48 protein-coding genes and 1 pseudogene (1 of these 49 running past the window's edge) are annotated in these 56071 nt (G+C 71.6%); 14 read left to right on the forward strand and 35 right to left on the reverse strand.

Annotation, left to right across the window (positions count from 1 at the left end; genetic code table 11):
• Positions 1-157: 157 nt before the first annotated feature.
• The 5 genes from arfA to ACZ37P_RS33685 form a co-directional block, all read right to left on the reverse strand.
• Positions 158-1666 (reverse strand): arabinosylfuranosidase ArfA, encoded by a 1509-nt coding sequence (gene arfA / locus ACZ37P_RS33665; protein ID WP_467350202.1) that lies wholly within the window; start codon positions 1664-1666, stop codon positions 158-160.
• A gap of 141 nt (positions 1667-1807) precedes the next feature.
• Positions 1808-2743 (reverse strand): carbohydrate ABC transporter permease, encoded by a 936-nt coding sequence (locus ACZ37P_RS33670; protein WP_391164217.1) that lies wholly within the window; start codon positions 2741-2743, stop codon positions 1808-1810.
• Positions 2733-3650 carry a carbohydrate ABC transporter permease gene (locus ACZ37P_RS33675; RefSeq protein ID WP_355349689.1) on the reverse strand — a complete coding sequence of 306 codons (918 nt, stop codon included), beginning with the start codon at positions 3648-3650 and terminating at the stop codon, positions 2733-2735. The genes ACZ37P_RS33670 and ACZ37P_RS33675 overlap by 11 nt, the downstream gene beginning before the upstream one ends.
• 5 nt (positions 3651-3655) lie before the next feature.
• Complete coding sequence (locus ACZ37P_RS33680) at positions 3656-4936, reverse strand: ABC transporter substrate-binding protein (RefSeq protein ID WP_355349692.1); 1281 nt, start codon at positions 4934-4936, stop codon at positions 3656-3658.
• Between the two features lie 306 nt (positions 4937-5242).
• On the reverse strand, positions 5243-6286 hold the full coding sequence (locus ACZ37P_RS33685; RefSeq protein WP_355349695.1) for a LacI family DNA-binding transcriptional regulator: 1044 nt from the start codon (positions 6284-6286) through the stop codon (positions 5243-5245).
• A 293-nt stretch (positions 6287-6579) separates the two neighbouring features.
• On the opposite strand from ACZ37P_RS33685, the gene ACZ37P_RS33690 reads away from it, so the two are divergent.
• Entirely contained in the window at positions 6580-8454 is a 1875-nt protein-coding gene (locus tag ACZ37P_RS33690) for an arabinofuranosidase catalytic domain-containing protein (RefSeq protein WP_467350205.1), read from the forward strand.
• A gap of 85 nt (positions 8455-8539) precedes the next feature.
• Here ACZ37P_RS33690 and ACZ37P_RS33695 read toward each other — a convergent pair whose 3' ends face one another.
• Entirely contained in the window at positions 8540-10861 is a 2322-nt protein-coding gene (locus ACZ37P_RS33695) for an FUSC family protein (RefSeq protein WP_467350207.1), read from the reverse strand.
• 307 nt (positions 10862-11168) lie between these two features.
• Here ACZ37P_RS33695 and ACZ37P_RS33700 point away from each other — a divergent pair, with 307 nt between their 5' ends.
• Positions 11169-11375, forward strand: coding sequence for a cold-shock protein (locus ACZ37P_RS33700; RefSeq protein ID WP_188280047.1), 207 nt, complete (start codon positions 11169-11171; stop codon positions 11373-11375).
• Positions 11376-11513: 138 nt separating this feature from the next.
• On the opposite strand, the gene ACZ37P_RS33705 is transcribed toward ACZ37P_RS33700, so the two are convergent.
• From ACZ37P_RS33705 to ACZ37P_RS33755, 11 genes are all read right to left on the reverse strand, one after another.
• Positions 11514-12845 (reverse strand): ammonium transporter, encoded by a 1332-nt coding sequence (locus ACZ37P_RS33705; RefSeq protein WP_401314455.1) that lies wholly within the window; start codon positions 12843-12845, stop codon positions 11514-11516.
• A gap of 79 nt (positions 12846-12924) precedes the next feature.
• Complete coding sequence (locus ACZ37P_RS33710) at positions 12925-14280, reverse strand: ammonium transporter (protein WP_355349709.1); 1356 nt, start codon at positions 14278-14280, stop codon at positions 12925-12927.
• A gap of 78 nt (positions 14281-14358) precedes the next feature.
• Positions 14359-15423, reverse strand: coding sequence for an urease accessory protein UreD (locus ACZ37P_RS33715; protein WP_467350210.1), 1065 nt, complete (start codon positions 15421-15423; stop codon positions 14359-14361).
• Positions 15420-16049 (reverse strand): urease accessory protein UreG, encoded by a 630-nt coding sequence (ureG, locus tag ACZ37P_RS33720; RefSeq protein ID WP_355349715.1) that lies wholly within the window; start codon positions 16047-16049, stop codon positions 15420-15422. The genes ACZ37P_RS33715 and ureG overlap by 4 nt, the downstream gene beginning before the upstream one ends.
• An 80-nt stretch (positions 16050-16129) precedes the next feature.
• Positions 16130-16828, reverse strand: coding sequence for an urease accessory protein UreF (locus tag ACZ37P_RS33725; RefSeq protein ID WP_467350293.1), 699 nt, complete (start codon positions 16826-16828; stop codon positions 16130-16132).
• Between the two features lie 74 nt (positions 16829-16902).
• On the reverse strand, positions 16903-18627 hold the full coding sequence (ureC, locus tag ACZ37P_RS33730; protein ID WP_355349718.1) for an urease subunit alpha: 1725 nt from the start codon (positions 18625-18627) through the stop codon (positions 16903-16905).
• A complete protein-coding gene (locus tag ACZ37P_RS33735) occupies positions 18627-19094 on the reverse strand; it encodes an urease subunit beta (protein WP_355349721.1) in 468 nt (155 codons plus the stop codon). The genes ureC and ACZ37P_RS33735 overlap by 1 nt, the downstream gene beginning before the upstream one ends.
• Before the next feature lie 43 nt (positions 19095-19137).
• Positions 19138-19983 carry a sirohydrochlorin chelatase gene (locus tag ACZ37P_RS33740; RefSeq protein WP_355349724.1) on the reverse strand — a complete coding sequence of 282 codons (846 nt, stop codon included), beginning with the start codon at positions 19981-19983 and terminating at the stop codon, positions 19138-19140.
• A complete protein-coding gene (locus ACZ37P_RS33745) occupies positions 19980-20285 on the reverse strand; it encodes an urease subunit gamma (protein WP_355349727.1) in 306 nt (101 codons plus the stop codon). The genes ACZ37P_RS33740 and ACZ37P_RS33745 overlap by 4 nt, the downstream gene beginning before the upstream one ends.
• 134 nt (positions 20286-20419) lie before the next feature.
• Positions 20420-21409 carry an urea transporter gene (locus tag ACZ37P_RS33750; protein WP_467350214.1) on the reverse strand — a complete coding sequence of 330 codons (990 nt, stop codon included), beginning with the start codon at positions 21407-21409 and terminating at the stop codon, positions 20420-20422.
• A 538-nt stretch (positions 21410-21947) separates the two neighbouring features.
• Positions 21948-22481, reverse strand: coding sequence for a TerD family protein (locus ACZ37P_RS33755; RefSeq protein ID WP_391052165.1), 534 nt, complete (start codon positions 22479-22481; stop codon positions 21948-21950).
• 364 nt (positions 22482-22845) lie between these two features.
• Between ACZ37P_RS33755 and ACZ37P_RS33760 the strand changes: the two genes are divergently transcribed.
• On the forward strand, positions 22846-23709 hold the full coding sequence (locus ACZ37P_RS33760; protein WP_467350216.1) for a GH25 family lysozyme: 864 nt from the start codon (positions 22846-22848) through the stop codon (positions 23707-23709).
• 128 nt (positions 23710-23837) lie between these two features.
• Here the strand turns inward: ACZ37P_RS33760 and ACZ37P_RS33765 are convergent, their stop codons facing one another.
• Positions 23838-24092, reverse strand: a complete 255-nt coding sequence (locus ACZ37P_RS33765) for a hypothetical protein (RefSeq protein ID WP_355349739.1) — start codon at positions 24090-24092, stop codon at positions 23838-23840.
• Positions 24093-24194: 102 nt separating this feature from the next.
• Positions 24195-25001, reverse strand: a complete 807-nt coding sequence (locus ACZ37P_RS33770) for a VOC family protein (protein WP_391164287.1) — start codon at positions 24999-25001, stop codon at positions 24195-24197.
• Between the two features lie 345 nt (positions 25002-25346).
• Between ACZ37P_RS33770 and ACZ37P_RS33775 the strand changes: the two genes are divergently transcribed.
• From ACZ37P_RS33775 to ACZ37P_RS33785, 3 genes are read left to right on the forward strand one after another with little or no spacing between them, the layout of a single operon-like run.
• A complete protein-coding gene (locus ACZ37P_RS33775; RefSeq protein ID WP_467350218.1) occupies positions 25347-27029 on the forward strand; it encodes an NAD(P)/FAD-dependent oxidoreductase in 1683 nt (560 codons plus the stop codon).
• Positions 27026-28546 (forward strand): ATP-binding protein, encoded by a 1521-nt coding sequence (locus ACZ37P_RS33780; RefSeq protein ID WP_355349745.1) that lies wholly within the window; start codon positions 27026-27028, stop codon positions 28544-28546. The genes ACZ37P_RS33775 and ACZ37P_RS33780 overlap by 4 nt, the downstream gene beginning before the upstream one ends.
• On the forward strand, positions 28543-28893 hold the full coding sequence (locus tag ACZ37P_RS33785; protein ID WP_355349748.1) for a UBP-type zinc finger domain-containing protein: 351 nt from the start codon (positions 28543-28545) through the stop codon (positions 28891-28893). The genes ACZ37P_RS33780 and ACZ37P_RS33785 overlap by 4 nt, the downstream gene beginning before the upstream one ends.
• A 98-nt stretch (positions 28894-28991) precedes the next feature.
• Here ACZ37P_RS33785 and ACZ37P_RS33790 read toward each other — a convergent pair whose 3' ends face one another.
• From ACZ37P_RS33790 to ACZ37P_RS33800, 3 genes are all read right to left on the reverse strand, one after another.
• Positions 28992-29981: an LAETG motif-containing sortase-dependent surface protein gene (locus ACZ37P_RS33790; RefSeq protein ID WP_467350219.1), complete on the reverse strand. Its 990-nt coding sequence runs from the start codon at positions 29979-29981 to the stop codon at positions 28992-28994.
• Between the two features lie 315 nt (positions 29982-30296).
• The gene (locus tag ACZ37P_RS33795) at positions 30297-30713 is read right to left on the reverse strand and encodes an ATP-binding protein (protein WP_355349754.1); all 417 of its coding nucleotides are present in this window, start codon (positions 30711-30713) and stop codon (positions 30297-30299) included.
• Positions 30714-30921: 208 nt separating this feature from the next.
• A complete protein-coding gene (locus ACZ37P_RS33800; protein ID WP_467350222.1) occupies positions 30922-31812 on the reverse strand; it encodes a D-alanyl-D-alanine carboxypeptidase family protein in 891 nt (296 codons plus the stop codon).
• 388 nt (positions 31813-32200) lie between these two features.
• Between ACZ37P_RS33800 and ACZ37P_RS33805 the strand changes: the two genes are divergently transcribed.
• The 3 genes from ACZ37P_RS33805 to ACZ37P_RS33815 all read left to right on the forward strand — a co-directional run bounded on the left by ACZ37P_RS33805 (position 32201) and on the right by ACZ37P_RS33815 (position 35757).
• Positions 32201-33073, forward strand: a complete 873-nt coding sequence (locus ACZ37P_RS33805) for a universal stress protein (protein ID WP_467350224.1) — start codon at positions 32201-32203, stop codon at positions 33071-33073.
• A gap of 167 nt (positions 33074-33240) precedes the next feature.
• Positions 33241-33864, forward strand: a complete 624-nt coding sequence (locus ACZ37P_RS33810) for an FAD-dependent oxidoreductase (protein WP_467350226.1) — start codon at positions 33241-33243, stop codon at positions 33862-33864.
• 78 nt (positions 33865-33942) lie between these two features.
• Positions 33943-35757, forward strand: a complete 1815-nt coding sequence (locus ACZ37P_RS33815) for a sensor histidine kinase (protein ID WP_467350228.1) — start codon at positions 33943-33945, stop codon at positions 35755-35757.
• An 82-nt stretch (positions 35758-35839) separates the two neighbouring features.
• Here the strand turns inward: ACZ37P_RS33815 and ACZ37P_RS33820 are convergent, their stop codons facing one another.
• The 4 genes from ACZ37P_RS33820 to ACZ37P_RS33835 all read right to left on the reverse strand — a co-directional run bounded on the left by ACZ37P_RS33820 (position 35840) and on the right by ACZ37P_RS33835 (position 39052).
• Positions 35840-36907 (reverse strand): Acg family FMN-binding oxidoreductase, encoded by a 1068-nt coding sequence (locus tag ACZ37P_RS33820; protein ID WP_467350230.1) that lies wholly within the window; start codon positions 36905-36907, stop codon positions 35840-35842.
• Between the two features lie 101 nt (positions 36908-37008).
• Positions 37009-37719 carry a response regulator transcription factor gene (locus ACZ37P_RS33825; protein ID WP_355347438.1) on the reverse strand — a complete coding sequence of 237 codons (711 nt, stop codon included), beginning with the start codon at positions 37717-37719 and terminating at the stop codon, positions 37009-37011.
• Between the two features lie 209 nt (positions 37720-37928).
• The gene (locus tag ACZ37P_RS33830; RefSeq protein WP_355347441.1) at positions 37929-38360 is read right to left on the reverse strand and encodes a cyclic nucleotide-binding domain-containing protein; all 432 of its coding nucleotides are present in this window, start codon (positions 38358-38360) and stop codon (positions 37929-37931) included.
• Positions 38360-39052 (reverse strand): CBS domain-containing protein, encoded by a 693-nt coding sequence (locus tag ACZ37P_RS33835; protein WP_355347444.1) that lies wholly within the window; start codon positions 39050-39052, stop codon positions 38360-38362. Before ACZ37P_RS33835 ends, ACZ37P_RS33830 begins: the two co-directional genes overlap by 1 nt.
• Positions 39053-39377: 325 nt before the next feature.
• Between ACZ37P_RS33835 and ACZ37P_RS33840 the strand changes: the two genes are divergently transcribed.
• Both ACZ37P_RS33840 and ACZ37P_RS33845 read left to right on the forward strand, forming a co-directional pair.
• Positions 39378-40505 carry a universal stress protein gene (locus ACZ37P_RS33840; RefSeq protein ID WP_391164239.1) on the forward strand — a complete coding sequence of 376 codons (1128 nt, stop codon included), beginning with the start codon at positions 39378-39380 and terminating at the stop codon, positions 40503-40505.
• A gap of 279 nt (positions 40506-40784) precedes the next feature.
• Positions 40785-43169 (forward strand): phosphoketolase family protein, encoded by a 2385-nt coding sequence (locus tag ACZ37P_RS33845; RefSeq protein WP_355347450.1) that lies wholly within the window; start codon positions 40785-40787, stop codon positions 43167-43169.
• A gap of 79 nt (positions 43170-43248) precedes the next feature.
• On the opposite strand, the gene ACZ37P_RS33850 is transcribed toward ACZ37P_RS33845, so the two are convergent.
• The gene (locus tag ACZ37P_RS33850) at positions 43249-44409 is read right to left on the reverse strand and encodes a cation:proton antiporter (protein ID WP_355347453.1); all 1161 of its coding nucleotides are present in this window, start codon (positions 44407-44409) and stop codon (positions 43249-43251) included.
• A gap of 81 nt (positions 44410-44490) precedes the next feature.
• Complete coding sequence (locus ACZ37P_RS33855) at positions 44491-45045, reverse strand: Rv1733c family protein (RefSeq protein WP_391052131.1); 555 nt, start codon at positions 45043-45045, stop codon at positions 44491-44493.
• 480 nt (positions 45046-45525) lie between these two features.
• Here ACZ37P_RS33855 and ACZ37P_RS33860 point away from each other — a divergent pair, with 480 nt between their 5' ends.
• Positions 45526-46149, forward strand: a complete 624-nt coding sequence (locus ACZ37P_RS33860; RefSeq protein WP_355347459.1) for a hypothetical protein — start codon at positions 45526-45528, stop codon at positions 46147-46149.
• A gap of 158 nt (positions 46150-46307) precedes the next feature.
• On the opposite strand, the gene ACZ37P_RS33865 is transcribed toward ACZ37P_RS33860, so the two are convergent.
• The 3 genes and pseudogenes from ACZ37P_RS33865 to ACZ37P_RS33875 form a co-directional block, all read right to left on the reverse strand.
• A complete protein-coding gene (locus ACZ37P_RS33865; RefSeq protein ID WP_467350234.1) occupies positions 46308-46856 on the reverse strand; it encodes a hypothetical protein in 549 nt (182 codons plus the stop codon).
• A gap of 60 nt (positions 46857-46916) precedes the next feature.
• The gene (locus ACZ37P_RS33870) at positions 46917-47339 is read right to left on the reverse strand and encodes a CBS domain-containing protein (RefSeq protein ID WP_467350294.1); all 423 of its coding nucleotides are present in this window, start codon (positions 47337-47339) and stop codon (positions 46917-46919) included.
• A 199-nt stretch (positions 47340-47538) separates the two neighbouring features.
• Positions 47539-48138 (reverse strand): annotated as a pseudogene (locus ACZ37P_RS33875) (site-2 protease family protein); the annotation flags it as partial.
• 539 nt (positions 48139-48677) lie between these two features.
• On the opposite strand from ACZ37P_RS33875, the gene ACZ37P_RS33880 reads away from it, so the two are divergent.
• Positions 48678-50240 (forward strand): alpha-L-arabinofuranosidase B, encoded by a 1563-nt coding sequence (locus ACZ37P_RS33880; protein ID WP_467350236.1) that lies wholly within the window; start codon positions 48678-48680, stop codon positions 50238-50240.
• Between the two features lie 12 nt (positions 50241-50252).
• Here the strand turns inward: ACZ37P_RS33880 and ACZ37P_RS33885 are convergent, their stop codons facing one another.
• Positions 50253-51155, reverse strand: coding sequence for a ribonuclease BN (locus tag ACZ37P_RS33885; RefSeq protein ID WP_391052115.1), 903 nt, complete (start codon positions 51153-51155; stop codon positions 50253-50255).
• A 221-nt stretch (positions 51156-51376) separates the two neighbouring features.
• Here ACZ37P_RS33885 and ACZ37P_RS33890 point away from each other — a divergent pair, with 221 nt between their 5' ends.
• A complete protein-coding gene (locus ACZ37P_RS33890) occupies positions 51377-52429 on the forward strand; it encodes a phosphotransferase family protein (protein WP_467350239.1) in 1053 nt (350 codons plus the stop codon).
• 1 nt (position 52430) lies between these two features.
• Here the strand turns inward: ACZ37P_RS33890 and ACZ37P_RS33895 are convergent, their stop codons facing one another.
• The 3 genes from ACZ37P_RS33895 to ACZ37P_RS33905 form a co-directional block, all read right to left on the reverse strand.
• A complete protein-coding gene (locus ACZ37P_RS33895) occupies positions 52431-53249 on the reverse strand; it encodes a family 1 encapsulin nanocompartment shell protein (RefSeq protein WP_355347477.1) in 819 nt (272 codons plus the stop codon).
• Entirely contained in the window at positions 53246-54361 is a 1116-nt protein-coding gene (locus ACZ37P_RS33900) for a Dyp-type peroxidase (RefSeq protein WP_467350240.1), read from the reverse strand. Before ACZ37P_RS33900 ends, ACZ37P_RS33895 begins: the two co-directional genes overlap by 4 nt.
• 190 nt (positions 54362-54551) lie before the next feature.
• Positions 54552-56071 carry the 3' portion of an NADP-dependent isocitrate dehydrogenase gene (locus ACZ37P_RS33905; protein WP_467350241.1) on the reverse strand. The gene runs 700 nt beyond the window's last position, so only the last 1520 of its 2220 coding nucleotides appear in the window; its start codon lies beyond the right edge, outside the window; its stop codon occupies positions 54552-54554.

Here is a 56071-nt window from a genome sequence, read left to right on the forward strand (position 1 = left end):
CCCTGTCGCCCCCGCGCCCCCCCCCCCCCCCCCCCCCCCCCCCCCCCCCCCCCCCCCCCCCCCCCCCTCCCCCCCCGCGTGCGGCATATCCGGCCTACGGGTCGAAACGGCTCCGGGGTACGGGCGGCGCGGGGCAGGAGGCAGGGGGTCCGGTGGATCAGCTCGTGATCGGCGCCGTCCGGATCATCGTCCAGGAGACCGGCGGAAGCTCGGCGGACAGACCGTTGGCGTCCACGAAGTGCCGGGTGCTGGAGCGCGGCTCGACGCGGCCGGGGGCCGTCCTGGAATTCGTGGCGAGCAGGTCCTGGCCGCCGAGGACGACGTGTTCGACCACGTCGTGCTCGGCGCCGGCCATCCGCAGCCGCAAGGTGGCCGCCTGGGTGTCGTCCCGGTTGACGGCGAAGATCGTCGTCTCGCCGGTCTCGGGGTCGCGGGTGGCGGTGACGTCGACGGCGGCGACGTCTCCGAGCGTCGTGGAGTGCAGGACGGGTGAGTCCGGCTCGACGCGCAGGACCTCGCCGCGGGCGTGCCGGGCGGTGAGGGCGAAGGGGTAGAAGATGGTCTGCCGCCACGCCCCGGTGTCGGGTTCGGTGCGGATGGGCGCGATGACGTTGACGAGCTGCGCGAGGCAGGCGATGGTCACCCGGTCGCTGTGCCGGAGCAGGCTCATCAGGAGGTTGCCGAGGACGACGGCGTCCTCAACGGTGTACTCGTCCTCGATCAGCCGGGGCGCCCGGGCCCATTCGAGATTGTCCTGGCCCTCGAACCGGCTCTCGTACCAGAGATTCCACTCGTCGAAGGAGAGCTGGAGCTTGCGGCGGGAGCGCTTCTTGGCGGCGATGTGGTCGCAGGTGGCGACGACCCCCTCGATGAAGGTGTCCATGACCTGCGCGGAGGCGAGGAAGCCCACGCGGTCGTCGCCGTGCTGCTCGAAGTACGCGTGCAGCGAGATGTAGTCGACCACGTCGTACGCCTCGTCCAGGACGTCGGCCTCCCAGGAGCCGAAGGTCGGCATCCGTTCGTTGGAGCTGCCGCAGGCGACGAGTTCGACGGACGGGTCGATCCGGCGCATGGCCTTCCCGGTCTCGGCGGCCAGGCGGCCGTACTCGGTGCCGGTCTTCTGGCCGACCTGCCAGGGGCCGTCCATCTCGTTGCCCAGGCACCAGGTCTTGACGCGGTGCGGTTCGCGGACGCCGTGGGCGATGCGCAGGTCGGAGTAGCGGGTGCCGCCGGGGAAGTTGGCGTATTCGAGCAGATTGCAGGCGTCCTCGACGCCGCGGGTGCCGAGGTTGACGGCCATGATCGGTTCGACGTCGGTCTGTCTGGCCCAGGCCATGAACTCGTTGAGCCCGAAGGTGTTGGGTTCGAGCGAGCGCCAGGCCAGGTCGAGGGCGACCTGGCGCTCGTCGCGGGGGCCGACGCCGTCCTCCCAGCGGTAGCCGGACACGAAGTTGCCGCCGGGGTAGCGGACGGCGCTCACGCCGAGTTCACGGGTGAGCTTGATGACGTCGAGCCGCAGGCCGTCGGCGTCCGACTCGGGGTGGCCGGGTTCGTATATGCCTCCGTAGACGCAGCGGCCCATGTGTTCGACGAAGGAGCCGAACAGGCGCGGCGGAACCGGGGCGATGACGAAGGCGGGGTCGATGGTCGCGGTGCAGGTGAGCACTCCGGTCTCCGGTTTCTCTGTGATGTCTCAGCGAAATGGGCATGGCGGAAAAGGGCGGGCGGAAGGAGCAGTACGGCGTGGCGGGGGGATGGCGGGGCGGCCGCGGGCGCGGAAAGGCGGCGGGGAATCGGCCGGGCGGCGCTATTTGATTCCCGTGGTCGCGACGCCCTGCACGAAGAAGCGCTGGAGGACGAGGAAGGCGATGGCCAGGGGACTCAGGGAGATCGCGGCGCCCGCCATGAGCGCGGCGTGGTCCACACCCGACTGACTGGAGAACAGCGTCAGGGCCGCGGGCAGCGTCTGCATGTCGACGTTGTTCGTCACGACCAGCGGCCACAGGAAGTCGTTCCACAGCGCGGCGAACTGGATGATGAACAGCGAGGCGAGGGCCGGTTTGGCGTTGGGCAGGATGATCCGCCAGTAGACCGTGAAGTCGTTGGCCCCGTCGATCCTGGCCGCGTCGTCCAGTTCGCGCGGCAACTGCATGAAGAACTGGCGGAGCAGGAAGATGCCCAGCGCGCTGGTCGCGCGGGGAATGATCAGGCCCTGGTACGAATTGAGCCAGCCGAGGTGGAACAGGGTCAGGAAGACCGGTACGAGGGTGACCTGGAAAGGCACCATCAGCGTGGCCAGGATCAGCAGGAACACCACGTTCTTGCCCCGGAAGCGCAGCCTGGCCAGCGCGAACGCGGTCATCGAGTCGAACAGCAGCAGGAGCACGGTCGTGCCGCCCGCGAAGACGAACGTGTTGAGCACGAGCTTGCCGAACGGGAGTTGGCCGAGCACCGCGCGGACGCCGTGCAGGGTCCAGTCCCGCGGGATCAGCCGGGCGGGGTCGGCGTACAGGTCGGCGTTGGTCCTGAAGGCGACGCCGAGCATCCAGACGAACGGGATGATCATCGCGACCGCGCCGACGGTGACGGCCGCCCAGGACAGGACCGTGCCGCACCTGGCGCCGTACCGGACGGCGACCTTGGCCGCGGGCCACAGGCGTACCGGCCCGGTCGGCCGGGGGCCGTTCCCGTACGGGCTCGCGCCGCCCTTGGCGGGGCGCGGCCGGAGTGTGTCAGTCGGCATCGCGGAACCTCGACAGACGCAGTTGGAGTGCGGAGATCGCCAGGATGATCACGAAGAGAATCCAGGCGACGGCGCTGGCGTAGCCCATCTGGAATTCCACGAAACCCTTCTGGTACAGGTACATCACGACGGATTCCGTGTGGAAGATCGGGCCGCCGCTGGTCATGGAAAAGACCAGGTCGAACAGTTGCAGCCCGGTGACCGTGGCGATCAGCGTGGTGAACAGCAGTGCCGGGCGCAGCGCGGGCAGGGTCACATGGCGGAATCGCTGCCACGCGCCCGCGCCGTCGAGCGCCGCCGCCTCGTACAGGTCGGGCGGGATCTGCTGCATACCGGCGAGCAGCACGATCATGGTGAATCCGACGTTCTTCCAGATGCCCACGACAATGACGGTGGGCAGCGCCAGCGAGGTGGATTGCAGCCATTCGGGAGGCGTGACGCCGATTCCGGAGAGCCAGGCGTCGACCAGGCCGACCTGCGGGTCGAGCAGGAATTTCCAGACGATTCCGCTCACCACGAGCGAGGCGATGAAAGGGAAGAAATACGCGGTGCGCAGCAGCGCCGAATACCAGGTCGTCCTGCGCAGCCGGGAGGCGATGGCCAGCGCGATCAGCACTTGTCCGACGGAGACAGCGGCGGTGTAGATCACCGTGACGCGCAGCGCGTTCCAGAACCGCGAATCGTGGTAGAGCGCCGTGTAGTTGTCGAGACCCACGAATTTGTGGTGGGCCTCGCCGACGGTCCAGTCGTGCAGGCTCATCCAGCCGGACTGGACGATCGGCTCCGCGATGAACACCCCGATGAGCAGGACGCTCGGCAGGATGAACAGATAGGCGCTGTTGATACGGGGCCTGCGCCGCCGTACGGGTGCGGGCTTCCCTGCGGAGGGGAAGGGTGTGCTCGACATGAGGGCTACTTCTTGCAGCCGGTGAGCGAATTGATCGCCTTGGCGGCCGAGTCGGCGGCGGACTGGACGTCGGCGCCGCGTTCGATCTTCTGGATCAGCGGGACGTAGACGTCGCTGTCGATGCGGGTCGAGTTCGGCTGGCCCGCGAGGTAGAGCTTGGCGTGCGGCAGCGCGGCGGCGAACTGCGCGACGGTGGGATCGCCGTTGACGGCGCCGCCGAGGTCGGTGCGGGCGGGCGGGAAGCCGGAGACCTTCGAGAACTGCGTCTGGGCTGCCTTGCCGGTGTACCAGGCGAGGAATTCCTTGGCCTCGGCCTGGTGCTTGGAGGTGCGGGCGATCATCAGCGGGACCGTCGAGGCCAGTGTCACCGGGCCCGCGGAGCCGACCGGGACCTGGGCGATGCCGAGGTCGACGCCCGCGGACGTGAAGCCCGCGGCGGCCCACGGGCCGTTGATCTCCATCGCGGCCTTCTTGGCGGAGAACAGCGTGTCGGCGTCCGCGCCCGCCTGGCCGACCGGGCTGATGTGGTCCTGGCTGACCAGGCGGCTCCAGCGGGTCAGCGCCTGGACGCTGGCGGGGCTGTTGACGACGGCGCAGTTGTCGGGGCCGACGATGTCGCCGCCGCTCATCCACTGGAGGATCGGCCACATCTGGATCGTGTTGTTGTCGGCGAGCGAGAGGCCGTACTGGCTGGGCTTGCCGCCCGATCCCTTGGTGAGCTTCTTGGCGTCGGCGATGAACTCGTCCTCGGTGGCGGGCGGCCGGCTGATGCCCGCGGCGGCGAACATCGCCTTGTTGTAATAGAGCACGAGCGTGGCCATGTTGGCGGGTACCGCGTAGAGCTTGCCGTCGACGGTGAAGGCGGACTTCACGGCGGCGGGGAAGGCGGCGGAGTCGATCTGTCCGGTGCCGGCGCCGACCGCGGGGTCGAGCGGCAGCACCGAGTTGGTCTTGATGTAGGTGAAGATCGCGCCCGGGTCGGAGCTGGGGGTCGCCAGGTCGGGGCCCTGGCCGGTGGCCCAGGAGGCGGGCAGCTTCTGACCGATGGTGGCCCAGGGTTCGGCCGTCATCGTGACCTGGATCTTGGGGTGGCCGGCGTTGAACTCCTTGATCAGCGCCTGGTACGAGGGGGCGTCGGGGCCGGTGAAACCGGTGAGCATGGTCAGCTTGACCACGCCGCCGGAGGTACCGCCGCCCGCGCCGTTGTCGCCGCAGCCGGCGAGGAGGAGTGAGACCGTGGTGGCGGCGGCGAGTGCCGCGGCCGTTCTCCCGAATCTGACGTACATACCGATCGTTCCATTCCGTTCGGTGCCCCGTCGCTGCGGGGTCGGAGGGTCGATGTGGCTGTCTCCTTCTGCGCACCGCCCGTCCGGGGGCGCGCACCGCCCGTCTCCGGGCGTCAATCACCCGTCCGCGGGCGTGCGTCAGCCGCGTGCGGGTGTGAACCACCCGTCACCGGGCGCGTACCGCCGGTCCTGGGCGTGAACCGCCCATCCGGGCGCGGGTGTTGGGTACGGCCCGCCCGTCCGGGCAGGGTTGTTGGGTACGGCGTTGGCCTTCGGCCGTCGCCGGTGGCTGGGCGGGGCGGTCGCTCAGCCGGGGTGGCTTCCGCAGGACTCCCGGATCACGAGGTCGAACGGCAGCACGGTGTGGACCGGGTCGGGTGCGGTCCCGTCCACCAGGTCGAAGAGGATGGCCGCGGCCTTCTGGCCGAGCGATTCGGCGGGGACGTGGACGGTGGTGATCCCCGGCGTGGTGAGCCGGGAGACGCCGAAGTCGTCGTATCCGGCGAGCGCGATGTCCTGCGGTATGCGCAGCCCGCGGGAGCGGATCTCCAGCATCGCGCCGTAGGCCATCTCGTCGTTGGCGGCGAAGATCGCCTGGACGTCGGACATGCTGTCCAGCACCTGCCGTGCGGCGAGCCTGCCGGATTCCTCGCTGAAGTCGCCGACGGCCAGGGTGTGGGTGCAGGGCCGTCCCGAATCGGCGAGCGCGGTGCGGAAGCCCTCGTAACGGTCCACCGCGGTCTGGTGGTTGAGCGGTCCGCTGATGTGGGCGATACGGGTCAGCCCGTGGTCCTCCACCAGGTGGCGGGTGATGGCCGCGGCGCCCGCGATCTCGTCCACCCCGACGCTCACCGCGTGCGGCAGGTGGACGAACCGCCCGATGAGGACCACCGGCAGCGCGGAGTCCACCATGCGGTTGACGTTGGGGTCGCTGATCGAGGCCGAGGCGACGATCGCACCTGACGCGGCCTGCGAGCGCAGCACCCGCTCGTACGCCGCGACGCCGTGGGTCTCGTCGGGGTTGGTCGACACCATGAGCGCGGCGTCGCGGGTGTTGGCCTCCGCGGTCACCCCCACCAGCAGGTGCATGAAGTAGGGGTGGCCGAAGACGTGCTGGCCGGTGTTGGGCACGACGACCGCGATGGAGGTCGAACGGCCCGCCCGCAGCGCCCGCCCCGCGGAGTTCGGGACGTAGCCGAGCTTGGCCGAGGCGGCCCGTACCGCCTCCTTGGTCGTCTCGCTGATCCGCGGATGGTTCGACAGCGCCATCGAGGCGGCGCTCTGCGAGATCCCGACCGCCGTCGCGACGTCCTTGAGCGTGACGGTGGCGCGCTTGTCCGCCGACGCCATATGGCACCCCTCTCAGCAAGAAGCCACCGCCTGAAGCAGGCAACCACCGTCGGGAAGATACCGGCCGGATGTGGTGCGCCAAGGGTTGCTCTAACGATTCAGCGCCTCGGACGCTAAGTCACGCCGAACCGCTCGTCAAGCCTTCGGGACAAGATTGTCCGGGCTTATGACCGCAGGTTCCGAGGGTTGACGGGCACTACGAGACGCCTCTAGCTTCGAAGTCGCTGAATCGTATGAGCAGTTCGCATCTCTCACCGTGTTCCGTGCCATCCCCCCACGGAGAAAGGTCGACGATGACCGCTTCGACGACGACCGCTCGCGACCACCGACCATCCGCACGCCACCTGTTGAGGCGCTCACGCGGCGTCCTGCTCGCCCTGGGCGCGACCTTGACCCTGACCCTCGGCCTGCTGGTCGGCGTCACCGGTCCCGCGCACGCCGCCGCGAACCAGCCGTGCGACATCTACGGCAACGCGGGCACCCCCTGCGTGGGCGCCTTCAGTACGGTCAGGGCGCTGTACGGCTCGTACAACGGCGGCCTGTACCAGGTCACCCGCGTGCGGGACGACGCCGCCCTCGACATCGGGCCGACCGGGACCGGCGGCTACGCGAACGCCGGTGCGCAGAACGCCTTCTGCAACGGCGCGGTGTGCGTCATCACCAAGATCTACGACCAGTCGCCGCGCCACAACGACCTGACCATCGAGGGTTCGGGCACCGCCGGGGCCGCCGATGTCGGCGCCCTGGCGAACGCGCTGCACGTCACGGTGGCGGGGCACTCCGTCTACGGCGTCTATGTGCCGCCGGGCGTCGGGTACCGCCATGGCGTCGGTTCGGGTGTCGCCGTCAACGGGCAGGCCGAGGGGATGTACATGGTGACCAGCGGCACCCATGTCAACCGCGACTGCTGCTTCGACTTCGGCAACGTCGAGGCGGTCCCGAACGACACCGGCGCCGGTCACATGGACGCGCTCAACATGTCGTTGGCCCGCGCGTGCAGCCCCTGTTCCGGCGACGGTCCGTGGGTGCAGGCCGACCTGGAGAACGGCATCTTCCAGGCGGACACCAACGCCCACAGCGTCAACGGCGGCAATGCGAGCCCCTTCGTCACGGCCGTGCTGAAGAACAACGGCCAGACGTCCTTCGCTCTCAAGGGCGGGAATTCGCAGTCCGGCGGGCTCACGACCTGGTGGAACGGCGCGCTGCCACCGGGCTACGCGCCGATGAGGCAGGAGGGCTCCATCGTGCTCGGCACCGGCGGCGACAACAGCAACCGCGCGGTCGGGTCGTTCTTCGAGGGCGTCATGACCTCCGGCTATCCCACCGACGCGGCGGACAACGCCGTACAGGCGAACGTCGTGGCGGCCGGCTACGCGGGCGACACGGCCGGGGTCGCTCCCGCGACGGTCGCCGCGCCCGGCGGGAAGTGCGTGGACGTGACCGGGGACGACGTCGCGAGCAAGGGCGCCGCCGTCCAGCTCTGGGACTGCCAGAGCGGCGCCGCAGATCAGCACTGGGTGCACGAGCCCGACAGTTCGCTGCGGACGCTGGGCCGCTGCCTGGACATCAACGGCAACGGCACCGCGAACAACACGCAGGTCGAACTCTGGGACTGCAACGGGGTCGGCGGGCAGAAGTGGGTGCAGCGGGCCGACGGCTCGCTGTTCAACCCGCAGTCCGGCCGCTGCCTGGACGCCACCGACGGCGCGACCGCGAACGGCACCCGCCTCCAGATCCACGACTGCAACGGCACGGCCGCCCAGGTCTTCACCGTCAACGGCGGATCGATGATCGCCGGGCCCGGCGCGAAGTGCCTGGACATCACGGGCGACGACATCGGCGGCAATCTGTCCGCGGCGCAGTTGTGGGACTGCCAGTCCTACGCCCGCGACCAGCACTGGGTGCACACGTCCACGAACCGGCTCACCACGCTCGGCCGCTGCCTGGACATCGCGGGCAACGGCACCGCGCAGGACTCGTTGGTGGAGCTGTACGACTGCGACACCGCGGTGGGCGGCCAGGTGTGGGTCCAGCGGTCCGACGGATCGCTGCTCAATCCGCGGTCCGGGCGCTGCCTGGACTCCCCGGACGGCGCCACGGCCAACGGCGCCCGCCTTCGGATCCACGACTGCAACGGCACGGCCGCGCAGAAGTTCGCCCTGAACTGACCGCGGCGGCGCCGAGGCCCGGTGGTGCGGGAGCGTGAGCCCCGTACCACCGGGCCCTGGCTGCCAAGGCTCACGCGCGACCGATTCAGGCCGCCCGGCGGCTGCCGGTCCTGCCGGCCGGCGTCTCGACCGTGACGCCGAGCGGCCGGGCCAGGCCCGCCACGCCCTCGTCCAGCCGCTGGAGGTGGCGCAGCACGCGGAAGGTGACGGAGCCCGAGCGCGGTACGGCGGAGCCGGAGCCCTCCAGCATGGAGGCGATGCTGGGCTCGGTCCGGATCGCGCCCTGCGCCGTCCCGTCCGCTGCCGTCGTACCGTCCTTGGCCCTGCCCTTCCCGCCCTTGTCGTCCTTGATCTCCTCCACATGGGCGATGAGCACGTCGAGGTTGTGCTCCAGGCGTACGCCGACGGCCGTCAGCCGGGGGTCGGCGGCGATGCTCTTGCTGTACGGGACCAGTTCGGCGGTCGCCGCGAGCGAGCGCGCGTGGTAGGCGCAGGTCTCCAGCAGGGCGACCAGATAGCGGGCGGTGCGCCTGCGGCCCCGCAGCGGGGTGATCGGGTGGGTCAGCGGGTGGGTGGAGCGGCGCAGGTCGTCCAGCGCGGTGTCCAGTTCGCGGGCCAGGTCCAGCAGGTCGACGGCCGGGCCGCCGCTGAGCTGGGCGACGGCGGCGGTGGCCACGTCGCGGAGCTTGGCCAGGACGGTGACCAGTTGCTCGTCGGTGCGCAGATCGGTGTGGACCGGGAAGATCAGCACGGCCGCGATGACCCCGCAGGCGGCGCCGAGCGCGGTCTCCTCGATGCGCAGTACGAGCACCGAGACGCTGTACGTGTGCAGCAGGCTGTAGAGCAGGCCGAGCATCGCGGTGACGAAGAACGACATCAGCGCGTACGACACCGGGGCGGTGAAGAACATCGCGAAGATCAGCACCAGGACGAGGGTGAACGCCGTCCAGGTGTGGTTGCCGACGGCCCCGGCGAGCAGCACACCGGCCACCACGCCGCACACCGTGCCGATCAGCCGCCGGTAGCCCTTGACCAGGATCTCGCCGGTCGAGGAGGTGTTGAGGAAGACCACCCAGCAGGTCAGGACCGCCCAGTACCAGCGCTGCGTGGACAGGAACTCGCCGCCGAGGATGGCCAGCGCGGACCCCGCGGAGACCTGGACGGCGGCGCGGGTCGTGCGGCGCTTGAGGCCGGTACGGTCCTGCTCGCTCTCGCCCTCCCCCGCCAGCGCCAGGTCCTCGGCCTCGAACTCCTCGCGGGAGCGGATCGTCTCGGGTGTGTCGTCGGACTCGTCGCCCGGCCCGTCGAGCGCCAGCCGCAGGCCGAGGACGGCGCGCGCGGCCTCGCCGATGCCGCGGAAGGCGTCCTGGACGGCGAGCGAGGCGCGCGGCAGATTCTCGTCGTCGCGGTAGGCCAGCAGGCGGTTGCGCACCTGGGTGACGGCGGTGCCGGGGTCGTCGGTGCCGAGCCGGGTCACCAGCAGGTGCAGCGCCCGCAGCTCGGCGCGCAACTTGCGCAGCGCGTCGTCCTCGTCGTCGGTGCGGCGCGCGGGTGCGGGCAGCGGCGCGTTCGGCAGGTGGAGCGTCAGGGTGTCGGCGCGTTCGGCGCTGCGGGCGGTGAGCAACAGCAGGCCGAGGCGTTCGACGGCGATCTCGGCGTCCGCGACCCGGCGTTGCAGCAGGGCGGCGGTGGCCTCGTCGTCGGTGCCCACCTCCAGCGCGCTCTGGATCATCAGGGCGGCCTCGTGCAGCCGGGCGACGTCCTTGCGCAGGTCGCCGATGACGCTCTCCAGCCGGTCGGAGTCGGCTTCGAGGAGGTCGATCTGGGTGGCGACGAGCTGGGCGGTTCTGGCCCGGAACGCCTGGCGCAGCCGCCCCAGGGTGCGTTCCGGGGTCTCGGGGACGAGCGCGAAGCGCATGACGGCGCTGCACGCGAAGGCGACGGCCAGCGAGAGGTAGAGCGACGGCAGGCCGGCGCCGGTGGCGTGGACGAATAGGGAGAGGAAGTAGATCTGGAAGCCGATCATGCCGAGCGCGGTGCCGCGTTCGCCGAAGCGGCGGGCGTAGGCGGCGCCGAAGATCAGCAGGATGAAGGCGAGGTCGCCGATGACGATGTGCGGGTTGAGCAGTGCGCCGAGCGACACCGAGGCGAAGGCGGTGGGCAGCCCGAGGGCGAGGGTGACGGCCTGGTCGCGTACCCGCTTCTCGCGGATGGCGAAGGTGGAGACCATGGCGGCCATGGCGCCCGCGACCATATGGGTCACGGAGATGTGCAGCAGGGACAGGATCAGCAGGGCGAGACCGATCGAGCCGACCGTCCGCAGTCCCGCCATCAGCCGCAGCAGGCCGGGGTCGGAGGCCGAGTAGCGGTCCCAGACCCTGTGGCGGATCCTCCGTGCCGTTCTCATCGTGCCGCCGCGTTCCCTCGTCAAGATCGGATCCCGCCCCAGCATCCCACGAGCGTGCCCGGCCGGTGCGACCGCCCACCCCCGGACGGGTCAGTGTTGCTCCGGATGACGGGTCGGTCGAGGGCCGGTTTCCGGCCGCGGCGCGGCGCATGTTCGCCCTCCGCGGTCATCCGCGCGATCGGCGTGCATGCGGCGCGCCGCGATGGGGTACGTACGGCTGCGGGTGCCCGTAGGCGGGCGTCCACAGGCCGCGGATCCACCAGGTTCCGCGACCGGTGCAGACCACAGACGTAGAGGACTCACACGCATGGCCAACGGCACGGTGAAGTGGTTCAACTCCGAGAAGGGCTTCGGGTTCATCGCCCAGGAAGGCGGAGGCCCCGATGTCTTCGCCCACTACTCCAACATCCAGGGCAACGGATACCGGGAGCTGACCGAAGGCGAGCCCGTCACCTTCGACGTCACCCAGGGCCAGAAGGGTCCGCAGGCGGAGAACATCGTCCGCGCGGGCTGAGCCGTACACGGTCCTCCGGGTCCGGGTCCGCCGTCGTGGCGGGCCCGGACCCGTCCGTTTGCGGGCGACCGCCGCGTTTGTGACGCATCCAATGCGATGCCTCGGGTCCGGCCCCCCGCGCGGCGGTCCGTACGAAGGTCAGTTCCGCTCGTGGGAGGCGAGCAGAGTGCGCAGTTGGGCGATGAGATGACTGGGGTCGTTGTCGTCCGTCGGGGCGGCGGGACCGCGCAACGTGTCGGTGACGTCCTGGAGTTGGCTGGCGACGTCCGTGTCGTACGCCTGCTCGTGCTCCACGATGCCGCCGGGCTGGCGCAGCCCGACGGTCTTGTCGACGACCTTGCCGATGACGGCGGTCATGGTGAAGGAGAACAGTCCCAGGACGAGGACGGCGACGAGCTGGTCGCCGAGCAGCCCCCACGAGCCACCGTAGAACAGGCCCTTCTTGCCGGTGACCGCGCCGGTCGCGGCCAGGCCGGCCATCAGCATGCCGAACAGGCCGCCCCAGCCGTGGATGCCGACGACGTCCAAGGTGTCGTCCACGCCGAGCCGGTACTTCCAGCTCACCGCGAAGGCGCAGGTCAGCCCGGCGAGGAAGCCGATGACGGTGGCCCATACCGGGCTGACCCCGGCGGCCAGCGGCGTCATGGACACCAGGCCGGTGACCGCGCCCATGGAGATGTCGAGCAGGGTGACGCGCCGGTTGTGCCAGTAGCTGGTCGCGGCCCAGCCGATCATGGCCGCGCCCGCCGCGAACTGGGTGTTCACGAACGCCATGGTGGTGCTGGCGGGCCCGTTCAGATAGGAACCGGCGTTGAAGCCGAACCAGCCGAACCACATCAGGGCCAGGCCGATCACGACCAGCGGCAGATTGTGCGGACGGATCGGCTGGCGCTCGAAGTCCTCGCGCTTGCCCGCGACGATGGCCAGGGCGAGACCCGCGGCGCCCGAGCTGAGTTCGACCACGGTGCCGCCGGAGAAGTCGACGGCGCCGACCTCCTTGGCGACCCAGCCGTCGCTGTCGAACACCCAGTGCGCCATGGGCACGTACACCAGCAGCGTCCAGGCGCAGACGAAGGCCGTCCAGCCGCGCATCGTGGCGCGCCCGGCCACCGATCCGCTGATCAGGGCCACGGTGACGATGGCGAAGCTCATGTGGAAGACGGAGTGGATCACGGTGGGCACGTCACCGGTCGCGCTGTTGAGGGAGATGCCGCGCAGGAAGGCGTGGTCGAGGGTGCCGATCATGCCCAGCCCCTCGGCGTCGGGGCCGAAGGCGAGCGAGTAGCCGACCGCCCACCAGATCAGCGTGACGACGGCGACGCAGGCGAAGCACATCTTGAGCATGGCGATGATCTGACTGGTCCTGACCATGCCGCCGTAGAAGAAGGCGAGTCCCGGGGCCATCAGCAGGACCATGGCCGTGGCCATCATCAGCCAGGCGGTGTTGCCGGAGTCGAAGTGCTGGTTCATGACAGGTCCTCACACGGACGGCCGGGCGTGGCCGCTGATTCGGGTACGAGTACGGCTGCGGAGGGGTACGCGGGCGCGGTCATCGGTCGCGCTCGCGTCGTTCCAGGACGTCGAGGATCTTGTTGACGCGGGCCATGTCGTCGTCCGGGGCCGCCGGGGCACCCACCCGCGCCGGGTGGCGCGGCTCGTCCAGCCGGGCCCTGACCTCGTCCAGCGTCGCGTTGTCGTACGCGATCTCCTCGTCCCGGCCCGGCACGTCCTCGTACTCCGCCTCGGTACGGAAGCCGACCGTGCGGTTGACGGCCTGGGCGATGAGCCAGGTGACGACGAAGGAGAACGAGCCGCAGGCCAGCACGGCGACGATCTGGCGCCAGAGCAGATCGAGACCGCCGCCGTAGAACAGGCCCTCGCGCCCGCTCATCGCGGAGGTGGCGAACAGGCCGATGGACACCGTGCCGACGATGCCGCCCCAGCCGTGCACGCCGACCACGTCCAGGGTGTCGTCCACGCCGATCTTGAACTTGAGGTTGATGGCGAAGGCGCACACCACACCCGCGGCGAAGCCGATGCACACCGCGCCCAGCGGCGACACCTCACCGCAGGACGGCGTGATGGCGACCATGCCCGCGACGGCCGCGGAGGTGACGCCGAGCATGTCCACGCTGCCCAGCCGCCACTTCTCGATCAGCGGCCAGCCGATCATGGCCGCGCAGGCGGCGAGTTGGGTGTTGAGGAAGGCGGTGGGCGCGGCGCCCGCCACGTGCAGCGCGGATCCCGCGTTGAAGCCGAACCAGCCGAACCACAGCAGGGCCAGGCCGATCACGACCAGCGGCAGATTGTGCGGGCGCACCGGCTGGCGCTCGAAGTCCTTGCGCTTGCGCAGCACGATGGCCGCGGCCAGGCCCGCCGCGCCGGAGTTGAGTTCGACGACGAGGCCGCCCGCGAAGTCCAGCGCCCTCAGATGCGCGGACACCCAGCCGTCGGGGGCGAACACCCAGTGCGCCAGCGGTACGTAGACCAGCAGGGTCCAGGCGGCCACGAAGACCAGCCAGCCGCGCATGGTGGCGCGGCCCGCGATGGAACCGCTGATCAGCGCGACGGTGATGATGGCGAACGACATCTGGAAGCAGGAGAACAGCAGCGTGGGGACGCTGCCGTGCAGGTCGGTCATGGTGACGCCGCGCAGGAAGGCGTGGTCGAGGTTGCCGAGCAGGCCCGCGCCGAGGTCGGGGCCGAAGGCGAGGGTGTAGCCGACCGCCAGCCACAGCACGGTCACCAGGGCCAGGCAGACGAAGCTCATCTTGAGCATCACCAGCACGTGCTGGGTGCGGACCATGCCGCCGTAGAAGAAGGCCAGGCCGGGTGTCATCAGCAGCACCATCGCGGTGCTCGCCAGGAGCCAGGCGGTGTCGCCCGTGTTGGCGGTGGCGGCCATGAGCAAGGGGAACTCCTGTGAACGTACGGCGTTCGGTCGAGGTCGGCGCCGTTGTCGTCGTCGGCGGGCGTGCGGGGGTCAGGGCTTGCGCATCGCGGGCGCGGGTACGCCGATCAGCAGCCTGCGTACGGCGTCCCACGCGAGACGCAGCGCGCTCGCGGCGGTCCGCGGGTCGTCGGTGAGCAGCCGCAGCCAGGCCCCGCTGTCGCCGGGCAGCACGCTCACGCCGAAGAGCGCCGGGCTGTCGGCGAGGGCCTCGTGCAGGGTGTCGGCGACGGCCGCGGCCGGTGCGCGCGCGGTGACGACGTAGAAGGTGGACACGATGTCGTGGCCGCCGAGGACGGCCAGGCCGGTCACCGGGGCAGCGCGGGGTTCGAGCCGCATGGCGTCCACGGCGAGGAGCGCGCCGTCGGGGCGCCGGATCTCGACGTCGGAGGCGAAGACCTCGTAGGCGTGGCGCTCGTCGCGCGCCAGGCGGCCCGCGTAGAGCGTCTCCGCGGCCAGGACGGTCGCGGTGGCGTCGGCGGTGACGGTGGTGCGCTGGTAGTAACGGGCCCCGGCGTAGGGGATCGTCGGGTCCGGCAGGTACTCGACGTAGGAGTCGGCTCCGGCGTCGACGGCGACCTGCTGGGTCGCGTAGTCGAAGTCCATGCGGTGGACCCTGGTGGCCGTCTGCGTGGTGAGGTGGGTGGCCGCGCCCGGTCCGCAGGTGACGTCGATACGGAGCCGGTCGCCTTGCAGGATGCCGCCGCCGGTCGACATCACCTGTGTGATGGGCAGGTCGGGCCTGGCCGGGTCGTAGTAGAGCGGCCGCATGATCTGGAGCGGGGTCTTCTGGAAGTGGCCGGTCAGTTCCGTCCGTTCGGCGCGGCGCTCGAAGGTCAGCTCCAGCAGCCCGACCTTGCCCGCGTGACCGACCGGCAGGGTGTCGGGCACGGCCGCGTGCCGGCGGACCTCCCGGGGGACGCGCGCGGGCTCGTAGTGCGCCGGGTCCAGCCGGGCGGGGCGCGACGGCGCGACGGCCCGGTCGTCGGAGCCCTTGGTACGCACCGGGTGCTCGGGGCCGTCCGGTTCGGCCACCCGTACGGCCGGCGACGGCGCTTGCCGCGGCGCCCGGGCACGAGCGGCGCCGGTGAGGCTCATACGGCGGCGACCTTGCGGTACGTCTCCAGGAAGGTGGCGATCTCCTCAAGACCCTGCCCGCTCAGGCAGTTGGTGAGGATGACCGGCGCGCCGTCGCGTACCCGGTGCGCGTCGGCCTCCATCACCGACAGGTCGCACCGCACGTACTGGGCGATGTCGATCTTGTTGATGACCAGCAGGTCCGACTCGGTGATGCCGGGACCGCGCTTGCGGGGCATCTTCTCGCCCTCGGCGGTGTCCAGCACGAACAGGAAGAGATCGACCAGGACCGGGCTGAAGGTGAGGGTGAGGTTGTCGCCGCCGGACTCGAAGAGCAGCGTGTCCACGTCGGGGAAACGGTCCAGCAGTTCCGCGCCCGCCGCCAGGTTCATCGTCGGGTCGTCGCGCACCGCCGTGTGGGGGCACGCTCCGGTCTCCACGCCCACCACCCGCTCGGGGTCGAGCACGCCTTCCAGGGTCCGCCGGACGTGCTGGGCGTCCTCCTGGGTGTAGATGTCGTTGGTGACGACGGCGGGCCGGTGCCCGCGGCTGGTGAGGATCGGCACCAGGGCCTCGATCAGTGCCGTCTTGCCCGATCCCACCGGGCCCGCGATGCCGACGCGCAGGACGTGGCGTTCGTTGTGCATGGGGTGCTGCCTTCCGTCGCTGAATGTGTGTGTCGTGGTGGGGTCCGGCCGTGCGGCCGGAGTCGGGACATGATGCAACGTCAGGTCATGAACAGCCGGGCCTGCGCGCGTTCGTGGCGGCCCGACATGACGTCGGCCATCGGTACGCAGCCCCCGAGGTCGGCCAACTCCGCGGCGAGGGCCCGCCCGACGACCTCCTCGATCACCGGCGCCGTCGCCCGCAAGACGACCTGGGCCCGTACGTGGTCGGTCAGGCGCAGCCGGAGCGCCGCGCCGACGAAGCTGACGGCGAGCGCGAACAGGTCGCCGGTCACCGCCTGTTCCGCGTCCACCCCGGCGGCGGCGTACACGGCGCCCGCGACCGCCGCCTGCGACCCCGGCGCACCGCCGCCCGCCACGAGCGCCGCGTAGCGCTCCAGCACGGGTCCGCCGATCACGGTGCCCGCGATGTCGAGGAGTTGGCGCCCGACGCGGGTGGAGGCCACCCGCGTCTCGCGGTTGAGCTTGGCCGCGTGCAACCGCTGGTCGACCCGCGCGACCAGGTCCCAGTCCCCCGCGCACACCGCCCGGTGCGTGAGCACCAGGGCGGTGGCGTCGCAGGGACCGATCCCGTGGCGCAGCAGATCGGCGAGCAGCCCCGGCACGTCGGCCGCCGTCACGGCCTTGGCCTGGGCGAAGCCCTCCAGGCTGTGCGAGAGGGTGTAGAAGCCGCTGGGGAAGGCCGAGTCGGTCAGCTGGAGGCTGACCAGCAGCGCCCCCAGCCGCCCCGGCCGCCCCATGACGGAGTCGGCCGGAGCGTGCGGGGCGGCCGGAGCGTGCGCGTCGTTCGAGGCGTACGCGCCGTTCGAAGACGTCATGCCAGGAAGAACAGTTGGGTGAGCGGCAGTTCGCGGGCGGGGTCGATGGTCGTGGGGACTCCGTCCAGCGTCACCTTGTACGTCTCGGGGTCGACGGTGATCTTCGGCAGGGAGTTGTTGCGGACCATGTGCTGCTTGCCCACCGAGCGGCAGTGCCGTACCGGCAGAATCCTGCTCTCCAGGCCGAGCCGCTCCGGGACACCGCCCGCGATGCCCGCCTGGGACATGAACGAGACCCGGGTGGCCTGCTTGGCGCGGCCCTTCGCGCCGAACATCGGCCGGTAGTAGACCGGTTGCGGGGTGGGCAGCGAGGAGTTGGGGTCCCCCATCTGCGCCCAGTTGACCAGGCCGCCCTTGATGACCATCTTCGGCTTGGCCGCGAAGGCGTTGATCGGCCACAGCACGATGTCCGCGAGCTTGCCCGCCTCCAGCGACCCGATGTGCTCGGCCATGCCCGCCGCGATGGCCGGGTTGATCGTCATCTTCGCGAGGTAGCGCAGCACGCGCAGGTTGTCGTTGCGCTCGCTGTCGCCGTCGAGCTTGCCGCGCTGGTCCTTGCAGTGATGGGCGGTCTGGAAGGCGCGGGTGAAGGACTCGCCGACCCGGCCCATGGCCTGGGAGTCGGAGGAGAAGATGGAGATGACGCCCTCGTCGTGCAGCACCGTCTCGGCCGCGATCGTCTCCGCCCTGACCCGCGAGTCGGCGACGGACACGTCCTCGGGGATGTCGTGGCTGAGGTGATGGCAGACCATCACCATGTCCAGCAGCTCGTCCACCGAGTTCACCGTGTACGGCAGGGTTGGGTTGGTGGACGACGGCAGGACGTTGGGCTCACCGGCGATCCGCATGATGTCCGGGGCGTGCCCGCCGCCGGCGCCCTCGGTGTGGAAGGTGTGGATCGTACGGCCGTCGATCGCGGACAGGGTGTCCTCGAAGAACCCGGACTCGTTGAACGAGTCGGTGTGGATGGCCACTTGCACGTCGTACTCGTCGGCGACCCGTAGCGCGGTGTCGATCACGGCCGGGGTGGTGCCCCAGTCCTCGTGCACCTTCAGACCGCACACCCCGGCCTCGACCTGCTCCACCAGCGCGTCGGGCTGCGAGCCGTTGCCCTTGCCCAACAGCCCGATGTTGACCGGCAGATCCTCGGCCGCCTGGTACATCCGGCCGATGTTCCACGGGCCCGGCGTGCAGGTCGTGCCGTTGGTGCCGTCGGTGGGTCCGGTGCCGCCGCCCACCAGCGTGGTGATCCCGTTGCTCAGCGCCGCCTCGGCCTGCTGCGGGGAGACGAAGTGGATGTGCGTGTCGATGCCGCCGGCCGTCGCGATCAGGTGCTCGCCGGAGATGACCTCGGTGCCGGGACCGATGGTCAGCAGGGGGTGGACGCCGTTCTGGGTGTGCGGGTTGCCGGACTTGCCGACCGCCGCGATGAAGCCGTCCTTGACGCCGATGTCGCCCTTGACCACGCCCAGCACCGGGTCCAGCACGACCACGTTGGTGATGACCAGGTCCAACGCGCCCTGGGCGGCGGTGGCCTGCGGGTCCTGGGCCATGCCGTCACGGATGCTCTTGCCGCCGCCGTAGACGGCCTCGTCGCCGTAGAGGCCCTCGTTGAAGTCCTTCTCGACCTCGACGACGAGGTTGGTGTCGGCGAGGTGGAAGCGGTCGCCGACGGTCGGGCCGTACAGGTCCGTGTACTGCTTGCGCGGGAGCGTCGCCATCACCGGTCACCCTTCGTCTTGTTCTTCGCGCTCTTCGCGCCCTTGTCGTTCTTCGCGGCGCCGTCGGCGGCAGCGCTCTTGCCCGCGCCGCCCGCGGTGTCCCCCGTCGCGCCCTTGAACCCCAGGGCGACGGCGCGGGCTTCGGCGGCGATCCGGGTGGTGGCCGAGTTCAGGCCGCCGTTGACGAGACCGCTGAAGCCGACCAGCCGCCGGTGGCCGCCGAATTCGGTCAGCGTCACCTCCCGTGAGTCGCCGGGCTCGAAGCGCACCGAGGTGCCCGCGGGGATGTCCAGGTGCATTCCGTACGCGGCCTCGCGGTCGAACTCCAGGGCCCGGTTGGCCTCGAAGAAGTGGTAGTGCGAGCCGACCTGGACCCCGCGGTCACCGGTGTTCGACACGGTGACCGTGGCCGTGGCGCGGCCGGCGTTGATCTCGACGGGATCATCGCCGTACAAGTAATTCGGCATGGCTGGTCTCTCTTTCTCGCGGGAACGGCGGCAACCGGTCGGTTCAGTGCGGGAGATGGGGGTGCGGGTGGCTGTGGGTGTGCGCGCCCGGTGCGGATGGTGCGGAGGTGTCCGCGTGCGTGTGGGCGAAGCCGTGGCCGTGTTCGGCGTCCAGGCCCGCGGCGACGCCGTCGTCGCCGTGCGCCAGCCGGTGCAGGGCCTCGGTGCGGCGGGCCGCGACGACCCCCTCGACGGCCGCCCGGCTCAGCAGCGGGCCGCCGTCGACCGCGCCCGCGACCGGCGGGGACGACGTGGCGGGCGGCCCGAACCCGGCCGACAGCAGCAGCACGTCCTCGGCGCCGAGCCGTCGGCAGCGCTCCACGCCCTGCGGCACATCGGGGTCGCCGTCGGTGAAGGCGACCTCGACCCAGCGGTGGCCGCCGTACTGGCGCACCAGCCGGGCCACCCGGAACAGTTCGGCGTCGGCGAACGGGTCGGCGGCGGGCGCGGTGACCAGGACGGCGGTAGCGTCCCCCGCGCCCCGGCCCGCGGCGGCGCGCAGCCAGCCGACCAGGTGGTCCTGGGTGCCGAAGGGCGCGCTCAGCACCGTACGTCCGCTGCCGCCGCCCTCCTGCGCCCAGCGCAGCGACCGCGCCGCCTCGGCGACCAGCGCGCGGTCGCGGCCCAGCGTCATCGGGATCACGCAGACCGGTGCGTCACGCTCGGCGAGCAGGCGGGCGACCGCCTGGGTGAGGGGCGCGCCTGCCGGGACCACGGTGTACGTGTCCCCGGCGCCGCTCCCGGCCCACGGCGCGAGGTCGCGGGCGGCGGCGCTCTCGTGCCCGCCGACGAGCACCACGCTCGCGGCGGCGGCCGGGGTGCGCACAGTGACGGGGCTCGGCGCCGTCATGCCCCGACCGGGTCGTGACAGGACACCAGCTTGGTGCCGTCGACGAATCCGGCCTCCACCTGGAGCAGCGGCAGCATGTCGCGTACGCCCGGCATCACGTCACCGGCGGCGACGACCTGCTTGCCCAGCTCCATGCACTCCGCGACGGAGCGCCCGTCGCGCGCGGCCTCCAGGATGGCCTCGCTGATCAGCGCGCATGCCTCGCTGTAGTTCAGCTTCACACCGCGGTCACGGCGCTTGCGGGCCAGATCGGCCACCACGTAGATGAGGAGCTTGTCGACTTCGCGAGGGGCGAGGTTCATCCGTTCACTCTCTTCTTGGGCTCTTCGGCTCTTCGGTTGGGCTCTTCGGCTTCAGGGGTACGGACAGGGGGCGGGAGGCCGCCCGAGGGTGATCACATACGGGCGGTCGCATACGGGCGGTCACGTGCGGGCGGTCACGTGCGGCGCAGGCGCGGGATCGAGGGGACGGCGGCGACGAAGACCACGGCGGTCAGCACGAACGGCCAGGTGAGGGCGTGTCCGCCGAAAGGCGCGACGATGTTGTCGAGGGCGGCGGTCACCACCGTCGCCACCCCCGCGCCGCCGATGGCGTAGACCAGGCTCCAGGGGCCGGGCGCGATGAACACCCCGCACAGCGCCATCGCCACCAGGACCGCGTTGTACCCCAGCAGCCCCTGACCGACCTCGGCCGCCGGTGCGCCGAGCAGGACCGCGACGGCCAGCGCGGTCGCGCTCCCCACACACGCCATCGCCGCCGCCAGCCGGTTGGCCAGCGCGATGCCGATGAGGAACATCAGGCCGACGTACCACTGGGACATGAAGAAGATCTGGCCGAAGCTGGAGAGGAAGGCGTGCCAGGCCTGATCCCACGTCAGCGCGGTCCGGCCGCTCGCGGTCGCGGGCAGGGCGGCGAGGCTGTGCCCCTGGTGCCACGCCTTCTCGAATCCCGGCGCCCCGACGGTCATGACGGTGGTGACCAGGCAGAACGGAATGGTGAACGTCGGTACGTCCCAGGTCCCCAGCATGATCGCCAGGGCCGTCGTCACCACGACCACCAGGCTGGAGGCGAAGACGGCGAGCAGGAACGTCGACCAGTGGCCGGGGCCGAGGAAGACCGAGAAGCCGGTGCCGACCAAGCAGCCGTTGAACCCCCGCAGCCCCGCGCCGACCAGCGCGTGCTCGATGCCCAGCGCGTGGGCCGTCGCGGTGGCGACCGCCGCGCCCAGCAGCCCGTACACCCCGTGCTGCCAGCCCGAGACGAACAGCGCCGCGAGGAACACCGCCCCGCACAGCGCGCTCGGCATGAAGTCCACCTGCGCGATGCCGCGCAGCACCTCCATCCCGAACGACACCGGAGGGCGGTTCTCCAGACGCCCCAGCGTGCCGCCGCCGCTGCCATCGCTCGGTCCGGCCTTGTCGGACATGCAGATTTCCACGCCTTCGGTCAGAACGGCCAGGTGCGACCCGTGCGCCGTGCATCCGGACAACCGATCAGCACAGATCGACCCACAAGGGGACGAATCGGTGTAATCAGACCAACATCACGGAAGCTAGCAGCGCCGGAGCCGCGCCCGGCGCCGACATGATGGCGCCTTCACCCATTCGGCGACTTATGTGATGACGTGTCCGCTGACCGGCGGCGCGTAATCTCCGCCCACAGGACGCCAGTTGCCGTTCCGCTCGCGCCGTCTCCGGGCGTGCGGCCACCTCCCGCGATCCGCGGGCAGGCCGACGGCGCGCCCCGGCTCGTCGTCCTGGACCAGACGACGGGCGCGCGCCAGGAAGCAACGGCCGCTCTCTAGGGCCTGTCCGGCGGATCATGGGCGGTCCAGGCGGCGCCTGGCGCGTGCGAGCGCAAGGCGCCGGGACGGCCTCATAGCGGAGCCGTTCGGGTATTCCGGCAACGCGGCGGGCGTGCGTACCAGGGGTCGAAGGGGCCGTTCGTGATCCGCCGGACAGGCCCTAGGCGGCCCCGCCGCCCATCAGCCGTCCGAAGGCGGCCGGATCGGCGTCGTATCCGCGGATGTTCCGGTGGAACCGCCACTCCCCCGCGTCCCCGCGGGTGAATTCGGCGACGGTCGCGGCGGTGGCGTCGGCCACGTCGGCGAAGTCGTACTCCAGGAGGGCGTTGTATCCCTCCAGTAACCGGATGTCGGGGTTCGCCGCCTGGCCGAAGGTGAGCCGGCCGTCGCGCTGCTGGATGGCGACGCCCACCACGACGCGGCCGTACGAGGCCGACAGCCGGTCGAGTTCGATGGTCATGCTCTCGTCGGCGCCGAAGCCCTTGCCGGTCTTGCTGTCGCGGTTCAAGGTGATGGTGCCGTCGGGCGAGCGGCTGTCGAAGTACACGAGGTACGCGGGCTCGCCGTGCCGGTCGTCCGTGGCGAACGTCGCGGCGATCAGGTCGAGATCGGTGTCGGGCGAGCCCAACGGACTCGGATCCCACCGCAGTTGGACCTCGATCTTCCCGCTGCCCTTGTTGAGGCTGCTGCTCACCGGGTCTCCCCCTCCTTGGAACCGCGCCGACGTGCGAGAACGTACCGATCGTGCCGGAAGCGAACGTGCCGGATGCACGGGCCGCGCCGCCCGGTCGTCCGCGCCCCGGCCGTGGCCGCGTCGCCGACCGCCGGGGTCCATGCCTCGATTAACCACACCGCCGGGCACGCTGTCCACACCGCCTCCGGCGGCGTCCTGCGTACTTTCACCGCCGGGGCGCGCCGCAGCTCCCGGCCCCGCGTACTGGCATAGACCAATGACGGTCACCGGAGCCCCTTCCGCCCCAGGGCTCTACGCGCGTAACCTCCTTCATTGTCATGGCCACACCACCAAGGCACCACCCCCCTCGCCCTTGGAGGCGCACATGGACAACGCCGGACACGACTCCCGGCGCGGGTCGGTGCCACGCCGCGCGCTCGCGGCGATCGGCACGCTGACCGCTCTCCTCGCCCTGTTCGTCGCGGCTCCCGGCGCGGCCACCGCGGCCTCCCCTTCCGGCGGCGGCAGCCCCATCGCACACCCCGAACTGGACTGGATGGGCTCGACCGTCGCGGCCCACGAGGGCCGGTCGAACGGCGGCGGCACGGTGACCCCGAACGCCGCCCAGACCCTCGGCTTCGACGTGAGCCACTACCAGGGCGCCGTCAACTGGGCGGGCGCGTACGCCAACGGCGCCCGGTTCGCCTATATGAAGGCCACCGAGGGCACGACCTTCCGTGACCCCAACTTCTCGGCGAACTACACGGGTTCGTACAACGCGGGCTTCATCCGGGGCGCCTACCACTTCGCGAACCCCAACGCCTCGACGGGCGCGGCCCAGGCCGACTACTTCGTCGCGCACGGCGGCGGCTGGTCCAAGGACGGCAAGACGCTGCCGCCCATGCTGGACATCGAGTACGGGCCGTCGTCCACCTGCTGGGGGCTGAGCCAGGCCGCGATGCGGACCTGGATCACGTCGTTCATCAATGAGGTGCACGCCAAGACCACCCGCTGGGCGACGATCTACACCACGACCAACTGGTGGACGACCTGCACGGGCAACACCTCCGCCTACTCGGCCAACGACCCGCTGTTCATCGCGCGGTACGCCTCCAGCGTCGGCACCCTGCCGGCCGGCTGGCCGTTCTACACCTTCTGGCAGCACGCCGACTCCGGCGTCTTCCCCGGTGACCAGGACTACTTCAACGGGGCGCTGAGCGGACTGCGCAATCTCGCCAACAACACCTGAGCGCACGACGCCCGAGCGGGCGGCACCCGAGCGGGCACGACGGCGGCCCCGCACCCACGGCAGGGAGAAACCGTGGGCGCGGGGCCGCCGCACGCGCGGACGCGGGCCGTCAGCGGACGGCCGCGACGTCAGTGGGAGCTGTGGTGGCCCTCGAACGCGTAGCCGCCGCCGGCCTCGAAGCCACCGATCTCACCCTTGACGGTGGTGATCCCGTACGGGCCGCCGAGGTTGGTCTTCTCGAAGCCGGCGAAGCCGCCCGCGGTGTGGAAGCCGCCCATCCCGGCGTGACCGCCGTCGTGCGAGACGGCGGCAGCGGCCGGAACAGCCGACATGAGCCCGGCGGCGGAAACGGCGGCGACGGTGATGGCGATACGACGAAGCATGTCACTCTCCTGTGTGTTGGTGGGTGAGCCTTCACCGTGACCCGGTACCGCCCGGCCCGCACCTCGTCGCGCGCACACGGCTGACGGGCAGCCCCGAACGGGCTACGCGACCTCCGGCGCGGTCAGCGTGAACAGTCCGCCGTCCGGGTCACGGACGACCGCCGACTCCCCTGCGGGGCCCGCGTGGTGCGCCACGACACCGCCGCCGTTGGCGCGGACCGCCCGCAGCGCGGCGGGCAGGTCGCGCAGGGTGAAGAAGACCTCCCAGTGCGGGCGCTCGACGGGGTCGGGCGCGGCCTGGACGGCACCGCGGCCGAGCCGGGCCACGACCCGCCCCGCGCTGCGAAGCACCACCTCGTCGCCCTCGTACGCCACCTCGCAGGCGCCGGGCCGGTCGCTGGCCCACAGCAGCACCTCGCCGTAGAAGATGGCCGCCTCGAACGGGTCGGGGGTGCGCAGCCGCAGCCACACCGGCTGCTCGTCGCGCCAGCGCGGCCAGGATTCGGAGAGCAGGCCCTCCCAGATGCCGAAGACGGCGCCGTTGCGGTCGGCGGCCAGGGCCGCGCGGCCGGATTCGAAGGCGATCGGGCCGACGGCGACGGTGCCGCTGCGCTCCCTGATCCTGGCCGCGGTCTCGTCGGCGTCCTCGACCGCGAAGTACGGCGTCCAGGCGACGGGCACCTGCCAGGCGGAGGCCAGCTCGGCGATGCCCGCCACCGGCCTGCCGTCGTCCAGCGCGACGCTGAACCGGCCGCCCAGCTTCGTCCCGCGGTAGGTCCAGCCCAGGACCGCCGCGTAGAAGCGGTGGGTCGCGGCCAGGTCGCGCGAGGTCAGGCTGACCCAGCACGGCGCGCCGAAGACGGCGTCGCTGGATGTCGCGCCCGTCCCGGGGCGCGGGCTCTGGCGCATGGACACGGCAATCACCACCTGACGGGTTCGACGCGGGGCCGGACGCGTTCCCGCGGGCCGCCGGGTCGGCGGGGCGGATCGTCCTGGTCCGTCCCTCAGTGTGCCGTCGATGGGCCCGGACCTCCTGTCGAGCCGGTCGGACCGTCACGCTCCGTGGTGCCCGGCGCCTGACAGTGAGCGCGTACGGCGCGGCGGCCGGGGGTCTCCGAGGCGCCGCCGGGCGCGTCCTCCGAGGGCGAACACGGTGGAACTGCGGGTGGCAGGCCGCGTACCTAGGATGGGAGTGGCGGGCCCCGGCGCCATGCCGTGGCCCGGCACCGGTGATCCGCACGAATGGGGGCATGGATGCTGGGGACAGAGCCCAGCGGCGCGACACGGACCGTGATCGTGACCGTCGACGACGATCCCTCGGTGTCGCGTGCGGTCGCACGCGACCTGCGGCGGCGTTACGGCGAGGAGCACCGGATCGTCCGGGCGGAGTCCGGGGAGTCGGCGCTGGAGGCGCTGCGCGAGATGCGGCTGCGCGGTGACGCGGTCGCGGTGATCCTGGCGGATTACCGGATGCCCGCGATGAACGGCATCGAATTCCTCGAACGGGCGATGGATGTGTATCCGGGCGCCCGCCGGGTGCTGCTGACGGCGTACGCCGACACGGGCGCGGCCATCGACGCCATCAATGTGGTGGACCTCGACCACTATCTGCTCAAGCCCTGGGACCCGCCGGAGGAGAAGCTGTACCCGGTGGTGGACGCGCTGCTCGACGCCTGGCGCGCCTCGGACCACCGGCCGGTGCGGGAGACGAAGGTCATCGGCCACCGCTGGTCGGCGCGGTCGTCCGGGGTCCGCGAATTCCTGGCGCGCAATCAGGTGCCGTATCACTGGTACGCCTCGGACGAGCCGGAGGGCCAGAAGCTGCTGGCCGCCGCGGACGAGGACGGGGTACGGCTGCCGGTGGTGATCACCCCGGACGGCAAGCCGCTGGTGGAGCCGACCGACCAGGATCTGGCCAGCAGTGTCGGTCTGGCGACGACGCCCTCGGCGCGCTTCTACGACCTGGTGGTCATCGGCGGCGGCCCCGCCGGTCTCGGCTCCGCGGTCTACGGCGCGTCCGAGGGGCTGCGGACCGTGCTGGTGGAGCGCACCGCGACCGGCGGGCAGGCGGGGCAGAGCTCCCGGATCGAGAACTACCTGGGCTTCCCCGACGGGGTCTCCGGCGGGCAGCTCACCGACCGCGCGCACCGGCAGGCCACCCGCTTCGGCGCCGAGATCCTGACCGCGTGCGAGGTCACGGGGCTCAAGGTCAGCGGCTCGGCGCGGACCGTGACCTTCGCCGACGGCTCCGCGGTCTCGGCGCACACGGTGATCCTGGCGACCGGCGTGTCCTACCGGCAGCTCGACGCGCCCGGCGTGTCGGAGCTGACGGGCCGCGGTGTGTTCTACGGTTCCGCGCTGACCGAGGCGGCCCGCTGCCAGGAGCAGGACGTGTACATCGTCGGCGGGGCGAATTCCGCCGGGCAGGCCGCGGTGTATCTGGCCAGGGGCGCCAAGTCCGTGACGATCCTGGTCCGGGGCGACTCGCTGACCTCGTCCATGTCGCACTATCTGGTGCAGCAGATCGGGGCCACCCCGGCGATCAAGGTGCGTACGCGCACGGAGGTCGTGTCCGCCGAGGGCGAGGACCATCTGGAGCGGATCACGCTGCGCGACACCACGACCGGCCTGACCGAGACGGTCGACGCGGGCTGGCTCTTCGTGTTCATCGGCGCCGCCCCGCTGACGGACTGGCTGGACGGGGTGGTGCTGCGCGACGAACGCGGGTTCGTCGTGGCCGGTCCCGATCTGGCGCCGCCGGGCGAACGCCCGGTGGACTGGCCGCTGGAGCGGCCCCCGTACCACCTGGAGACCAGCGTGCCGGGGGTGTTCGTGGCCGGTGACGCGCGCGCCGAGTCCGCCAAGCGGGTGGCGTCCGCGGTCGGCGAGGGCGCCATGGCCGTCATGCTCGTCCACCGATACCTGGAGCGGCTATGAGCGTCCAGTACCTGCCGTGCGACGTGGCCGAGCTGCGCTCGCTCTTCTTGTTCGAGAAGCTGACCGACGACCAGTTGGACTGGCTGTGCCGCAAGGGCCGGGTGCAGATGGAGGAGCCGGGCGCCGTCTATCTGGAGGGCGAGCCCGCGACCTGCTTCTACGTGCTGCTCGAAGGCACGGTGGTGATGTCGCGCCGGGTGGGCGCCGACGACGTGGAGGTCTCGCGCACCTCGGACCGCGGGGTCTACGCGGGCGCCTTCCAGTCGTATCTGGGCGACCGGGTGCCGCAGGTCTACAACAGCTCGCTGCGGGTCACCGAGCCGTCGCGCTTCTACGTGCTGTCGGCGGACCACTTCGCCGAGCTGATGCGCGAGTGGTTCCCGATGGCCGTGCACATGCTGGAGGGGCTGTTCTTCGGCAACCGCAGCACCAAGCAGGCCATCGGCCAGCGTGAGCGGCTGCTGGCCCTGGGGTCGCTGTCGGCCGGTCTCACCCACGAGTTGAACAATCCGGCCGCGGCGGCGCTGCGGGCCACGGCCACGCTGCGCGAACGGGTGGCCGGGATGCGGCACAAACTCGGCATGATCGCCGGGGGGCCGCTCGACCGGGCCACGCTCGCGACGCTGATCGAGCTCCAGGAGCGGGCGGTGGAGCAGTCCGCGAAGGCCGTGCAGCTCACCCCGATGGAGACCTCGGACCGCGAGGACGCCATCTCCGACTGGCTCGACGACCACGGCGTGACGGCCGGGTGGGACCTCGCGCCGAATTTCGTGCAGGCCGGGCTCGACACGGACTGGCTGGAGCGGGTGGCCGCGACGGTCACGCCCGACACCCTCGACAGCGCGATGCGGTGGCTGAACTACACCGTCGAGACCGAGCTGCTGATGAACGAGATCCAGGACTCCACGGCCCGGATCTCGACCCTGGTCAACGCGGCGCGGCAGTATTCGCAGCTCGACCGGGCGCCGTACCAGGTGGTCGACGTGCACGAGTTGCTGGAGAGCACGCTGCACATGCTGACCGGCAAATTCGGTCCGGGCATCAAGGTGGTCAAGGACTTCGACCGTACGCTGCCGAAGATCCCCGGCTATCCGGGTGAGCTGAACCAGGTGTGGACCAATCTCATCGACAACGCGGTGGCCGCGATGGAGGGGACGGGCACGCTGACGGTGCGTACGGCGCTGGACCGCGAGCAGCTTCTGGTCGAGTTCCGTGACACCGGAGCCGGTATCGCGCCGGAGATCCGGGAAAGGATCTTCGAGCCGTTCTTCACCACCAAGCCGGTGGGCGAGGGCACGGGGCTGGGACTCGACATCTCCTGGCGCATCGTGGTGAACAAGCACCACGGCGACCTCCAGGCGGAGTCGGTGCCCGGCGACACCCGTTTCCTGGTCCGCCTGCCGCTCACGGCGGAGCAGCCGGAGGCCGCACCTGATGCCGCGTCCGACGCCCGGCCGGAGGCGGCACCGCAGGCCAGCTCCGACAGTCCGTCCGACAATCAGCGGGAGCCGTCATGACGACCACCCCAGGTATCGACCCCACCGCCCGGCCCAGCGGGGCCGGTTGCGCCGACTGCGACGCGGCGGGCGGCTGGTGGTTCCATCTGCGCCGCTGCGCCCAGTGCGGGCACATCGGCTGCTGCGACTCGTCGCCCGCGCAGCACGCGAGCGCGCACTCGGCGGCCACCGGCCATCCGATCATGCGGACCTTCGAGCCGGGCGAGGACTGGTTCTGGGACTTCACGACCGACGCGTACGTCGAGACCGACGTGGCGCTGGCCCCGCCGCAGAGCCGTCCGGCCGACCAGCCGGTGCCGGGCCCGGCAGGCCGGGTCCCGGCGGACTGGCGCGCCCACCTCAACTGAGCGGCGGACGCGCCGAGTCGGCGTACCGCGCGGACCGGCGTACGTCGGGCGGGAGCACGCCGTCACGGCGTGCTCCCGGCCCGCGTACGCCGGATCCGTCAGCGGTGGGCGCTGCTGTTGCGGCGGCGGGTGAAGTAGACCGCGCCCGCGCCGAGGACCAGCAGGGCGGCGCCGCCGCCCGCGAAGGCCACGGTCTGCGAGCCGTTGCCGCCGGTCTCGGCCAGGTCACCGCTGGAGGTGTCGGAGGCCGGCTCCACGACCGGCGAGCCGACCGGGCCCGCGGAGTTCGTGGGCGACGCCGTCGGTGACGTGGTGTCGTCGACGACCGGGGCGCTGGAGCTCGGCGTCGTCGACGGAGTGTCGGACGGGGTGTCCGACGGCGAGTCCGACGGGGTGTCGGTGACGGAGTCCGTCGGGGACGGGCTGGTCGTCTCGCTGTCCGAGGGCTCGGGCGAGGTGGTGGTCGAGTCGCTGGGCTCGGGGCTGTCCGTCGTCTCGCTGGGGGACGGGGACGGGGAGTCGGTCACCGAGTCGCTGGGCGACGGGGACGGGGTGGAGCACGGCGCGCTGCCGTTCCACGCCGTGATCAGGTTCTCGGGGGTCGCGGAGTACGGGTAGCGCGGCAGCTTGCCGTGGCCCTTGCCCTCGCCGCCGTCGTACTTGATGCCGTTGCCGTACAGGTCGATCTGGCCGAAGCAGGACGGCGCGTAGGCGCTGACGTCCAGGGTGGCCCGGGTGTTCTTGTGGTCGAGCTGGGTGGTGTCCCAGCCGAGGAACGCCTGCGTGCCCGAGGTGTCCCAGGTGGGGCCCTCGGCGCTGTAGGAGGCGAGCGAGACGACGTACGTGCAGCCCTTGTTGACCTTGTCCGTCAGCCGGACCGTGATCTTCGTCGGGGCCGGGTCGTTGATCCGGCCGTTGTCGGACCAGGTCTTCCCGCCGTCCTCGGAGTGCTCGATGTGCGACCGGCCGCAGTTGTTCTTGTCGTTGCCGGACGCCTGCGCCGTACCGACGCCCGCCAGCGTGACGGCGGCGGTGAGCGAGCCGAGGCCGACCACGCCTATGGCTCGTCTGGTGATGGAACGCTGCACTGAATCTGCTCCCTGCACTGTGAACGGGCAGCGGAGGCAGGCGGAGCGGGTCGGACCCTACGCCGTGCGCGAGACTCGTGCCCGGTGGCCTGCGATGGAGTCTCGCCGCCGACGATGATCGGCCTGTTGGCCGGTGACCGAGTATGCCCGTGCGGGGGACGGTCTGTACAGCGCGAAAACGCCGTTTTCGCGGCTTTGCGGTCGGATTATCGCCCTGCGAATGTGTCGCCGTACTGATACCGAAATGGGGCGGCGTTCACGGGAGTTCGCAGGAGTTTCCAGGAGTTGACTGGAGTTCACCCGCGACGGGGCGCTTCACCAGGAGTGCGTACAGGTGCCGCCGGGCGCGTGGAAGCAGGCGGTGACGGTCTTTCCGTCGGGGCGCGGGTGGGCCTCCCACTCGTCGGCGAGCGCGTCCACGATGGCCATGCCCCGGCCGTGGGTGCGCTCCTCGTCGGGCGCCTTCTCGGCGGGCAGCATGTCGGAGGAGTCGCTGACGCTCAGGTGCAGGCAGCAGCCGTCCCAGACCATGACGACCTGGGCCTCGCTGTGCGCGTGCACATGGGCGTTGGTGACGAGTTCGGAGACGGTCAGGACGACGGAGTCCGCCGTGTCGGGCGCCTGCGTGCTCCAGCCGAGCACGTCCAGGTGCTCGCGCGCCCACTCGCGCCCGGCCCTGACGCCGTACGAGACAGGGAACGACCTGGCCCAGCCGACTGCTTTCACGGACATCTCGCACGCTCCCGCACCGAGTCGTTGTGTGCTCGCCGACCGAGCCCCGGCTCCGGTGACGGTCGGGGCCCCCGGCCGCCATGCCGGTGGGGCGATGGGCGGCCGGGCGCGGTCCCCTGCGAGTCCCCTGCGGGGGATGAACGTCCCCTACCCCCGCCCGCGAACGCCATGCCGGGCAGGTGGCGGGAGGCTTCCCGCCCCCGTACCGCTACCCCTTCAGCGCGTAGTCCATCAGCTTCCGCGCGTCCGCCGTGCGGGCCGCCTGCGTCGGGGCGGCGAGCACCGTGCCGATGACGGTCCTCTTGCCGCGGGTGGCCGCGAAGACCAGGCAGAACAGGGACACGGGCCCGGATCCGGTCTTGACCCCGGCGGCGCCGCGATAACTCCCGAGCAGCGTGTCGGTATTGGTCCACGTCATGGTGCGGTGGCCGCCGTTCTTCATCGCGACGCTCTGCCGGACCGACTTCGTCTTCACCACGGCACGGAACGTGGGGTATCGCATCGCGCTGCTCGCGATCCTCGTCAGATCGCGCGGAGTCGAGTAGTTCGATCCGTTGCCGACGCCGTCGAACGAGTCGAAGTGGGTGTTCCTCAGACCGATGCCCTTCGCCGTGGAGTTCATCCTCGCGATGAACGACTTCACGCGGGCGGCCCGCGTCCGGCCGCTGCCGAAGGTGTCGGCCAGCGCGTACGCCGCGTCGCAGCCGGACGGCAGCATCATCGCGTACAGCAACTGCCGGACGGTGGGCCGGTCGCCGACGACCAGACCACCCGACGACGCGCGCTTGGCCACCACGTAGTCGTGGTACGCCTTCTGGACGGTGACCTGCGCGTTCAGGTCGAGGCGTCTGTCGGCCAGCACCACCCGGGCCGTCATGACCTTGCTGGTCGATCCGGTGGAACGGCGGGTGTCCGCGGCCTTCGTGAACAGTGTCCGGCCGGTGCCGTCGTCCATCACGAAGCCGCCCTTGGCGACGATCGCGGGGGCGGCGGTCCGGGACGCCGTCGCCGCGGGCGCCGGGGTCGCTTCGACGCGGGCCGGGACCGCGAGCCCGGTGGACGCCAGAACGGCCCCTGCCGTGAGGGCCGCCACGGACATGCGACGAATGATATTACTGCCGGTTTTCACGACGAATACTCCAACGGTCAACCCTGCGCGGGCGTTCAAGAACGCGACTCGACCAGGGGATGCGCGGGCGGACCCGATGGATGTACGCGCGACGACGAATTCACCCGCCCGCCGTACGTCCCGGCGGATCGGCGTAGCACGATCTTCTGATCCGACCATGTGATCCGACGTCCTGATCCGGCGTACTGATCCGACATTCTGATCCGGCGTTCTCGTCGGCGAATCTCGGCCGACCCCGCCGCAATCGCACGGCTCCGGCCCGTTCGGTCCGGTCACGGGGGCGTCGGTCCCGCACGCCGAGCGCCGAAAGCGGGGATGCTGGAGGCAGGGGGACGGAACACGCCAAGGAGGTCCACTCATGACCCGCGCGATCGTCAAGGGCGCCGTCGTCGCGGGGACGGACGGCTCGGCCGAGAGCCTCGCGGCGGCGGACTGGGCCGCGGACGACGCCGTGCGCCGCGGACTCCCGCTGCGTCTCGTACAGGCGGTCCCGCCCGGACACGTCCGTACGGGACCGGTCAGGCCGACGGCTCCCCGTGAGCGCGTGACGCGTCCCGCGTGGTCCGCCCACCCGACCGCGGACGAGATCGGCCGCCGGCATCCGGACCTGTCCGTCACCGTCGACCAGATCGCCGAGCAGGTGCTTCCGGTGCTCTTCTCCGCCGCCGACAGCGCCGAGCTGATGGTGCTGGGCACACGAGGCGCGGGGGCGGTGCAGGAGCTTGTGCTCGGCTCGACCGCGCTCACCGTCGCGGGCCGGGCACCGGTCCCCGTGGTCCTGGTGAGCGCCGCTTCCGGCACGGGTGCTCCATCGGGAGCCGACGGCGCCGGTGACGTCGTCCTCGGCCTCGACCTGGCCGCGCCGGACGGCCGACCGGTCAAATTCGCCTTCGACGAAGCCGCCCGGCGCGGCGCGCGGCTGCGCGTCGTCCACGGCTGGAGCGAGCCGCTCCACGACGGCGTCGGTCCCGTTGATCCCGATCAGGCACTCGCGGCTGCCCTGGGCCCCTGGGCCGAGAAGCACCCCCGTACCCCGGTGGTCACCGAGGCCGTGGTCGCGGGGGCCGCCGCGCGGCTCGCGGCGGCGGCATCGCACGCCGCGCTCCTCGTCCTGGGCCGCCGCCCCCGTACCACCCCGGTCAGCGCGCATCTCGGTTCGACCGCGCACGCCGTTCTCCGCCGGGTGACGCTGCCGGTGGCGATCGTGCCGCACGCCCCGGCGGCCACCTGAGGCGATTGGTCCGTCGCCGCCGCGCCCCGCGAGTGGCGCGGCCCCGGGCCGCCCGGTTCGGTCGGCCGCCGACCGGATCGCGTCGTCGAGCCGGTGCCCGAACGGCCTCGGGGGGAAGGCCGGTTGGCCCGTGGTGGACGTGACCGGGGCTGCCGGACAGTGCGGGTATGAAGAAGCGAATCGTCATCCTGGGAAACGGCAGTACCGGAATCCTGGCGGCCAACAGACTGCGCCGCCGGTACGACGAGAGCGAATTCCAGATCGTCGTGGTCGGGAAATACGACACGCGTGACCACGAGGTCGAACTTCTCATGGCCATCGGTGTCCTCGGCCCGCGCACCCTCCTGCCGCCGGAGGACGGCCGGCTCCGCGCCGGGATCGACATCCGTCACACGGAGATCGGCAGTGTCGACGTGGCCCGGCGGGAGGTCTGCTGCACCGACGGCTCCTCGATCGGTTACGACGTCCTCGTGGTGGCCACCGGAGCGCGGCCCGTACCGACGCCGGACGGTGTGCTGTACGGCGGCGCCAGGTACGTCGTACGCTCCGCCGGACTCGGCGACGCGTGCGGTCTCGTCCGGGTGGACCCCCGTACCCTCCAGTCCCGCGCCGCTCCCGAGGTGTTCGCCGTCGGCGCCGCGACGGGAACACCCGCCGACACCGGCGCGGGCCCGCACGTCGCGGTCGAACACCTGGTGGCGGGCGTGCGGGAATTCCTCACCCGCACGGCGGATCAGGCGCCCGTGAGCGTGCCCGCGCGGGAGCCGCGAGACGCAGCACAGCCCTCGTAGCCGCTCGTACGCCGATTCTCGCCTCGGCACTCGGCCGCCGTCAGGGCACCCCAGCCGATACGGTGTGGGCAGGGGCTGATGCTCGGGGTTCGCGGTGCGCGTGGAGGACCGGTGGGAGAGGACGGCGACAGCTCGGGCGGGCGCTTGCCCCGTTTGCAGCTCGATGAGCTGCTGGACGAGTTGCAGGTCCGCATCGGGGCGGTGCGCGGCACGCAGAATCGGGTGCACAGCCTGCTGGAGGCCGTGCTGTCGGTGGGCCGGGAGCTGGACCTCGCACATGTGCTGCGGCGGATCGTGGAGACCGCGGTCGTCCTGGTGGACGCCGAGTACGGCGCGCTGGGCGTGATCGGCGACGACGCCCGGCTCTCGGAGTTCCTGACCGTCGGGGTGTCCGAGGAGGAGGCCCGCGCGATCGGGCCGCTGCCCTCGGGGCACGGTCTGCTCGGCGAGCTGATCCGCCACCCGGAGCCGCTGCGGCTCGCGGAGTTGTCCGATCACCCGGCGTCGTACGGCTTCCCGGCGAACCATCCGCCGATGCGCTCCTTCCTCGGGGTGCCGATCCGGGTGCGCGACGAGGTCTTCGGAAACATCTATCTCACCGAGAAGCGCGGTGGCCGGGAGTTCGACGGCGACGACGAGACGCTGCTGTCGACCCTGGCGGTCGCGGCGGGTGTCGCGATCGAGAACGCGCGGCTGTACAAGACCGCCCGCGAGGGGCAGCGGTGGATGGCGGCCAACGCGGAGATCGTGAGCAAGCTGCTGTCGGGCGCCGGTGAGATGGATGTGCTCGGGCTGATCGTCGAGCACGGCCGGCACATCCTGGCCGCGGACCTGGGCGTGGTGGCGCTGCCGGTCGAGGGGACCACCGACCTCCAGGTGATGATCGCCGTGGGGGTGGACGCCGAGACCCACCGCGGTCTGGTGCTGCCGTGCGAGGGCTCGTTCATGGGCGCCGCGATGGCCGCGGCGCGGCCGATCACCACGGTGGAGATCGCCAAGGACCCGCGGGTGACGTCGGGGCCGCCGCGCTGGAACGGCCTGGGGCCGACGATCGCCGTGCCGATGATGGCGGGCGGCGCGGTGCGCGGTGTGCTGCTGCTCGCCCGCGAGCTGGGTTCTGTCCCCTTCACCGAGGCGGAGTCCTCGCCGCTGCTGAGCTTCGCCGGGCAGGCCGCGCTGGCGCTGGAGCTGGCCGAGCGGCGGCGCGGCGCCGAGCAGCTCGCGCTGCTGGAGGACCGCGACCGGATCGCCCGTGACCTGCACGACCTGGCCATCCAACGGCTGTTCGCCACGGGGATGACCTTGCAGAGCGCGGTGCGCTTCGTCCAGCATCCGGAGGCGAGCGAGCGGCTGCTGCGCGCGGTGGACGACCTGGACGAGACCATCAAGATCATTCGCTCGACGATCTTCGGGCTGCGCTCGCACGACCGGGAGCGGACCGCGCGCGGCCTTCGGATACGTGCCTCGATGGCGGTCGAGGACGCGGTCCCGACGCTCGGCTTCACCCCCGCCCTGCGGATGGAGGGGCTGATCGACACCGATGTGCCCACGCCGGTCGCGGAGGAGACCGTCGCCGTCCTGGTCGAAGCCCTCTCCAACGTCGGGCGGCACGCCCGGGCGACCTCCGCCGAGGTCTCCCTGGTCGTCGCGTCCGGGACCCTGACCGTCACGGTCGACGACGACGGCGTGGGCGCCCCTTCCGGCGGGCACCGCAGCGGGCTGCGCAATCTGGAGGAGCGGGCCGCGCGGCTCGGGGGCGAACTGACCCTCTCCGCCAGCCCCCGCGGCGGCACCCGCCTGGTCTGGCGGGTGCCGGCTGCCCCGCCCTCGGCGGGGCCCAAGGCGCAGCCGAGCGCCGGGCGCGTCAACAACCCTCCGGGTCAATACACCTAGGGCCTGTCCGGCGGATCATGGGCGGTCCAGGCGGCGCCTGGCGCGTGCGAGCGCAAGGCGCCGGGATGGCCTCATAGCGGAGCTATTCGGGTATTCCGGCAACGCGGCGGGCGTGCGTGCCAGGGGTCGAAGGGGCCGTTCGTGATCCGCCGGACAGGCCCTCGGGCGTGTGCGTTCCGGCATCGGTGACGTCGGCGACGGGGCGCCGGGGTGTGGCCGGGCCCTCCGGTCCGTAGCCGAGGCGGATCAGCATCTGTACGTGTTCCATGCCGCCGCGCGGGTCGCGCAGCAGCCACCGCAGGTCGTCCCACTCCAGCGCCTGATGGAGCAGTGACGCGCGGACAGTGTGAGTGGTCGCGACGAGCAGGACGTGCTCCAGCGCCTGACCGGCGCGCAGCCAGTCGGCGGGGCGGTCGTGGCAGGTGGACAGGACCGCGATCACCGGGTGCCGCTCGAAGGCCGCGGAAGGCTGGTAGTTCTCCGGGCGCAGCGCGGAGAAGTCCCGCAGCGGCAGTCGGCCCGCGCTGTCCTGCGGGCCGAGCGCCCGGCCCGGCAGGCCGTCCGCGCTCCCCTCACGGATCCAGCTCCGGCTCTCGGCCCGGCGGTCGGAATCGCTCATGCCGCGCCGCTCGGCCTCCGTGGTGAACTCCAGCAGGCGGGCCGTCTCCTCCGCGGCGGGCCGTACCAGCCGGGCGCCCTCGGCGTCCGCGGCCTCGGCCAGTTCGGTCAGCACCTGGGCGGGAAGCGCCTGCTCGGAGAACGGCAGACGGCTGCTGTGCCGCCGCCAGATCGCGTCGTACAGGTCCTGCCGGTCGCGGCGGGCACCGGTCGGCAGCGGTCCGGCCAGGCGTACGGAGGCCAGCAGGTCGGGCTCGGCGGGGTCGGGCAGCAGCCGCGGCACCGGGTCCCAGCCGAAGTGGGCGACCGCGACCCGGAGGTTGAACAGGGCGGCGCCGACTGACAGGTGGACGGCGCGTCCCATCGGGTCGACGTGCCGCAGCCCGCGGTCGACGGCCGCCCGTACCTCCAGCGTGCTGGTGTCGGGGTCGAGCCGGAACCGCCACGGCTGAGTGTTGTGGATCGAAGGCGCCGCGCCCGCCGCGGAGATCAGCTTCTCCAGGGTCTCCGCGTCCAGTGGTGCGGTCCGCATCGTGTTCTCCTCCCGGCCGTCCTGCTTCCAGGCTGACGGAGCACGACGGGCGGCGGGAGGGGCCGTTTGGTGCCCGGCCGGAGGGCCGGTCGGCCCCGTGTTCAGCGGCGGCCGTGCTCCGGTCCGGAGTGCTGGGCGGTGTCGTGCGTGGCCATGACGGCCGCCTGGATGCGGCGCTCCACGCCGAGCTTGGCCAGCAGCCGCGATACGTTGTTCTTGACCGTCTTCTCCGACAGGTACAGGCGCTTGCCGATCTGGCCGTTGGTGAGCCCCTCACCGACGAGTTGGAGGATCTCGCGCTCGCGCGGTGACAGCGAGGCGAGCGCCTCGACCTCGGGTTCCGCCGTCGCTGTCGGGCCGCCGCCGCGCAGATTGCTCATCAGCCGGGAGGTGGTGGCCGGGTCGAGCATCGACTGCCCCGACGCGACGGTCCGCACGGCGGCGACCAGGTCGGAGCCCTTGATCTGCTTGAGCACATAGCCCGCCGCGCCCGCCATGATCGCGTCGAGCAGCGCGTCGTCGTCGTCGAAGGACGTCAGCATCAGGCAGGCGAGACCGGGCATCCGCGACCGCAGCTCGCGGCAGACGGTGATGCCGTCGCCGTCGGGCAGCCGGACGTCCAGGACGGCGACGTCCGGCCGCAGGGCCGGTCCGCGGGCCTCGGCCTGCGCGGCGGTCGCGGCCTCGCCGACCACCTCGATGTCGGGTTCCGAGTCGAGCAGGTCGTGGACGCCGCGCCGGACGACCTCGTGGTCGTCCAGCAGGAAGACCCTGATCGGCGCCTGCGGTGAGAACTGCCGTACTTCGGTCATGTGCGCCGATCCTTCGCCCTGTCGTGTGCCGCGCCCGGTCCTCCGATCATGAACGGTCGTACGGACCCGTTGCTAGGGCCGAACGGTCCCTTGGCCGGTATCGGACGTCGGGGCAGGGTCTGGAGCGCAGTTGTCGCCCATCGCGGGCCCACGGCCGGGAGGCCGCTCAGCCTCCTTCGCTTCCGCGTTCTCCGCGGCTCACGGGCTGCTCACCGCTCGAGCAGTCTGGCCCGGGTGCTCTGCAACCGGTGGGCGACGACCTCGCCGACCTTCATCGCCAGGGCTCGTCCGAACACCGGGTCCGCTTCGGCCAGCGCCCGTACCACGGTGGCGTCGAACTCCTGTGCCCGCACGGGGCTTTGGGCCTGGGCGCCCATCTGCCAGACGTACGGCGGGAACAGCCAGGACCAGCCGAGCAGGTCTCCGGGGCCCAGCATCTCCACCTCGGGGGCCGGGCGTCCGGGCCGCCGGAGGTCGAGGGTGACGGCGCCGGTGCGCACGACCCAGAACCGGTCGGCCCGCTCGCCCTCCTCGTAGATCCGGGTGCCCGCGGGGAACGACACCTCTCGGGCAAGGCTCTCCAGCCGCTGCCGTCCGGGGGACGGGAGCGAGCTGAACAGGCCAGTGGTAGCGGTTCTCATCACCGTGCCCCTTCCGGTCGCTTCGCTTCGGCGAGGGAGTCGTCGAAGCGTGAGGTGAGTCTGTTGACGACGCCGACGACCCCGTCGATCCGCCCGGTCATCCAGCCGGCCACCGGCACCTGGTCCGCCCGCTCCAGCCGGCCCTCCAGGGTGACCACGCCGCCGGAGACCGTGACCCCCACCGCGTCCGACGGCGCCCAGAAGGTCTTGACGAAGACCTCGTCGATCACCTCGGCGCGGATCTCGTCGTCCGGGCGGAGGAAGACCCGCAGCAGGTCGCGCCGGGTCACGATGCCGACCAGGCGGCTCTCCTCGTCGAGGACGGGCAGCCGCTCCACCCCGTGCTCCAGCATGGTGCGCGCGGCGCCGACGACCGACTCGTACGCCTGGACGGTGACGGCCGGGGCCGACATCAGCTCACCCGCGGTGCGGGCGCGGGCCTTGGCCGCCTTCCGGTACGCGGCACGGTTCAAGGACATGCGCCGCGCGGGGACGTTCCACGCCTGCTCCGCCTGGCGGAACATCAGGTCGGTCGCGGAGATCACCCCGATCACCTTCTCGTCGTCGTCCACCACCGGCACACCGCTCACCCGGTGCTTCCCGAGCAGCCCGGCGATGTCCTTGAACGGTGTCGCGGGGCGGACGCTGACGACGTCACTCGTCATCACGATCCCGACCTCACGCTGCTTCATGACCCACTCCTCCGCGGACGCGCTCGCCTGCCGCCCCTCTCCTTTCACGGTGCGGCGCGCGCACTCCGTGTTCCAGGGCCACAAGGGGTGGCCGCCCCGGCCGACCGGCCCTCGCGAGGTCCCGGCGCCGGGGCCGGTGGGCCGGCTCGCGCCGCCGCCCGGTTCCGCTCCACGTCGGCCAGGTACCGGCACGGAGCCCGCAGCGAAACCTCCTTTTATATGTATAACCAGGAGAATGGAGAGATAAAGGATAAAACGGTGAGATCTCGGGGCGTCCGGTCGATGTGCGGGCCGATTCGGCCTCGGCGGCGAGAAGGGAACGGCCATGGCGTGCGGAAGCCTGCGGGTGTATCTCGGGGCGGCCCCAGGGGTGGGCAAGACGTACGCGATGCTCGGCGAGGGCCACCTGCGTGCCGACCAGGGCACCGACGTGGTCATCGCCTTCGTGGAGGACTACGGCAGGCCGCTGACCCACCGGATGGCGGAGGGCCTGGAGCAGGTGCCGCGCCGGACCGTCGGATACCGCGACTGCGCCTTCACGGAGATGGACCTCGACGCCGTCCTCGCCCGCCGCCCGCAACTCGCGCTGGTCGACGAGATGGCCCACACCAACATCCCCGGCGCACGGAACAAGAAGCGCTGGCAGGACGTCCACGAATTGCTCGACGCGGGCATCAACGTGATCTCCACCGTCAACATCCAGCATCTCGAATCGCTCAACGACGTGGTGGAGCACATCACCGGGGCCAAACAGCGCGAGACCGTTCCGGACGACGTGGTCCGCGGCGCGGACCAGATCGAGCTCGTGGACATGTCCGCCGAGGCGCTGAGGCAGCGGATGGCCGACGGCGACATCTATCCGCCGGAGCGGGCCGAGCTGGCACTGGTCAACTACTTCCGCGCCGGAAACCTCACCGCCCTGCGCGAGATCGCCCTGCTGTGGGCAGCCGACCGGGTGGAGGAGGCTCTTCAGCGCTACCGCGAGGGCCACGGCATCCAGCAGCCCTGGTCCGCGCGCGAGCGGGTGCTGGTCGCCCTCTCCGGCGGCGCGGAGGGCGACACCCTCATCCGGCGCGCCAAGCGCACCGCGTCCCGCGGCGCGGGAGGCGAATTCCTCGCCGTCCACGTCGAGCCCGACGACGCGTCGACGTCCCCTTCCGCTCACCTGCCGACCGAACAGCGCGCGCTGGTGGAAGAGCTCGGCGGCACGTACCACACGCTCACCAGCGGCGACCCGGCCCGCGCCGTCCTCGACTTCGCCCGGCGGGTGAGCGCCAGCCAGATCCTGATCGGCGCGACCCGGCGCACCCGCCTCCAGAGGCTGTTCAGCCGGGGTGTCGGCGAGATCATCGTCGAGGGCTCGGGCGACGACATCGACGTATGCGTCGTCACCCATTCCCGTGCCGCCCACGGCCGGCTGCTCCGCGGCCACCAGGCCAGGCAGGACGGCTGAGTCACGCGCGGCGCTCCGCCCGACGGGGCGTCGGCCCCACGCGCCGGGGCGGTTGCTCCGTGAGCGATACGGAAGGCGTCTCCGCCCGGATCGCGCCACACGCCTCGGGCGGTTACCCCGGCCGACCGGCACCTCGTGGCAGACTCGCGCGAGGAACGCCGTGTCCCGACCCGGGGGCGCTGGCCCGAACGGCCCCCGATCGCTGCCCGGTCGGCTCTGTCGGACCGCGGGCGAGACCTCCGAGTCTGGGACGACGACTTCGACTCCGCGGAGGAAGACATGTCTCAGGCACCCCCGGCCCAGCCGGGCAGCGCTCTTGACGACACCGAACTGGCCGCCCTGGTCGCCCACTGGAAGGCGGCCAACTACCTGTCCGTCGGCCAGATCTACCTGCTCGCCAATCCCCTGCTCGAGGAGCCGCTACGCCCCGAGCACATCAAGCCGCGGCTGCTCGGCCACTGGGGGACCTCCCCCGGCCTCAACCTCGTGCACACCCACCTCAACCGGGTGATCAGGACCCGCGGGCTGGACGCGCTCTGCGTGTGGGGCCCCGGACACGGCGGCCCCGCGGTGGTGGCCAACTCCTGGCTCGACGGCAGTTACTCCGCGACCTATCCCGACATCGGGCGGGACGCGGACGGCATGGCCCGGCTGTTCCGGCAGTTCTCCTTCCCCGGCGGCATCCCCAGCCACGTCGCGCCCGAGACGCCGGGCTCGATCCACGAGGGCGGCGAGCTGGGATATTCGCTGTCCCACGCGTACGGCGCGGCCTTCGACAACCCGGACCTGCTGGTGGCGTGTGTCGTGGGCGACGGCGAGGCGGAGACCGGTCCGCTGGCCACTTCCTGGCACTCCAACAAATTCCTCGACCCCGTGCACGACGGCGCCGTCCTGCCGATCCTGCACCTCAACGGCTACAAGATCGCCAACCCTGCGGTGCTGGCCCGGCTCCCCGAGCACGAGTTGGACGAACTGCTGCGCGGCTACGGCCACGACCCGATCCACGTGACGGGCGACGACCCGCACGACGTGCACCGGGCGATGGCCGCGGCCATGGACACCGCGCTGGACCGTATCGCCGCCATCCAGGACGCGGCGCGTGCGGGCGACGACGGCGAGCGGGCCCGGTGGCCGATGATCGTGCTCCGTACGCCGAAGGGCTGGACGGGACCCGCCGAGGTCGACGGGCTGCCGGTGGAGGGCACCTGGCGGGCGCACCAGGTGCCGCTGGCCGGGGTCCGTGACAACCCGGAGCACCTGCGCCAGTTGGAGCAGTGGCTGCGCTCGTACCGCCCCGAGGAGCTCTTCGACCGGGACGGCCGCCCGAGCGCCCAGGTGCTGAGCTGCACGCCGGACGGCGAGCGGCGGCTGGGTCTGAACCCGCACGCCAACGGCGGTCTGCTCCGGCGCGACCTGCCGGTGCCGCCGCTGGAGGACTTCGCGGTGGCGGTCGACAAGCCGGGGGTGAATCTGCACGAGCCCACGCGGGTGCTCGGCGGGCTGCTGAAGCAGATCATGGCCGACACCGCGGAGCACCGGGACTTCCGGCTGGTCGGCCCGGACGAGACCGCCTCCAACCGGCTCGAAGCCGTCTACGACGTGAGCGGCAAGGCGTGGGAGGCCGAGGTACTCGACACCGACGAGCACCTGGAGCGTGGCGGCCGGGTGATGGAGATCCTGTCCGAGCACACCTGCCAAGGGTGGCTGGAGGGCTATCTCCTGACGGGCCGTCACGGCCTGTTCTCGTGCTACGAGGCGTTCGTGCACATCGTCGACTCGATGGCCAACCAGCACATCAAGTGGCTGCGCACCTCACGGCCGCTGCCGTGGCGGCGGCCCATCGCGTCGCTCAACTACCTTCTGACGTCGCATGTCTGGCGGCAGGACCACAACGGCTTCTCGCACCAGGACCCCGGCTTCGTGGACCACGTCCTCAACAAGTCCCCCGAGGTCGTGCGGGTCTACCTGCCGCCGGACGCCAACACCCTGCTGTCGGTGGCCGATCACGTGCTGCGTTCCAAGGACTACGTGAACGTCGTGGTCGCCGGGAAGCAGCCCTGCTTCGACTGGCTCGATCTGGAGGCCGCCCGCGCGCACTGCGCACGCGGCGCCGGCATCTGGGAATGGGCGAGCTCCGAGGACGGCGCGGAACCCGATGTGGTCCTGGCCTGCGCCGGTGACGTCCCCACGCAGGAGACCATCGCCGCCGTGTCCCTGCTGCGCGAGCACCTTCCCGACCTGTCGGTACGGGTCGTCAACGTGGTCGATCTGGCGCGGCTGCTGCCCAAGGACGAACACCCGCACGGCATGCCCGACGCCGAGTACGACGCGCTGTTCACCCCCGACAAGCCGGTGATCTTCGCGTACCACGGCTACCCGTGGCTCATCCACCGGCTCACCTACCGCCGCACCGGCCACGCCCATATGCATGTGCGCGGCTACAAGGAGAACGGCACCACCACCACGCCGTTCGACATGGTGGTCCGCAACGACCTCGACCGCTACCGGCTGGTCATGGACGTCATCGACCGCGTCCCCGGCCTCGCGGTGGCGGCGGCGCCCGTCCGTCAGAAGATGGAGGACACCCGGCTGCGCCACCACGACTGGATCCGCGAACACGGGGTCGACCTCCCCGAGGTCGCCGACTGGTCCTGGACCGGCTGAGGGCCGGGAACGACCAGAGGTGGGAACGGCGGGCCTTCCGGATTCCGGGAGGCCCGCCGTCGCCGCGCGGGGCTCGCGGTCAAGGGGCGGCCGGTGCCGCGAGGCCGTGGTCCTTCGGGGTGCTCGGGCCGGTGAGGGAGGTCGCGAGGGTGGCGGCGGCGATGGTCACCAGGGCGCCGAGCATGAGGGCCGCGGCCTCACCGGGTTCGAGCAGGCGCAGTTGGGTGCCCAGGGTCGCGGCGGCCACCGGGACGCCGAGCTGGGCGGAGGCGAGGACGCCCACGGCGAAGGGCTGGCCGGTGACCCGCAGCGCGGCGTGCACCGCGACCGCGCCCAGCCCGAGCGCCACGCCGAGCACCGCGAAGGAGGGGTGACCGGCCAGGGCGCGCAGATCGAGGGACGCCCCCAGCCACAGGAAGAACAGCGGGCCGAGGAAGCCCTCGGTCAGGGCGAAGAGCTGTTTCGCCAGGCGGCGGGGTTCGCCGATCGCGGAGACGACCAGGCCGAAGGAGAAGCCCGCCAGCATGATCGAGACATGGGTCCGCACGGCGAGCGCGGCCAGTGCGAACAGGATGACCAGGCTGATCCGCAGTTCCAGGGCGAAACGCCGCTCCTCGGAGAGCCGGTGCATTCTGCGCCGCAGGCCGTCGCGCTCGAACCGGCGCAGGACCAGGAACAGCGCCGCCGCGCAGGCGATGACCGCGCACGCGCCGAGCGCCGCGCGGGCGGCGTGGCGCGGGTCGATCACCAGGGGCAGGGCGACGATGCAGGCCGTGTCGGCGACCGCGACCTGGGGCAGCATGCGCAGGATCTGCGGGCCGCCGAGCGACAGCGAGTCCACGATCGGCAGGATCAGCGCGGCGGACGACGACGCCATCAGCACCGTATAGAGAGCGGTGTGCCCCGTGTCGAAGCCCCGCGCCAGGAGGAATGCGGGGACCGCCGCCAGGACGCCGACGGCCAGGGCGCGCCCGGCCCCGCTGCCCAGTCCCGCACGCAACTGCGGGTCACGCACCGGTACCCGTGCGCCGGCGACGAACATGATCAGGGCGAAGCCGATGTCCGCGAGGAAGGCGAACGTCGGATCGTCGGCGTGCAGGTAGCCGATCACGGTGGGTCCGAGCAGGACACCGGCGGCCAGCTCGCCCAGGACGACGGGCAGGTGCCACTGTTTCGGCAGGGCCAGCAGCGGGCCCAGCAGGGCGGCCAGGGACAGGACGGCCAGCGTCGCGAAGCTCACAGGCGGGGTCTCCTGGCAGACGGAAGGACCGGCGGGTCACTCACCGTACTGGCGGGACCGTGGCCGGGCCAGCACCGTCGGTCACACGCTGTGGTGGCCCCAGCGCGAGTCGGCGTCCGTCCACTCGGCGTCCCAGCGGGCACACCGGCGGTGGTCGAGGAGTTTGGTGGTGATCCCGCAGCCGATCAGGACGCCGACGCAGATGGCGAAGGCCGCTCCCGCACCGATCACATCGGCCTGGAATTCCCCGGAGGAGGGGGACAGCGGCTGCGCGACCTCGACACCCTGGCTGTTGGTCCACACCGGAACGACGGCGCCGCGGGAGGTGCCGGGACTGGCCGTGACGATGCCGGTGAGCACGGTGCCGTCGGGCGCCTTCCACTGCGCCGGTACGTCCACCCGGGACAGCCGGTAGCCGTCCGGGGCCTTCTGGGTCAGGACCGCGCTGGTGCTGTGCCGGTCGAGACGCTGCTGCGCGTACTCGCGCTCGAGACCGTGCGCGGTCGAGACTCCGACCAGCACCGCGACCACCAGCGCGGCCAGGGCCGCCGCGAGGAAGGCCCACGCCTCCACGGCGTACGAACGTCGGCGCAGCGGATTCTTCCGCAGACGCCACAGCCAGATTCCGCGTTCCATGGTCGGTCCCTCCTCGTCGAGCGACACGACGGGGGCCGACTGACCCCGTGTCTCCACGCTCCCGCCTCCCGCGCCGTCTGCGGAGGGCCGAACGGCCCTGTCGGGTGGGTGGACCGGACCGCGTGGGACGCCGCCGGGCTCCGCGGCCGGACCGCATGAGCGCTTCGGCCCCCGTCACCGAACAGAGCGGGCTATGAGCACACGGTGAGTGGTCGCGCGATGGCCGGACGGGTGAGGTCTGTCGGGGCGCCGGAAGGTATCAGCGGCGGACGGTGGCCGACGGGCCCGCCGTGGGACGCCTGCCGCCTCGAAGCCTCGACGCCTCGGCACGTGACGCCTCGGGGCTCTCGGCCCAACCGGGCCGCCAGGCAGAGCCGTTCGGCCCTGCGGGTCGGGCCGTGAGCCCCCAGCGTGCGGCCAACACCGCGCGGCACAGTGATGTCTGACCGAACGTCAACCCCCATTGAACTGGGAGCCGTCATGGCAGTCCACGACCACACCCGGCAGCACGCAGGGTTCCGCCTCCCCGCTCGGAACAAGGCGTCCGCCGACCGCGGCGGCGACGCGACGGCCGTCGGCACCGACTCCGCGCTCGTCGCCAAGTCGCTCGCCACCGTACGGATCGCGACCGGTTTCGTCTTCCTGTGGGCCTTCCTCGACAAGACCTTCGGCTGGCACTACGCGACCGGCTCCGGCAAGGGCTGGATCGACGGCGGGTCGCCCACCAAGGGGTTCCTGTCGGGTGTCTCCGCCGGTCCGCTGGAGTCGTTCTTCCACGACATCGCGGGCAAGGGCTGGACCGACTGGCTGTTCATGCTCGGCCTGCTCGGCATCGGCGTCGCCCTCATGAGCGGCGTCGCCCTGCGTCTGACCGCCGCCGCGGGCACCGTCTTGATGGCCATGATGTGGGCCGCCGAATGGCCGCCCGCGCAGCACCTGTCCACCGGCGCGCCGAGCATGTCCTCCAACCCGTTCGTGGACTACCACCTCATCTACGCCCTCGCGATGATCCTCTTCGCCTTCGCCGCGGCGGGCACCACCTGGGGGCTCGGCCGGGCCTGGGCCCGCGTCCCTCTCGTCGCCCGCCACCGCTGGCTCGTGTGAGCCCCGCACCACCCGCGCCTGACGGGGCACCGCCACCACGGCGGTGCCCCGTCGCACGCGTGCGCGCCCTCGATGTCCGTCGTGGGCGCCGTCAGCGGGCGACAGCGTTAGTGAGCGGTCGGTCAGTGGCCGGGTCGGTGACCGGTCAGCGGCCGTCGTCAGCGCGAGGCCCGGCGGAGCCGCTGTAGGCGCCGCAGGCGGCGGAGCCTGGCCAGGAGCGTGCGGTGCCGTGCGGTCGGCACGTTCTTCGCGGGGGACGGCCGAGGGTCCGCGGGGGGTGGCTGGGGATTCGCGGGCGGGGTGGAAGGTCGGCGGTCCGCGGTGGACGGCCGGGATGTCGCGGGCGGCACGGGCGGGCCGGGCGGCGTAGGCGGGCCTGGCGGCGTCGGCGCGTCGGGCCGCGGGCCGGCGTCCTGGGCCGGGTAGAGGCCCTCCTCCGGGTAGCGGGCGGTGGCGATGGCGTCGACGATCTGGTCGTCGGTGAAGGCGGCGCCGCCGAGGACGTGCGGGAGGAAGCCGATGAGGACGCCGTCGCGCGTCACCACCGCGTCCAGCCCGGCGGCTCCGCCGAGGTTCCACTGGGCCTCGCTGCCGTCCCCCAGCGCCACGCCGATGCCGAATTCGTAGACGCCCGCGTCGGCTCGGTGGGCCATGACGCCTCGTGCGCGCAGGGCGGTCACCATGCGCTCGATGCGTTCAGGATCCATGGCAGAAGTCCTTCTTTCCGTCGCCTCTCCCCCGTGCCGCCGCGTGGGTGCGGCCTTCGGTCAGGTGGTGTGGCCCGCCCCGTGGGTGGCAGGGGGCCGGGCCGGCGGGTGCGGGTGGCGCCGGGTCAGCCCGGCGATGTCCTCGGCGGTGACCACGCCGACGACGCGGTTGTCGTGCAGGACGAGAACGGGGCTGCCCGAGGTGGTGGCGAGACGGTCGAAGACGTCGGTGACCCGGTCGTCGGGGTCGACCAGCAGGCAGCGGTCCAATGGCAATGCGACGTCCCGTACCCGGGTGTCCCGCCTGCGCACCGCCGGGACGGACAGGAGCGCGGACGCGGTGACGACGCCGCTGGGCCGGCCGTCGAGGTCGGTCAGCGGAATCACCGTACGGACACCGACGCCGGAAGCCGGTGGCCAGGAATTCGTCCACGGTGTGCCAGTCCTGGCCCGCGACGGCCGGGTGCATCGCCTGGGTGACACGGACGCCGCGCAGGGTCTCGTACAGCACCGAGCGGCGGACCTCCGCGTAGGCGGTGAAGGAGATGAAGGCGCCGAGCAGGACCAGCCACAGCCCCGCGGCCTGGCCTATGAGGACTTCGAGCCAGCCGCCGGCGAGCAGCGCGACGCCGAACACCTGGCCGCAGCGCCCGGAGATCCTGGCCGCGCGCTCGCGGTCGCCGCGGATCCGCCAGATCACCGCTTGCAGGACCCGGCCGCCGTCGAGCGGGGCGGCGGGCAGCAGGTTGAAGACGCCGAGGAGTCCGTTGGCCCACGCGACCCAGGCGAGTACGGCCGCGGCCACGGCCCAGTGCAGCGTGTCGTCGACCGCCACGGCGGCGGCCAGGAACAGCCCGCCGAGCACCAGGTTGGTCAGCGGTCCGATCGCCGCCACCCAGCCCTCGTCGCGGGGCGTGGTCGCCGACCCCATCCGCGTGACGCCGCCGAGCGCGAAGACCGTCACGTCCTTGACCTCGATCTTCGCGCGGCGCGCCGCCAGGGCGTGGGCCGCCTCGTGCGCGACCAGGCTCACGGCGAGCGCCAGGGCGCCGATCAGCGCCCCGGTGCGGTAGGCGGCCGCGGAGTGGCCCGGCGCCCAGGCGGACAGCACGCCGCCGCCCAGGGCGACGCTGACGAAGACGATCAGCAGGGGCGCGCTCCAGTGCATCCGCAGCGGCACACCGGCGATCCGGCCCAACCGCACCGATCCGTTCATCGCACCCTCCAGCCCCCGCCCACCGCGCACCGCGCAAATCGCGACAAAAGCCGCCCTCCCCTCCATGGTCCTCCCCCGCGCCCCGGACCGTGCGGCCCGGCCGACTCCGGGGCGGGATCTTGACGTCTCCCATGCGCCGCCGCCCCCGTCCCCCAAGCGCCCGACGAACGGAGGCCGGGGCGCCCAGGGCGGGATTTCTTCTGCGCAACGCCTTGACGCCGCCACAGTGAGCGCTAACAATAACGGCCAAGTGATAGAGGGTCAGACCCCCGCGTGACGCGCTCTCGCGCTCTGCGTCCAGGCCGAGCCGCCACGGACGGGCCCAGGAGTCGGGAGCGCGTCGGCGGGGCGAACGGCCCTCCGGTATCCCGCCGCCGCCAGGGACGGCGCGGGCCAGGACCGTTCACGCACGGTCGGCGCGCCTCGGCGTGCGACACCGGCCGCGTGCCGCCTTCGCGTTGTCGCAGCACTGGACCATGTCGCGTTGTTAGCGATCACAATTCGAGCTCACCGCAACCGTCACGGATCCGCCGTGCGGCCAGGTGCGATGCGCCGCCGCCCGCTGCCGGGCGGCGGTCCCCCCACTCACATCGAGGAGGACATTCATGTCCCTGACCGCAACGAATCCCTTAGCGGGCCGCTTCAGGAAATGGGCGCTCTGCCTCGCCGCCGCGGCGACCCTCGTCGCGGGTCTCCTGATCGGCGGCACGGGCACCTCCCACGCGGCGGGTTCGCTCCCCTGCGACGCGTACAGCGCGGGCGGCACCCCCTGCGTGGCCGCCCACAGCACCACACGGGCGCTGTACTCCACGTACAGCGGCTCGCTCTACCAGGTCAGGCGCGCCTCCGACAACGCCACACAGAACATCGGCGTGCTGAGCACGGGCGGATACGCCAACGCCGCCGCACAGGACTCGTTCTGCTCCGGGACGACCTGCGTGATCACGGTCATCTACGACCAGTCGGGACGCGGCAACAACCTCACCCAGGCGCCCGGCGGCGGGGCCGCGGGCGGACCCGACAATCTGGCGAACGCGACCGCGGCGCCGACCACGGTGGGCGGCCACAAGGCGTACGGCGTCTACGTGGCGCCCGGCACCGGCTACCGCAACGACCACACCAGCGGGATCGCGACCGGCGACCAGCCGGAGGGGATGTACGCGATCCTCGACGGCACGCACTACAACGGCGGCTGCTGCTTCGACTACGGCAACGCCGAGACCAGCAACAACGACACCGGCAACGGCCACATGGAGGCCATCTACTTCGGGAACATCAAGGTCTGGGGCTACGGCGCGGGCAACGGCCCCTGGGTCATGGCCGACCTGGAGAACGGCCTGTTCTCCGGCGTGAACCAGCACTACAACGCCAACGACCCGACGGTGAATTTCCGCTACCTGACCGCCATGGTCAAGGGCGGCCCGAACCAGTGGGCGATCCGCGGCGGCAACGCGCAGTCGGGCGGCCTGTCGACGTACTACAGCGGCGTCCGCCCCAACGTCTCGGGCTACAACCCGATGCACAAGGAGGGCGCGATCATCCTCGGCATCGGCGGCGACAACAGCAAGGGCTCCGCCGGTACGTTCTACGAGGGCGTGATGACGTCCGGCTACCCCTCCGACGCCACCGAGAACGCGGTGCAGACCAACATCGCCTCCGTCGGGTACACGACGCAGTCGTCGGGTTCCGGTTCGCTGACCCCCGGCTCGCGGATCTCGCTGCGGGCCACGACCGCGTGCTGCACCACCGACTACATCCGGCACGACGACAGCGACGCCAATGTGGTCATCTCCCCGGTGTCCGCGTCCAGTTCGGCGACCGACAAGGCCGACGCGACCTGGATCGTACGGGCGGGTCTGGCCAACAGCGCCTGCCTCTCCCTCGAGTCCGCCAACACCTCGGGGCAGTACCTGCGCCACTCCAACTTCCAGCTCAAGCTCAATGCCAATGACGGTGGTTCCCTCTACGCCCAGGACGCCACCTTCTGCCCGCAGCCGGGCAACAACGGCCAGGGCAACACCTTCCAGTCCGTCAACTACACCGACAAGGACATCCGCCACTACAACAACACCGTCTACATCGGCGGCAACGGGGGCTCCAACGCCTGGGACAGCGCCACGTCCTGGAGCGACGACACGAGCTGGGTCGTCTCCCAGCCCTGGGGCTGAACCGTCCGACGCCTACGGGCCGCGCCGCCACCCGGCGACGCGGCCCTCCCCGTCCGCCACCGCCTCTCCTTCCGTCTCTGTCTCCGCTTCCGTCGCTGTCTCCGCTTCCGTCCCCGTCTGCTGGGGGCCGGCCGCCCGGCGGGCGCGGGTCTGCTGGATCTCGCAGCCGATGAGGGGGCCGCCGAAGAAGACGAAGCCGACGCCGATCAGCCAGCACTGCACCATCAAGACGGTGCCGACCGAGCCGTAGGTGACGGCGTTGGTGACGATGAGCGGCGAGAAGACCAGCCAGGAGAAGCCCCGCAGGCCGACGAGGCCCGCCATGGTGAGGACGGCGCCGGGCAGGGCCGCGCGCCAGGTGATGAGGCCGCCGAGGAGGAAGCGCTGGCCCCACCAGAAGAAGAGGACGCCGAAGACGAGGGTGAGGGTGATGCGGACGACGGCCTGCCGCCAGCCGTGGCTGAGGAAGGCGCCGCTCTGGGCCTCGGCGAAGAGATACGCCGTCAGGCCCGCGAGCCACACCGCGCGCCGCCACACGCTGTGCCAGGGGCTGGCGGGCAGCTCCCAGACCTTGCGGTAGCCGGTCTCGACGCTGGCCGCGAAGGACAGTCCGAAGATCGCGAGCGAGGCCAGGCTGAGCGCGCTGGTGGTGCTCAACACCCGCCGTGGTGTGGCGAACAGGCGCTGCACGGACTCGGCGGGGTGCGGGGACAGGCCCATGCCGTCGACCACCCACTGGGCGAAGCCGGTGCGTTGGAAGGGCGCCGCCGCGGCGACCACGATCAGCAGCGGCATCAACGTGACCAGGCCGAGCGCGGCGAAGCCCATCGAGCGTTGCAGCAGCTCCAGTTCGGCGCCCTTGCGCCACACGCGTCCGGCCGCCGAGCCCTCCCAGACCCGGCGCAGATCCACCATCGTCCCCCTCCTCAGCCGGAGTTCAGCCCCGTGCGGTCGCTGTCACCGTTCCCCGTACGCCGTCCTCGTCGCTCCTGTGTTCGGCGTATGCCCCCGCGCACGGCCGGCTATCCGGGATGGGCCAGGTCTCCGCGACGCGGCACGGGCGTACGGGGACAAGGGAATACGCATCGTCACCGCCGCCCGTGGGAGACTGCACGGTCGATCACGAGGGGTGGGGCATGCACACGGAACGCGGATTTCCGGACCGCGAGCGGCTGGAAGGGGTGGCACGGGCCGCCCTCGGACCCGGCCGCCGCATCGCACGGGTCGACCGACTGCGCGGCGGCAGCAAGAAGGGCGTCTACCGGCTGACGCTCGACGACGACTCGACGGTCATCGTCTACATCTGGGACGACACCGAGGACTACTGGCCGAGCGACGGCACGGACGCTGACCACACCGACCCGTTCTCGCACGCCTCCGGCATCGACCTCTTCGAGGCCGCGCACGGGCGCCTTCACGACCTCGGCGTCCGCTCACCGCGGATCCGTCTGACCGATACCAGCAAGGCGCACTACCCCGCCGACATCGCGGTGGTCGAGGACGTGCGGGGCTCGACCCTTGAGGAGATGCTGCGCGCCGACCCCCGGAGCGCGGCCCCGGTCATGGACCGCCTCGCCGAAGCGCTCGGCCTGATGGCGGACCACACCGCTCCGGGCTTCGGCAAGGTCGCGCTGGTCGACAACGGCGGTGTGTCGAAAGGCGGTTCGTGCGAGGGGGCCGTCCTGGACCGGGCCCTCGACGACCTGTACGAGGCCGCCCGGCGCGACACCCGTATCGCCGTCGTCCGCGACCGGCTGGAGGACGTCGTGCGGACGGCGTACGCCGCGGTGCCCGCGCGCGAGCGGTTCGCCGTCGTGCACGGCGAACTCGGTCCCGACCACGTACTGGTGGACGCCCGAGGCAGGCCGGTCCTGATCGACGTCGAGGGGCTGATGTACTTCGACGTCGAGTGGGAGCACGCCTTCCTGCGCATCCGCTTCGGCGACCACTACGCCCGGCTGCTGCCCGGCCGCCCGGCGCCCGGCCGGGGTCCGGAGCGGGGCGGGGCGGAATTGGACGGGCGGCGGCTGCGATTTTACGCGCTCGCCATGCGGCTGTCGCTCGTCGCCGGGCCGCTGCGCCTGCTCGACGGCGACTTCCCCGACCGCGACTTCATGCTGGGCGTCGTCGAGCACAACCTCCGGGAGTCGTTGGCGTTCCTGGAACCCGACCGGACCCGGTCGCCCTGACTCAGACCGCGATGGCGCGCGGGGCGGACTTCAGGGAGACGGCGGCTTCCGCGGTGTGGACGAGGAAGGTCAGGGTCTCCTGGAAGTAGAGCCGCACGCTGGTGTCGTCATGGGACAGGTAGCCGATGGACAGGTCCTGGCCGAGGCGCAGTTCGAAGTCGCCGCCGCGGCCGGCGATCAGGAAGGCGCCGTCGATGGCGGGCGCCCAGATGATGTCGCCGTCCAGCAGCCGGGCCAGGTGCTGGTGGATCGGGTAGCCGTGGTCCGAGGTCTCGTTGACCGCGGTGTACGCGTCGGCGCTGAGCGCCAGGTGGTAGGTGCCGTCGACGCCCGCGAGGCGCAGCGCGGTGATCGCCTGGCTGACGGCGTTCGGGTAGTCGCGTACGTCGTCGGGCAGGGTGATCGCCTGGTTGGAGGAGGCGGCGCGGATGCCGTCGATACCGGCGGCCGGGTAGCCCTCGAAGATCACCCGGTCCTCGGCGAAGGCGAGCTGCCGGGCGGCGTCCTTGACGGGCTGCCAGTCCGCGTCCTTCGCGCCGCGCTCGACGTCGTCCACCTGGCGGCGGTCGACGCTGAAGGGCAGCCGCAGTTCGACCACCGGCTGCGAGCGCCGTACGTGCGCGGCGACGCCGTCGGCGGGCGACTCGATGGCGTCGAGGTGCCCGGTGGCGACGGCGGACAGCTCGGATCCGGCCGGTTCCGGTACGTCCACGATCCGGCGCCCCGCCACGTTGCGCTTGAACGTGCGTCGCGCCTCGTCCTCCAGATCGGCCCAGGCGGCGGCGGAGATGGGGGCCAGTTCACGATGCAGGTTGTTCACGGCGTGGTGCTCCTCTTCAGGTCGCCGATACCCAGTGAGTCGTCGGGTACGGCGGGGGCGGATTCGACGGTGGCGGATTCGACGGGGACCATGACGGGGGCGGGTGCGGCCGGGGTCGCGGTGCCCGGCGCGGACGCGCGGGCGGGCGGGTCGGGGAGGTCGTCCAGGAAACCGGCGGCCGGGGCGTGGAACAGGGTCCCGGTGACCGCCGTGGAGAAGTCCAGGATGCGGTCGTGGGTGGCGGGCGGCTGGCCGAGGAACATGTTCCGCAGCATCTGCTCGGTGACGTCGGGGGTGCGCGCGTAACCGATGAAGTAGGTGCCGAATTCGCCCCTGCCCGGACTGCCGAAGGGCATGTTGTCGCGCAGGATCTTGCGCTCGGTGCCGTCGGCCTCGGTGATGGTGTTGAGCGCGACGTGCGAGGCGTCCTCGTCCAGCTCCACATTGCTCAGCTTGCGGCGGCCGATGATCTTTTCCTGCTCCTCGACGGGCAGCGCGTTCCAGGCGTCGAGGTCGTGCAGATACTTCTGCACGATGACGTAGCTGCCGCCCGCGAAGTCGGGGTCCTCGTCACCGATGAGCACGGCCCGGTGGGCGGCCGGGCCGACCGGATTCTCGCTGCCGTCGACGAAGCCGAGCAGGTCGCGGGCGTCGCGGTAGACGAAGCCCTGGGTCTCGTCGCGGAGGGTGACCGACCCGCGCAGCCGGTTCATGATCTCGGTGGCGAGCGAGAAGCACAGGTCCATCCGGGTGGCCCTGATGTGGAAGAGCAGGTCGCCGGGGGTGGAGACGGCCCGGTGCCGGGCGCCGCGCAGTTCCTCGAAGGGGTGCAGCCCGGCGGGGCGCGGTCCGGCGAAGAGCCGGTCCCACGCCTCGGAGCCGATGCCCGCGACACAGCTCAGCCTGCCCTCGGGGCTGCCGAAGCCGATCGACCGCTGCAAGCCCGCGAGGTCGGCCAGCAGGTCGCGCGCCACGGCCTCGCCGCCGGGGTCGACGGTCACCACCAGGAAGGTCGCCGCGGTGGTCAGCGGGCTCAGCACCGCCTGCGGTTCCGCCGCCGGGGACGGTGCCGCGGGCACGGCGCTCTCCTGTGTCGTCAATGCGTTCCTCATCAGGCTCGGATCGGACAGGGACCCCGTGGATCGGAAGGGGTCCGCGTACAAGCGGGACATCTCAACTATCGCAAAGCACCGGGACTCGTGCCCGCGCCCCGGCCGGACATGCCGGTCGGGGCGCGGGGATGTGCGATGCGGTGATGTCCGCCGGGGTCGATCCGTACAGGTCAGCCCGGTGGCGGCGGCGTCAGCCCAGGGTCGACAGCGCCTGGTTCAGCGTCTGCGACGGCCGCATGACGGCCGCGGCCTTGGCCGCGTCGGGCCGGTAGTAGCCGCCGAGGTCGACCGGCGAGCCCTGGACCGCGATCAGCTCGCCGACAATGGCCTGCTCCTGCTCGGCCAGCGTCGTGGCGAGCGCGCCGAACGCCTCCGCGAGCTTGATGTCGTCGGTCTGCGCGGCCAGCTCCTGGGCCCAGTAGAGGGCCAGGTAGAAGTGGCTGCCGCGGTTGTCGATGCCGCCGAGGCGGCGGCTGGGCGACTTGTCCTCGTTGAGGAAGGTGCCGGTCGCCCGGTCGAGGGTGTCCGCGAGGATCTGGGCGCGCGGGTTGTCCGTGCTCTGCGCGAGGTGCTCGAAGCTCACCGCGAGGGCGAGGAACTCACCGAGGCTGTCCCAGCGCAGGTAGTTCTCCTTGACGAGCTGCTGCACGTGCTTGGGCGCGGAGCCGCCGGCGCCGGTCTCGAACAGTCCGCCGCCGTTGATCAGCGGGACGACCGAGAGCATCTTGGCGCTCGTGCCGAGTTCGAGGATCGGGAAGAGGTCGGTGAGGTAGTCGCGCAGCACGTTGCCGGTCACGGAGATGGTGTCCTCGCCGCGGCGGATCCGCTCCAGCGAGAAGGCGATGGCGTCGACCGGCGGCAGGATCCGGATGTCGAGGCCGTCGGTGTCGTGCTCGGGCAGGTACCGCTCGACCTTGGCGATCAGGTTGGCGTCGTGCGCGCGGTCCTCGTCCAGCCAGAACACCGCGGGGGTGCCGGTGGCGCGGGCGCGGGTGACGGCGAGCTTGACCCAGTCCTGGATCGGCACGTCCTTGGTCTGGCACATGCGGAAGATGTCGCCCGCGCTGACGGTCTGCTCCAGCACGGCCCGGCCGGCTCCGTCGACCACGCGCACCGTACCGGTGACGGGGATCTCGAAGGTCTTGTCGTGGCTGCCGTACTCCTCGGCGGCCTGGGCCATCAGGCCGACGTTGGGCACCGAGCCCATGGTGGCCGGGTCGAAGGCGCCGTGCGCGCGGCAGTCGTCGATGGTGACCTGGTAGATGCCCGCGTAGCTGCGGTCCGGGATGACCGCGAGGGTGTCGGCCTCCTGGCCGTCAGGCCCCCACATGTGACCCGAGGTGCGGATCATGGCGGGCATGGACGCGTCCACGATGACGTCGCTGGGCACGTGCAGGTTGGTGATGCCGCGGTCGGAGTCGACCATGGCCAGCTCGGGGCCCTCGGCGAGCTCGGCGTCGAAGGACGCCTTGATCGCGGCGCCCTCGGGCAGCGACTCCAGACCCTTGAGGATGCCGCCGAGGCCGTCGTTCGGGGTGAGACCGGCCGCGGCGAGCGTGGCGCCGTGCTCGGCGAAGGTCTTGGGGAAGAAGGCGCGTACGACGTGGCCGAAGATGATCGGGTCGGAGACCTTCATCATGGTGGCCTTGAGGTGCACCGAGAACAGCACGCCCTCGGCCTTGGCGCGGGCGATCTGGGCGGTGAGGAATT

It is taken from the genome of Streptomyces sp. NPDC024632, from assembly GCF_055559175.1.

Excerpts from the sequence above, each read along its gene's own strand:
- ACZ37P_RS33670 (WP_391164217.1), bottom strand. The coding sequence starts at position 2,743 with ATGCCGACTGACACACTCCGGCCGCGCCCCGCCAAGGGCGGCGCGAGC.
- ACZ37P_RS33675 (WP_355349689.1), bottom strand. The coding sequence starts at position 3,650 with ATGTCGAGCACACCCTTCCCCTCCGCAGGGAAGCCCGCACCCGTACGG.
- ACZ37P_RS33680 (WP_355349692.1), bottom strand. The coding sequence starts at position 4,936 with ATGTACGTCAGATTCGGGAGAACGGCCGCGGCACTCGCCGCCGCCACC.
- ACZ37P_RS33685 (WP_355349695.1), bottom strand. The coding sequence starts at position 6,286 with ATGGCGTCGGCGGACAAGCGCGCCACCGTCACGCTCAAGGACGTCGCG.
- ACZ37P_RS33690 (WP_467350205.1), top strand. The coding sequence starts at position 6,580 with ATGACCGCTTCGACGACGACCGCTCGCGACCACCGACCATCCGCACGC.
- ACZ37P_RS33695 (WP_467350207.1), bottom strand. The coding sequence starts at position 10,861 with ATGAGAACGGCACGGAGGATCCGCCACAGGGTCTGGGACCGCTACTCG.
- ACZ37P_RS33700 (WP_188280047.1), top strand. The coding sequence starts at position 11,169 with ATGGCCAACGGCACGGTGAAGTGGTTCAACTCCGAGAAGGGCTTCGGG.
- ACZ37P_RS33705 (WP_401314455.1), bottom strand. The coding sequence starts at position 12,845 with ATGAACCAGCACTTCGACTCCGGCAACACCGCCTGGCTGATGATGGCC.
- ACZ37P_RS33710 (WP_355349709.1), bottom strand. The coding sequence starts at position 14,280 with ATGGCCGCCACCGCCAACACGGGCGACACCGCCTGGCTCCTGGCGAGC.
- ACZ37P_RS33715 (WP_467350210.1), bottom strand. The coding sequence starts at position 15,423 with ATGAGCCTCACCGGCGCCGCTCGTGCCCGGGCGCCGCGGCAAGCGCCG.
- ureG (WP_355349715.1), bottom strand. The coding sequence starts at position 16,049 with ATGCACAACGAACGCCACGTCCTGCGCGTCGGCATCGCGGGCCCGGTG.
- ACZ37P_RS33725 (WP_467350293.1), bottom strand. The coding sequence starts at position 16,828 with ATGGGGCGGCCGGGGCGGCTGGGGGCGCTGCTGGTCAGCCTCCAGCTG.
- ureC (WP_355349718.1), bottom strand. The coding sequence starts at position 18,627 with ATGGCGACGCTCCCGCGCAAGCAGTACACGGACCTGTACGGCCCGACC.
- ACZ37P_RS33735 (WP_355349721.1), bottom strand. The coding sequence starts at position 19,094 with ATGCCGAATTACTTGTACGGCGATGATCCCGTCGAGATCAACGCCGGC.
- ACZ37P_RS33740 (WP_355349724.1), bottom strand. The coding sequence starts at position 19,983 with ATGACGGCGCCGAGCCCCGTCACTGTGCGCACCCCGGCCGCCGCCGCG.
- ACZ37P_RS33745 (WP_355349727.1), bottom strand. The coding sequence starts at position 20,285 with ATGAACCTCGCCCCTCGCGAAGTCGACAAGCTCCTCATCTACGTGGTG.
- ACZ37P_RS33750 (WP_467350214.1), bottom strand. The coding sequence starts at position 21,409 with ATGTCCGACAAGGCCGGACCGAGCGATGGCAGCGGCGGCGGCACGCTG.
- ACZ37P_RS33760 (WP_467350216.1), top strand. The coding sequence starts at position 22,846 with ATGGACAACGCCGGACACGACTCCCGGCGCGGGTCGGTGCCACGCCGC.
- ACZ37P_RS33765 (WP_355349739.1), bottom strand. The coding sequence starts at position 24,092 with ATGCTTCGTCGTATCGCCATCACCGTCGCCGCCGTTTCCGCCGCCGGG.
- ACZ37P_RS33770 (WP_391164287.1), bottom strand. The coding sequence starts at position 25,001 with ATGCGCCAGAGCCCGCGCCCCGGGACGGGCGCGACATCCAGCGACGCC.
- ACZ37P_RS33775 (WP_467350218.1), top strand. The coding sequence starts at position 25,347 with ATGCTGGGGACAGAGCCCAGCGGCGCGACACGGACCGTGATCGTGACC.
- ACZ37P_RS33780 (WP_355349745.1), top strand. The coding sequence starts at position 27,026 with ATGAGCGTCCAGTACCTGCCGTGCGACGTGGCCGAGCTGCGCTCGCTC.
- ACZ37P_RS33785 (WP_355349748.1), top strand. The coding sequence starts at position 28,543 with ATGACGACCACCCCAGGTATCGACCCCACCGCCCGGCCCAGCGGGGCC.
- ACZ37P_RS33795 (WP_355349754.1), bottom strand. The coding sequence starts at position 30,713 with ATGTCCGTGAAAGCAGTCGGCTGGGCCAGGTCGTTCCCTGTCTCGTAC.
- ACZ37P_RS33800 (WP_467350222.1), bottom strand. The coding sequence starts at position 31,812 with ATGTCCGTGGCGGCCCTCACGGCAGGGGCCGTTCTGGCGTCCACCGGG.
- ACZ37P_RS33805 (WP_467350224.1), top strand. The coding sequence starts at position 32,201 with ATGACCCGCGCGATCGTCAAGGGCGCCGTCGTCGCGGGGACGGACGGC.
- ACZ37P_RS33810 (WP_467350226.1), top strand. The coding sequence starts at position 33,241 with ATGAAGAAGCGAATCGTCATCCTGGGAAACGGCAGTACCGGAATCCTG.
- ACZ37P_RS33815 (WP_467350228.1), top strand. The coding sequence starts at position 33,943 with ATGCTCGGGGTTCGCGGTGCGCGTGGAGGACCGGTGGGAGAGGACGGC.
- ACZ37P_RS33820 (WP_467350230.1), bottom strand. The coding sequence starts at position 36,907 with ATGCGGACCGCACCACTGGACGCGGAGACCCTGGAGAAGCTGATCTCC.
- ACZ37P_RS33825 (WP_355347438.1), bottom strand. The coding sequence starts at position 37,719 with ATGACCGAAGTACGGCAGTTCTCACCGCAGGCGCCGATCAGGGTCTTC.
- ACZ37P_RS33830 (WP_355347441.1), bottom strand. The coding sequence starts at position 38,360 with ATGAGAACCGCTACCACTGGCCTGTTCAGCTCGCTCCCGTCCCCCGGA.
- ACZ37P_RS33835 (WP_355347444.1), bottom strand. The coding sequence starts at position 39,052 with ATGAAGCAGCGTGAGGTCGGGATCGTGATGACGAGTGACGTCGTCAGC.
- ACZ37P_RS33840 (WP_391164239.1), top strand. The coding sequence starts at position 39,378 with ATGGCGTGCGGAAGCCTGCGGGTGTATCTCGGGGCGGCCCCAGGGGTG.
- ACZ37P_RS33845 (WP_355347450.1), top strand. The coding sequence starts at position 40,785 with ATGTCTCAGGCACCCCCGGCCCAGCCGGGCAGCGCTCTTGACGACACC.
- ACZ37P_RS33855 (WP_391052131.1), bottom strand. The coding sequence starts at position 45,045 with ATGGAACGCGGAATCTGGCTGTGGCGTCTGCGGAAGAATCCGCTGCGC.
- ACZ37P_RS33860 (WP_355347459.1), top strand. The coding sequence starts at position 45,526 with ATGGCAGTCCACGACCACACCCGGCAGCACGCAGGGTTCCGCCTCCCC.
- ACZ37P_RS33865 (WP_467350234.1), bottom strand. The coding sequence starts at position 46,856 with ATGGATCCTGAACGCATCGAGCGCATGGTGACCGCCCTGCGCGCACGA.
- ACZ37P_RS33880 (WP_467350236.1), top strand. The coding sequence starts at position 48,678 with ATGTCCCTGACCGCAACGAATCCCTTAGCGGGCCGCTTCAGGAAATGG.
- ACZ37P_RS33885 (WP_391052115.1), bottom strand. The coding sequence starts at position 51,155 with ATGGTGGATCTGCGCCGGGTCTGGGAGGGCTCGGCGGCCGGACGCGTG.
- ACZ37P_RS33890 (WP_467350239.1), top strand. The coding sequence starts at position 51,377 with ATGCACACGGAACGCGGATTTCCGGACCGCGAGCGGCTGGAAGGGGTG.
- ACZ37P_RS33900 (WP_467350240.1), bottom strand. The coding sequence starts at position 54,361 with ATGAGGAACGCATTGACGACACAGGAGAGCGCCGTGCCCGCGGCACCG.